At 71.4% G+C, this 54,715-nt stretch carries 57 protein-coding genes, 2 pseudogenes and 1 riboswitch (2 of these 60 running past the window's edge); of the genes and pseudogenes, 29 read left to right on the forward strand and 30 right to left on the reverse strand.

All coding sequences use genetic code 11. The annotated features are described in order from the left end of the window. Window positions 1-499, forward strand: the 3' portion of a protein-coding gene (locus LIU39_RS16425; RefSeq protein ID WP_227047455.1) for a GntR family transcriptional regulator. 128 nt of this gene lie to the left of the window's left edge; 499 of the gene's 627 nt are visible here — the last part of the coding sequence; the start codon falls outside the window, past its left edge; it ends in the stop codon at window positions 497-499. 96 nt (window positions 500-595) lie between these two features. Here the strand turns inward: LIU39_RS16425 and LIU39_RS16430 are convergent, their stop codons facing one another. Next, window positions 596-1,390 carry a carbon-nitrogen hydrolase family protein gene (locus tag LIU39_RS16430; RefSeq protein ID WP_227047456.1) on the reverse strand — a complete coding sequence of 265 codons (795 nt, stop codon included), beginning with the start codon at window positions 1,388-1,390 and terminating at the stop codon, window positions 596-598. 62 nt (window positions 1,391-1,452) lie between these two features. Beyond that, window positions 1,453-2,772: an MFS transporter gene (locus tag LIU39_RS16435; RefSeq protein WP_227047519.1), complete on the reverse strand. Its 1,320-nt coding sequence runs from the start codon at window positions 2,770-2,772 to the stop codon at window positions 1,453-1,455. Window positions 2,773-2,955: 183 nt separating this feature from the next. Between LIU39_RS16435 and LIU39_RS16440 the strand changes: the two genes are divergently transcribed. Further along, on the forward strand, window positions 2,956-3,648 hold the full coding sequence (locus tag LIU39_RS16440) for a DUF2848 domain-containing protein (RefSeq protein ID WP_227047457.1): 693 nt from the start codon (window positions 2,956-2,958) through the stop codon (window positions 3,646-3,648). On the opposite strand, the gene LIU39_RS16445 is transcribed toward LIU39_RS16440, so the two are convergent. The 4 genes from LIU39_RS16445 to LIU39_RS16460 all read right to left on the reverse strand — a co-directional run bounded on the left by LIU39_RS16445 (window position 3,612) and on the right by LIU39_RS16460 (window position 7,492). Continuing rightward, complete coding sequence (locus LIU39_RS16445) at window positions 3,612-4,604, reverse strand: LysR family transcriptional regulator (RefSeq protein ID WP_227047458.1); 993 nt, start codon at window positions 4,602-4,604, stop codon at window positions 3,612-3,614. The genes LIU39_RS16440 and LIU39_RS16445 overlap by 37 nt on opposite strands. 4 nt (window positions 4,605-4,608) lie before the next feature. Next, window positions 4,609-5,802 carry a glycine C-acetyltransferase gene (locus LIU39_RS16450; RefSeq protein WP_227047459.1) on the reverse strand — a complete coding sequence of 398 codons (1,194 nt, stop codon included), beginning with the start codon at window positions 5,800-5,802 and terminating at the stop codon, window positions 4,609-4,611. Window positions 5,803-5,859: 57 nt separating this feature from the next. After that, window positions 5,860-6,888 carry an L-threonine 3-dehydrogenase gene (gene tdh, locus LIU39_RS16455; protein ID WP_227047460.1) on the reverse strand — a complete coding sequence of 343 codons (1,029 nt, stop codon included), beginning with the start codon at window positions 6,886-6,888 and terminating at the stop codon, window positions 5,860-5,862. A 157-nt stretch (window positions 6,889-7,045) separates the two neighbouring features. Further along, window positions 7,046-7,492: a VOC family protein gene (locus LIU39_RS16460; RefSeq protein ID WP_227047461.1), complete on the reverse strand. Its 447-nt coding sequence runs from the start codon at window positions 7,490-7,492 to the stop codon at window positions 7,046-7,048. 411 nt (window positions 7,493-7,903) lie between these two features. On the opposite strand from LIU39_RS16460, the gene LIU39_RS16465 reads away from it, so the two are divergent. Together LIU39_RS16465 and LIU39_RS16470 are read left to right on the forward strand one after the other, a co-directional pair. After that, complete coding sequence (locus LIU39_RS16465) at window positions 7,904-8,107, forward strand: hypothetical protein (protein WP_227047462.1); 204 nt, start codon at window positions 7,904-7,906, stop codon at window positions 8,105-8,107. A 231-nt stretch (window positions 8,108-8,338) separates the two neighbouring features. Further along, window positions 8,339-9,862 carry an FGGY-family carbohydrate kinase gene (locus LIU39_RS16470; RefSeq protein ID WP_227047463.1) on the forward strand — a complete coding sequence of 508 codons (1,524 nt, stop codon included), beginning with the start codon at window positions 8,339-8,341 and terminating at the stop codon, window positions 9,860-9,862. Window positions 9,863-9,936: 74 nt separating this feature from the next. Here the strand turns inward: LIU39_RS16470 and LIU39_RS16475 are convergent, their stop codons facing one another. The 4 genes from LIU39_RS16475 to LIU39_RS16490 all read right to left on the reverse strand — a co-directional run bounded on the left by LIU39_RS16475 (window position 9,937) and on the right by LIU39_RS16490 (window position 12,938). Beyond that, complete coding sequence (locus LIU39_RS16475; protein ID WP_227047464.1) at window positions 9,937-10,761, reverse strand: aldo/keto reductase; 825 nt, start codon at window positions 10,759-10,761, stop codon at window positions 9,937-9,939. A 237-nt stretch (window positions 10,762-10,998) separates the two neighbouring features. Continuing rightward, window positions 10,999-12,117, reverse strand: coding sequence for a PP2C family protein-serine/threonine phosphatase (locus tag LIU39_RS16480; protein ID WP_227047465.1), 1,119 nt, complete (start codon window positions 12,115-12,117; stop codon window positions 10,999-11,001). Window positions 12,118-12,157: 40 nt separating this feature from the next. Beyond that, window positions 12,158-12,355, reverse strand: a complete 198-nt coding sequence (locus LIU39_RS16485) for a hypothetical protein (RefSeq protein ID WP_227047466.1) — start codon at window positions 12,353-12,355, stop codon at window positions 12,158-12,160. A gap of 70 nt (window positions 12,356-12,425) precedes the next feature. Then, window positions 12,426-12,938, reverse strand: a complete 513-nt coding sequence (locus LIU39_RS16490; protein WP_227047467.1) for a DinB family protein — start codon at window positions 12,936-12,938, stop codon at window positions 12,426-12,428. Window positions 12,939-13,407: 469 nt separating this feature from the next. Between LIU39_RS16490 and LIU39_RS16495 the strand changes: the two are divergent. From LIU39_RS16495 to kilB, 4 genes and pseudogenes are all read left to right on the forward strand, one after another. Beyond that, window positions 13,408-14,234 (forward strand): annotated as a pseudogene (locus LIU39_RS16495) (MBL fold metallo-hydrolase). A 79-nt stretch (window positions 14,235-14,313) separates the two neighbouring features. Further along, the gene (locus tag LIU39_RS16500) at window positions 14,314-15,183 is read left to right on the forward strand and encodes an alpha/beta fold hydrolase (protein ID WP_227047468.1); all 870 of its coding nucleotides are present in this window, start codon (window positions 14,314-14,316) and stop codon (window positions 15,181-15,183) included. 44 nt (window positions 15,184-15,227) lie between these two features. Beyond that, a complete protein-coding gene (locus LIU39_RS35805; RefSeq protein WP_505016422.1) occupies window positions 15,228-15,389 on the forward strand; it encodes a hypothetical protein in 162 nt (53 codons plus the stop codon). Window positions 15,390-15,447: 58 nt separating this feature from the next. Next, a pseudogene (kilB, locus tag LIU39_RS35810) lies at window positions 15,448-15,687 on the forward strand (plasmid transfer protein KilB); the annotation flags it as partial. Window positions 15,688-15,731: 44 nt separating this feature from the next. Here kilB and LIU39_RS16510 read toward each other — a convergent pair. Further along, a complete protein-coding gene (locus tag LIU39_RS16510) occupies window positions 15,732-17,207 on the reverse strand; it encodes an MFS transporter (RefSeq protein WP_227047469.1) in 1,476 nt (491 codons plus the stop codon). Window positions 17,208-17,354: 147 nt separating this feature from the next. Here LIU39_RS16510 and LIU39_RS16515 point away from each other — a divergent pair, with 147 nt between their 5' ends. Both LIU39_RS16515 and LIU39_RS16520 read left to right on the forward strand, forming a co-directional pair. Further along, the gene (locus tag LIU39_RS16515; protein WP_227047470.1) at window positions 17,355-18,230 is read left to right on the forward strand and encodes a helix-turn-helix transcriptional regulator; all 876 of its coding nucleotides are present in this window, start codon (window positions 17,355-17,357) and stop codon (window positions 18,228-18,230) included. A 358-nt stretch (window positions 18,231-18,588) separates the two neighbouring features. Next, complete coding sequence (locus LIU39_RS16520; protein WP_227047471.1) at window positions 18,589-19,257, forward strand: ScbR family autoregulator-binding transcription factor; 669 nt, start codon at window positions 18,589-18,591, stop codon at window positions 19,255-19,257. Between the two features lie 66 nt (window positions 19,258-19,323). On the opposite strand, the gene LIU39_RS16525 is transcribed toward LIU39_RS16520, so the two are convergent. Then, window positions 19,324-19,986: a ScbR family autoregulator-binding transcription factor gene (locus LIU39_RS16525; RefSeq protein ID WP_227047472.1), complete on the reverse strand. Its 663-nt coding sequence runs from the start codon at window positions 19,984-19,986 to the stop codon at window positions 19,324-19,326. Between the two features lie 180 nt (window positions 19,987-20,166). Here LIU39_RS16525 and LIU39_RS16530 point away from each other — a divergent pair, with 180 nt between their 5' ends. Then, window positions 20,167-21,171, forward strand: coding sequence for a ScbA/BarX family gamma-butyrolactone biosynthesis protein (locus LIU39_RS16530; protein ID WP_227047473.1), 1,005 nt, complete (start codon window positions 20,167-20,169; stop codon window positions 21,169-21,171). A 71-nt stretch (window positions 21,172-21,242) separates the two neighbouring features. Here the strand turns inward: LIU39_RS16530 and LIU39_RS16535 are convergent, their stop codons facing one another. The 3 genes from LIU39_RS16535 to LIU39_RS16545 all read right to left on the reverse strand — a co-directional run bounded on the left by LIU39_RS16535 (window position 21,243) and on the right by LIU39_RS16545 (window position 23,758). Then, window positions 21,243-22,016 (reverse strand): glucose 1-dehydrogenase, encoded by a 774-nt coding sequence (locus tag LIU39_RS16535; protein WP_372463944.1) that lies wholly within the window; start codon window positions 22,014-22,016, stop codon window positions 21,243-21,245. A 427-nt stretch (window positions 22,017-22,443) separates the two neighbouring features. Beyond that, window positions 22,444-22,899, reverse strand: coding sequence for a carboxymuconolactone decarboxylase family protein (locus tag LIU39_RS16540; RefSeq protein WP_227047521.1), 456 nt, complete (start codon window positions 22,897-22,899; stop codon window positions 22,444-22,446). A 121-nt stretch (window positions 22,900-23,020) separates the two neighbouring features. After that, window positions 23,021-23,758: a DUF4232 domain-containing protein gene (locus tag LIU39_RS16545; protein WP_227047474.1), complete on the reverse strand. Its 738-nt coding sequence runs from the start codon at window positions 23,756-23,758 to the stop codon at window positions 23,021-23,023. 374 nt (window positions 23,759-24,132) lie between these two features. Between LIU39_RS16545 and LIU39_RS16550 the strand changes: the two genes are divergently transcribed. Next, window positions 24,133-24,591, forward strand: coding sequence for a FadR/GntR family transcriptional regulator (locus LIU39_RS16550; protein ID WP_227047475.1), 459 nt, complete (start codon window positions 24,133-24,135; stop codon window positions 24,589-24,591). A gap of 171 nt (window positions 24,592-24,762) precedes the next feature. Continuing rightward, window positions 24,763-25,296 carry a GNAT family N-acetyltransferase gene (locus LIU39_RS16555; protein WP_227047476.1) on the forward strand — a complete coding sequence of 178 codons (534 nt, stop codon included), beginning with the start codon at window positions 24,763-24,765 and terminating at the stop codon, window positions 25,294-25,296. A gap of 341 nt (window positions 25,297-25,637) precedes the next feature. On the opposite strand, the gene LIU39_RS16560 is transcribed toward LIU39_RS16555, so the two are convergent. Next, complete coding sequence (locus LIU39_RS16560; RefSeq protein ID WP_227047477.1) at window positions 25,638-28,022, reverse strand: MFS transporter; 2,385 nt, start codon at window positions 28,020-28,022, stop codon at window positions 25,638-25,640. Between the two features lie 717 nt (window positions 28,023-28,739). Then, a complete protein-coding gene (locus LIU39_RS16565) occupies window positions 28,740-28,967 on the reverse strand; it encodes a hypothetical protein (RefSeq protein WP_227047478.1) in 228 nt (75 codons plus the stop codon). 89 nt (window positions 28,968-29,056) lie between these two features. Here LIU39_RS16565 and LIU39_RS16570 point away from each other — a divergent pair, with 89 nt between their 5' ends. Then, window positions 29,057-30,328, forward strand: coding sequence for a cytochrome P450 family protein (locus LIU39_RS16570; protein WP_227047479.1), 1,272 nt, complete (start codon window positions 29,057-29,059; stop codon window positions 30,326-30,328). A 28-nt stretch (window positions 30,329-30,356) separates the two neighbouring features. On the opposite strand, the gene gcl is transcribed toward LIU39_RS16570, so the two are convergent. After that, window positions 30,357-32,138, reverse strand: coding sequence for a glyoxylate carboligase (gene gcl, locus LIU39_RS16575; protein ID WP_227047480.1), 1,782 nt, complete (start codon window positions 32,136-32,138; stop codon window positions 30,357-30,359). Window positions 32,139-32,549: 411 nt separating this feature from the next. Here gcl and LIU39_RS16580 point away from each other — a divergent pair, with 411 nt between their 5' ends. Beyond that, window positions 32,550-33,323: an alpha/beta fold hydrolase gene (locus LIU39_RS16580; protein ID WP_227047481.1), complete on the forward strand. Its 774-nt coding sequence runs from the start codon at window positions 32,550-32,552 to the stop codon at window positions 33,321-33,323. A 39-nt stretch (window positions 33,324-33,362) separates the two neighbouring features. On the opposite strand, the gene LIU39_RS16585 is transcribed toward LIU39_RS16580, so the two are convergent. Then, window positions 33,363-34,592 carry an acyl-CoA dehydrogenase family protein gene (locus tag LIU39_RS16585; protein ID WP_227047482.1) on the reverse strand — a complete coding sequence of 410 codons (1,230 nt, stop codon included), beginning with the start codon at window positions 34,590-34,592 and terminating at the stop codon, window positions 33,363-33,365. Between the two features lie 162 nt (window positions 34,593-34,754). Here LIU39_RS16585 and LIU39_RS16590 point away from each other — a divergent pair, with 162 nt between their 5' ends. After that, on the forward strand, window positions 34,755-35,402 hold the full coding sequence (locus LIU39_RS16590; protein WP_227047483.1) for a TetR/AcrR family transcriptional regulator: 648 nt from the start codon (window positions 34,755-34,757) through the stop codon (window positions 35,400-35,402). 5 nt (window positions 35,403-35,407) lie between these two features. On the opposite strand, the gene def is transcribed toward LIU39_RS16590, so the two are convergent. Further along, window positions 35,408-35,965, reverse strand: a complete 558-nt coding sequence (def, locus tag LIU39_RS16595; protein WP_227047484.1) for a peptide deformylase — start codon at window positions 35,963-35,965, stop codon at window positions 35,408-35,410. 186 nt (window positions 35,966-36,151) lie between these two features. Between def and LIU39_RS16600 the strand changes: the two genes are divergently transcribed. The 5 genes from LIU39_RS16600 (at window position 36,152) to LIU39_RS16620 (ending at window position 40,673) form a co-directional block, all read left to right on the forward strand. Then, on the forward strand, window positions 36,152-37,390 hold the full coding sequence (locus tag LIU39_RS16600; RefSeq protein ID WP_227047485.1) for a MurT ligase domain-containing protein: 1,239 nt from the start codon (window positions 36,152-36,154) through the stop codon (window positions 37,388-37,390). Between the two features lie 29 nt (window positions 37,391-37,419). Next, entirely contained in the window at window positions 37,420-38,148 is a 729-nt protein-coding gene (locus LIU39_RS16605) for a type 1 glutamine amidotransferase (protein WP_227047486.1), read from the forward strand. 164 nt (window positions 38,149-38,312) lie between these two features. Next, window positions 38,313-39,338 (forward strand): 6-phosphofructokinase, encoded by a 1,026-nt coding sequence (locus LIU39_RS16610; RefSeq protein WP_227047487.1) that lies wholly within the window; start codon window positions 38,313-38,315, stop codon window positions 39,336-39,338. Window positions 39,339-39,455: 117 nt separating this feature from the next. Further along, the gene (locus LIU39_RS16615) at window positions 39,456-40,406 is read left to right on the forward strand and encodes a cytochrome c oxidase assembly protein (RefSeq protein WP_227047488.1); all 951 of its coding nucleotides are present in this window, start codon (window positions 39,456-39,458) and stop codon (window positions 40,404-40,406) included. A gap of 108 nt (window positions 40,407-40,514) precedes the next feature. Next, window positions 40,515-40,673: a hypothetical protein gene (locus tag LIU39_RS16620; protein WP_227047489.1), complete on the forward strand. Its 159-nt coding sequence runs from the start codon at window positions 40,515-40,517 to the stop codon at window positions 40,671-40,673. A gap of 33 nt (window positions 40,674-40,706) precedes the next feature. Here the strand turns inward: LIU39_RS16620 and LIU39_RS16625 are convergent, their stop codons facing one another. Next, window positions 40,707-41,123, reverse strand: coding sequence for an SSI family serine proteinase inhibitor (locus LIU39_RS16625; protein ID WP_227047490.1), 417 nt, complete (start codon window positions 41,121-41,123; stop codon window positions 40,707-40,709). Between the two features lie 255 nt (window positions 41,124-41,378). After that, the gene (locus LIU39_RS16630) at window positions 41,379-43,004 is read right to left on the reverse strand and encodes an alpha/beta hydrolase (RefSeq protein WP_227047491.1); all 1,626 of its coding nucleotides are present in this window, start codon (window positions 43,002-43,004) and stop codon (window positions 41,379-41,381) included. 591 nt (window positions 43,005-43,595) lie between these two features. Here LIU39_RS16630 and LIU39_RS16635 point away from each other — a divergent pair. From LIU39_RS16635 to LIU39_RS16650, 4 genes are all read left to right on the forward strand, one after another. After that, window positions 43,596-43,979: a hypothetical protein gene (locus LIU39_RS16635; protein ID WP_227047492.1), complete on the forward strand. Its 384-nt coding sequence runs from the start codon at window positions 43,596-43,598 to the stop codon at window positions 43,977-43,979. Window positions 43,980-44,106: 127 nt separating this feature from the next. After that, window positions 44,107-44,979 (forward strand): hypothetical protein, encoded by an 873-nt coding sequence (locus LIU39_RS16640; protein WP_227047493.1) that lies wholly within the window; start codon window positions 44,107-44,109, stop codon window positions 44,977-44,979. A 61-nt stretch (window positions 44,980-45,040) separates the two neighbouring features. Beyond that, complete coding sequence (locus LIU39_RS16645; protein ID WP_227047494.1) at window positions 45,041-45,421, forward strand: roadblock/LC7 domain-containing protein; 381 nt, start codon at window positions 45,041-45,043, stop codon at window positions 45,419-45,421. A gap of 52 nt (window positions 45,422-45,473) precedes the next feature. After that, on the forward strand, window positions 45,474-45,848 hold the full coding sequence (locus tag LIU39_RS16650) for a hypothetical protein (RefSeq protein WP_227047495.1): 375 nt from the start codon (window positions 45,474-45,476) through the stop codon (window positions 45,846-45,848). Window positions 45,849-45,893: 45 nt separating this feature from the next. Here LIU39_RS16650 and LIU39_RS16655 read toward each other — a convergent pair whose 3' ends face one another. From LIU39_RS16655 to LIU39_RS16680, 6 genes are read right to left on the reverse strand one after another with little or no spacing between them, the layout of a single operon-like run. Further along, window positions 45,894-46,733 (reverse strand): urease accessory protein UreD, encoded by an 840-nt coding sequence (locus LIU39_RS16655; protein ID WP_227047496.1) that lies wholly within the window; start codon window positions 46,731-46,733, stop codon window positions 45,894-45,896. After that, window positions 46,730-47,431 carry an urease accessory protein UreG gene (gene ureG / locus LIU39_RS16660; protein ID WP_227047497.1) on the reverse strand — a complete coding sequence of 234 codons (702 nt, stop codon included), beginning with the start codon at window positions 47,429-47,431 and terminating at the stop codon, window positions 46,730-46,732. Before ureG ends, LIU39_RS16655 begins: the two co-directional genes overlap by 4 nt. Before the next feature lie 55 nt (window positions 47,432-47,486). Further along, window positions 47,487-48,161, reverse strand: coding sequence for an urease accessory protein UreF (locus tag LIU39_RS16665; RefSeq protein ID WP_227047498.1), 675 nt, complete (start codon window positions 48,159-48,161; stop codon window positions 47,487-47,489). 51 nt (window positions 48,162-48,212) lie between these two features. Further along, complete coding sequence (locus LIU39_RS16670) at window positions 48,213-49,934, reverse strand: urease subunit alpha (protein ID WP_227047499.1); 1,722 nt, start codon at window positions 49,932-49,934, stop codon at window positions 48,213-48,215. After that, window positions 49,927-50,238: an urease subunit beta gene (locus LIU39_RS16675; protein WP_227047500.1), complete on the reverse strand. Its 312-nt coding sequence runs from the start codon at window positions 50,236-50,238 to the stop codon at window positions 49,927-49,929. The genes LIU39_RS16670 and LIU39_RS16675 overlap by 8 nt, the downstream gene beginning before the upstream one ends. A 17-nt stretch (window positions 50,239-50,255) precedes the next feature. Beyond that, window positions 50,256-50,558, reverse strand: a complete 303-nt coding sequence (locus tag LIU39_RS16680; RefSeq protein WP_227047501.1) for an urease subunit gamma — start codon at window positions 50,556-50,558, stop codon at window positions 50,256-50,258. Between the two features lie 536 nt (window positions 50,559-51,094). On the opposite strand from LIU39_RS16680, the gene LIU39_RS16685 reads away from it, so the two are divergent. Then, window positions 51,095-52,039: a M28 family metallopeptidase gene (locus tag LIU39_RS16685; RefSeq protein ID WP_227047502.1), complete on the forward strand. Its 945-nt coding sequence runs from the start codon at window positions 51,095-51,097 to the stop codon at window positions 52,037-52,039. A 68-nt stretch (window positions 52,040-52,107) separates the two neighbouring features. Here LIU39_RS16685 and LIU39_RS16690 read toward each other — a convergent pair whose 3' ends face one another. After that, window positions 52,108-52,422: a type II toxin-antitoxin system Phd/YefM family antitoxin gene (locus tag LIU39_RS16690; protein ID WP_227047503.1), complete on the reverse strand. Its 315-nt coding sequence runs from the start codon at window positions 52,420-52,422 to the stop codon at window positions 52,108-52,110. A 59-nt stretch (window positions 52,423-52,481) separates the two neighbouring features. On the opposite strand from LIU39_RS16690, the gene LIU39_RS16695 reads away from it, so the two are divergent. The 3 genes from LIU39_RS16695 (at window position 52,482) to LIU39_RS16705 (ending at window position 54,432) form a co-directional block, all read left to right on the forward strand. Next, complete coding sequence (locus tag LIU39_RS16695) at window positions 52,482-53,123, forward strand: ATP-dependent Clp protease proteolytic subunit (RefSeq protein ID WP_227047504.1); 642 nt, start codon at window positions 52,482-52,484, stop codon at window positions 53,121-53,123. A gap of 6 nt (window positions 53,124-53,129) precedes the next feature. Next, window positions 53,130-53,435, forward strand: a complete 306-nt coding sequence (locus tag LIU39_RS16700; RefSeq protein WP_227047505.1) for a hypothetical protein — start codon at window positions 53,130-53,132, stop codon at window positions 53,433-53,435. 331 nt (window positions 53,436-53,766) lie between these two features. Beyond that, window positions 53,767-53,954, forward strand: a riboswitch (cyclic di-AMP (ydaO/yuaA leader). Window positions 53,955-53,958: 4 nt separating this feature from the next. Continuing rightward, window positions 53,959-54,432, forward strand: coding sequence for a C40 family peptidase (locus LIU39_RS16705; RefSeq protein WP_227047506.1), 474 nt, complete (start codon window positions 53,959-53,961; stop codon window positions 54,430-54,432). A 257-nt stretch (window positions 54,433-54,689) separates the two neighbouring features. Here LIU39_RS16705 and LIU39_RS16710 read toward each other — a convergent pair whose 3' ends face one another. Further along, window positions 54,690-54,715 carry the final stretch of a LysE family translocator gene (locus tag LIU39_RS16710; protein WP_227047507.1) on the reverse strand. It continues 646 nt past the right edge of the window, so 26 of the gene's 672 nt are visible here — the last part of the coding sequence; its start codon lies beyond the right edge, outside the window; it ends in the stop codon at window positions 54,690-54,692.

Genomic DNA, 54,715 nt, shown 5'->3' on the forward strand with positions numbered 1-54,715 from the left:
CCGGGAGGCCCTGCTGCTGCTCGCCGCCGAGGACCTCGTGCGTCTCGTTCCCAAACGCGGGGCACACATCGCTCCGCTGACGGCACGTGAGATCGGCGAACTCATGGTAATGCGCGGCCTCATCGAGAAGTTCGCGGCCGAGCACACCACCGCGCGCGGCAGCGCCCCGGTCGGCGAGATGGCCGAAGTCCTGGCGCTCCAGGAGACGTTGCGGGGCGAGGACAGCGCCAAGGAGTTCATCGCCGCCGATCACCGTTTCCATGCCACCCTCGTGGCCGGCGTCGGCAACGCGCTGATGAGCCGTCAGTACGATGCCCTGCGCAGCCGCCAGATCCGGGCCGGCGTCATCGCGCTGTACCAGTCGGGCGACCGGCGCGGTGAAGTGCTCGCCGAACACCGCCAGATCCTGGACCGGTTGACGGAAGGCGACGCCGCGGGCGCCTGCACGGCGATCGAGAGCCACATCGAGGCCACCCAGCGCATCCTGCTGTCGTCCTAGGACGCGCCCGCACCGTCGGCCGCCCGGAACGGGCGGCACGCAGGGGCGCCCTGCCGGGGTTCGTACGACCCGGCAGGGCGCCCCTGTGCACAGGCTCTACAGCCGGCGGTTGTCCAGCACCGCGACGGCCCGGCGGACGCGTGCGGTCTCCTCCGTGTCGATGTCGGCGACGTGCAGGCGGGGGGCCGTGTCGAGGCGTACGCGTACGGTGCCGTCGGGGGCGGCGAGGATGCTGTTGCCGATGCCGGTGGGCGCCTTCGTGGGCTGCTCCGGGTCCGCGTCCGGGCCGGGAGCGGCCTGTCCGACGGCCGCCAGCCAGACCGTGGCGTCCAACGCCCGTGCCCGCACCAGGAGTTCCCACTGCTCGCGCTTGCCGGGGCCCGCGCCCCACGAGGCGGGCAGGACGCTGACGGTCGCTCCCGCGTCGGCATGCGCCCGGAACAGTTCGGGGAACCGCAGGTCGTAGCAGGTGGCCAGGCCGACCTTGACCCCGTCGACGTCGATGGTCACCACCCGGTCACCCGCCGCGACGGTGTCGGATTCGCGGAACCCGAACGCGTCGTACAGGTGGATCTTGTCGTAGGAGTCCTCCACGCCGGGACCGGTCGCCAGCAGGGTGTTGGCCACCCGGCCGTCGGGGGCGGGGGTGAACATGCCGGCGACGACCGTGACTCCGGTCTCGCGGGCGACCTCGCGGACGCCTTCGGCCCAGGGCCCGTCCAGCGGTTCGGCCAGCGGGGCGAGCGGAATCCCGAAGCACGCCATGGCCGCCTCCGGCAGGACGGCCAGCCGCGCGCCTTCGTGTGCCGCGCGGCGCACATGGTCCTGGACCGCCGCGAGATTCTCCTTCGGTTCGGTCGACGACGTCATCTGGCAGAGCGCGATACGCATATCCGGTTCCGCTTCCTCTCGTGTCGTACTGCTGTGGTGGGGCCGGCGGGTGTCCCGCCGTGTCAGGTGCGGCCGCCCGCAGGGGCCTGGTCCGCCGCTGCCCGTACGGCGGCGTTCCGGGTGTACTCCTCATCCTCGTCGTGGTCCGCCTCCCTGCCCAGCAGCACCCCCACGATGGTGACCACGGCGGCGGCGGCCAGGTACAGGGCCAGCGGCAGCCACGTCCCGAACGCGCCCAGCAGCGCGGTGAAGAGCAGTGGTGCCACGGCGCCGCCGATCACCCCGGCCAGTGTGTACGCGAGGGAGGAGCCGGTGTACCGCAGCCGGGGGCTGAACTGCTCGGCGACGAAGGCGGCCTGCGGGCCGTAGAGGAACGAGTGGATCACCAGTGCCACCAGGACGCCCACGGCGAGCAGGGGCCACGAGCCGCCGGCGGCCAGCGGGAAGAACACGAAGGGCCACGCGGCGGCCGCCACGGCGCCCCAGAGGTACATCCGGCGCCGGTTCCAGCGGTCCGACAGCGCACCGGCCAGCGGGATCAGCACGATTTGCAGCGCCGAGCCGATGAGGACGGCGGTCAGCGCCTTGCCGCGTGCCATGCCGAGTTGTTCGGTGGCGTAGGTGAGGACGAAGACGGTGAACATCGCGTAGAGCACGTCCGGCGCGACCCGGCACAGGACGGCCGCCGCCAGGGCCCGCGGCTGGGTGGTGAACACCTCGCGGATGGGCGCCTGCGGCCGGTCGCCGCTCGCCTCCATGGCCTTGAAGACCGGCGTCTCCTCCAGCCGTACCCGGATCCACAGCCCGAAGGCCACGAGCACGCCGGACAGCAGGAACGCGATCCGCCAGCCCCAGGCGAGGAACTGCGGCTCGGTGAGCAGTGCACCGAGGGCGGCCAGGACGCCGTTGGCCATCAGGTTTCCGGCCGGCGGGCCGATCTGGGCGGCCGATGCCCAGAAGCCGCGCCGCCGGGTGTCGCCGTACTCGCTGGTGAGCAGGACGGCGCCGCCCCATTCGCCGCCGACGCCGACGCCCTGCGCGAAGCGGAGCACGACCAGCAGGATCGGGGCGGCCGGGCCGATGACGGCCTGGGTCGGCAGCAGGCCGATCAGCAAGGTGGCGGTCCCGATCAGCACCAGCGTCGCCACCAGCACCTTCTTGCGGCCGATGACGTCTCCGAGCCGGCCGAAGAGGAATCCGCCGAGGGGACGCGAGAGGTACCCGACGGCGTAGGTGGAGAACGCCAGCAGGGTGCCGGTCAGCGGGTCCTCCGACGGAAAGAAGAGCTTTCCGAAGACGAGCGCCGATGCCGCCGAGTAGACCGCGAAGTCGTACCACTCCAGCGAGGTGCCGGTCAGGCTGGCGATGAAGGCGCGCACCATCGCGCCGCGGCCTGGGGCGGCCGTCCCTCCGAGGAGCTTCGCTCCCTCGTGTTCTTCGTTGTCCATGGTCAGGGCCACCTCGTTCTCAGTTGCTGCTCCTCGGCATACTTGCTGTATACAGGTCGTATGCGCAACCCTTCGAGGGGAATCGCTCCTGCGCAACCGATGTGACCTGGAGGAACCATGGCCGCCCTGATCTTCGAACTTCCCGACGGAACACAGCGCGACGTGACCGTGGCCCGGCTGCTGAACGCCGGGTACGCGGGCCGCAGCCAGGAGGACGTGGCCGCGCACGTGGCGGAGCTGGCCGAGATCGGCGTGCCCGCGCCGTCCACCATCCCCGCCCTGTACCCCGTGGCGCCCTACCTGGCCCAGCAGACCGGCACCGTTCCCGTCCAGCATGCCCGCACCTCGGGCGAGGCCGAGTGGGCTCTGGTCGTGGACTCCACCGGCGACCTGCTGCTCACGGCGGCCTGCGACCACACCGACCGCGCCCTGGAAGCGCACGGCGTGGCCTGGAGCAAGAACGCGGGCCCCGATGTCCTGGCCCGCGCCGCCTGGCGGCTGTCCGATGTCGCCGACCGCCTCGACAGCCTGACCCTGCGCGCGTGGGTGACCCCGGTCGGCAAGGACGACGAGATCCTCATCCAGGACGGCACCGCCGGCGAACTGCTTCCCCCGCACTACTGGACCGACGCGCTGCGCGAGCGCGGCGAACTGGAGCCCGGCACGGTGCTCATCTCCGGGACGATCCCGATGCGGGAAGGCGTCGACCAGTTCGCGGGCCGCTGGCGCGTCGAACTGGGCGACCCGGCCACCGGCCAGGTCATCGAGCTGGCCTACGACGTGGTGCCGATGCCCGAGCCGATCGGCTGAGACGGCGCCGGGTGACCTGTTGGCCCCTGCACGGTCACCGGGTCACCCGACGGCACCCGCTCGGCGGCGGCGCTCAGCGCCTCCAGGACGGGCCGGAACAGCGGGTGTTCCTCGGCGCCGCAGCGGACGGCCGCGAAGACCCGGCGGGTCGCCGCCACACCGTCGACCGGCCGTACCGCCACCTGCGACAGGTCCATGTCGCGCAGCGCGGAGCGGGGCACCAGGGCCACTCCCGCGCCCGCGGCGGCGAGTGCGACGACGGCACGGAAATCGTCGGAAGAGTGCGCCAACCGGGGCCGGAATCCGGCGTATTCGCAGGCGAGGACCATGACGTCGTGGCACGGGTTGCCGGGGTACGGGCCGATCCACAGGTCGTCGGCGAGGTCGGCCACCGGGACGGCACCGGCCCTGGCCAGCCGGTGCCTGCGGGGCAGGACGGCGTCGAACGGCTCGGCGTAGAGCGGCACGCGCACCAGCCGCAGGTCGCCCGCGCTCGGCGCGCCGCGGTACTCGACGGCGACGGCGATGTCGGCGCGCCCGTCCAGCACCATGGGCAGGCTCTCGTCCCCCTCGACGTCACGGACCCGGACCCGGATGCCGGGGGACGTCTCGCCGAGTGCGGTGATGGCCGGGGCCAGCACCACGGAGATTCCGGTGGCGAAGGCCGCGACGGTGACCTCGCCCGCCGCGCCCGATGTGTACGCCGCCACCTCGGCCTCCGCGCGCTCCAGTTCGGCGATGACCGCCCCGGCGTGCCGGAGCAGGATCTCGCCGACCGGTGTCAGCCGCGCGCCGCGGTTGTCGCGGGCCAGGACCTTGTGACCGGTCTCCTGCTCCAGCGCGGCGATCTGCTGGGACACGGCGGACGGCGTGAGGTAGAGGGCGGCCGCGGCAGCCGTCACGGTGCGGTGGTCCGCCACGGCCTGGAGGGTGCGCAGCCGCCTTGCATCGATCACGTCGTCATTCTGCCAGGGCCGACCGGGCGTCGACGAAGGCGGCCACCGCGCGCTCGACGTCCTGCGGGGAGTGTGCGGCGGACAGCTGGACACGGATGCGGGCCTTGCCGTGCGGCACCACGGGGTAGGAGAAGCCGATCGCGTACACGCCGCGTTCCAGGAGCAGTTCCGCCATCCGCCCGGCCTCGGCCGCGTCGCCGATCATGACGGGCGCGATGGCGTGGTCGCCCGGCAGGATGTCGAAGCCCTCGGCCGTCATCCGGGAGCGGAAGAGTGCGGTGTTCGCGGCGAGCCGGTCGCGCAGGTCGTCCGCGGACTCCAGGAGGTCGAGGACCTTGAGCGAAGCGGCGGCGATCACCGGGGCGAGGCTGTTGGAGAAGAGGTACGGGCGGGAGCGCTGGCGCAGCAGCGCGACGATCTCGGCGCGCGCGGCGACGTATCCGCCCGAGGCTCCGCCGAGTGCCTTGCCGAGGGTTCCGGTGAGGATGTCGATGCGGTCCATGACGCCGTGCAGTTCGGGGGTGCCGCGGCCGCCGGGGCCGACGCAGCCGGTGGCGTGCGAGTCGTCCACCATGACCATGGCGTCGTAGCGGTCCGCCAGGTCGCAGATCTCCCGCAGGGGCGCCACGTGGCCGTCCATGGAGAAGACGCCGTCGGTGACGACGAGGCGGCGGCGGGCGGTCGCGGCCTCCTTCAACTGCTGTTCCAGATCGGCCAGATCGCGGTTGGCGTAGCGGAAGCGGCGGGCCTTGGAGAGGCGGATTCCGTCGATGATCGACGCGTGGTTGAGTGCGTCGGAGATGACCGCGTCGTCGGCGCCGAGGAGCGTTTCGAAGACGCCACCGTTGGCGTCGAAGCAGGAGGAGTAGAGGATGGTGTCCTCCTGGCCGAGGAAGGCCGAAAGGCGGCGCTCCAGTTCCTTGTGCACCTCCTGCGTGCCGCAGATGAAGCGGACCGAGGCCATGCCGTAGCCCCAGCGGTCCAGCGCCTCGTGGGCCGCCGCGATGACCTCGGGGTGGTCGGCGAGGCCGAGGTAGTTGTTGGCACAGAAGTTGAGGACCTCGCCTGGGCGGCCGCCCGCGGTGACGTTGACGGTCGCGGACTGCGGGGTGTCGATGACGCGTTCGGGCTTGTGCAGTCCTGCGGTACGGATCTCGTCGAGGTCGGCGCGCAGGCCGTCGCGTACGGAGTCGAACATGTCCGGGTCCTTTGGTGTCGGGAGAGCAGGGGGGACGGGGAGGGCGGTCGGGCGGGGTCAGGCGGCCCAGTCGAGGATGACCTTGCCGCCGCGGCCGCTCGCCGCGTCGGCGAACGCCGCGTCGAAGTCGCGGTAGCCGTAGCGTCCGGTGATCACGGGCGCGAGGTCGAGGCCGCCTTCGAGGAGTACTGACATCGCGTACCAGGTCTCGAACATCTCGCGGCCGTAGATGCCCTTGATCGTGATCATGGAGGTGACGATCCGGGACCAGTCGACCGGGAACTCCGCAGCGGGCAGTCCGAGCATCGCGATCCGGCCGCCGTGCGTCATGTTGGCGATCATGTCGCGCATCGCCTCGGGCCGGCCGGACATCTCCAGGCCGACGTCGAAGCCCTCGCGCAGCCCGAGTGCGCGCTGGCCGTCGGCGATCGTCGCGTCCGCCACGTTGAGCGCGAGACTGCACCCGATCTTGCGTGCCAGGTCGAGCCGTTCCTCGCTGACGTCCGTGATGACGACGTTGCGGGCACCCGCGTGCCGGGCCACCGCCGCGGCCATCAGGCCGATCGGTCCTGCGCCGGTGATCAGCACGTCCTCACCGACGAGCGGGAAGGACAGTGCGGTGTGCACGGCGTTGCCGAACGGGTCGAAGATCGCGGCGACATCGAGATCCACGGGAGCCCGGTGGACCCACACGTTGGACGCGGGCACCGCGAGGTACTCGGCGAACGCACCGTCCCGGCCGACGCCGAGCCCCACCGTGGCGCGGCACAGATGGCGCCGCCCCGCCAGGCAGTTGCGGCACTTTCCGCACACCAGGTGCCCCTCGCCGCTGACCCGGTCGCCGGTGGCGATGTCGACGACGTCCCGGCCGGTCCCGACGACCTCGCCGACGAACTCGTGCCCGACCACCAGCGGCGCGGCGACGGCCTGTTGGGCCCAGCCGTCCCAGGCCCTGATGTGCAGATCGGTGCCGCAGATGCCTGTCCGCAGGACCTTGATCAGCACGTCACCCGGGCCGACGGCCGGCTCCGGCACGTCCCGCAGCCACAGGCCGGGTTCCGCCTTGTCCTTCACCAGCGCTTTCACCGATATGACTCCTGTACGGAAGCGGACCCGGGCGGTGTGGGAGCAAGGACCGGGCGGGGAAAGCCCGCGAGGCGCCGAGCCGGGAGCGGCTGCGAACGATCACGCCGGGCGCAGAACAATCTGCCGCGCGGCGCCTTCCCCGTCCATCGATCATTTCTTAAGCCCCGCAACAGTTCGGCTTCATCCGCAGGTCCGGACGGGCGGCCGGCCGTGCCGCGTCAGCCTGCGCTGATGCAGAACGGCTGGCCCGACGGTCGAGCAGGACGGTCCACCGGCCCTGGCCCGGCTGGTGGCCGGGCTTGCCTGCGCCGAGGGCGAGCAGGCGCTCTTCGGCGGCCTGCACGTCGTCGAAGGCGAGGTCGAGGTGGCAGGGGAGTCCGTCCTGCGGCCAGTTGGGGGCCTTGAAGTCGCGGGCGGTGTAGAAGACCAGGGACTGTGTGCCGTCGCTGATCAGGTGGGCGACGGTGTCGCCGTGCTCGTCCGGGAGTTCCAGCCGGGTCTCCCAGCCCAGGGCGGTGGCGTAGAAGTCGGCGAGCGCCTTGCCGTCGGGGGCCCAGATGCCTGTGCCCCGCAGGGTGCCGGTGGGTGCGCCGGTGGTGGTCATCGCTGTGCTGTCCTTCGTGAGGAGGTGGGCAGGGGCGGGCGGACGCGGTCCGTTGCGCGTGGTGCGCCCGGCGTCCGTCGAGTCCGAAGATGCCTGCCGTATAGGACGGTTGGTGTCCTACTTGTGAGCGGGCGGAGAGACCGTGTGAGGGCATGAGGGCACACTCAACGGGCCGCCGGGGAAAGCGGAATTCCCCTCCCCCGGCCGCATGCCACAACCGAACACCCTTTGCGGTACGGGGGATTCCCCTACGGGCCGCCGACGACCCACCACCCCTCGAATCCACCCACCGCGCACGCGCCCCTACAGGCGGTTGTCCCCGGGCGGCCGAAGATAACCCAACCCCCGGTGGCGTCCGTCGAATTGGGCCTGATCAGGGACAGCGGGGCTGCGCACCCTTACGCTGACACCGTGTCGCAAAGCGAATTGGAACGGCTGGCCAGAATCCGGATGCAGGTCACGAAAGAATCCTTGGAACGCGCCCTGGCCGCACTCCAAGGCCACCCCATACCCGACGACGAAGAGCCGGCGCCCGAACAGGAAACCGAACAGGAAACCGAAGAGAACACACCGCCTCCACCCCCCGCACCGCCCTGCTTGCGCCTGCTCCCCTGACCCTCCGGCACCCCGGCCGCATACGGGGACGAAGGCACCCGGAGCCACCGCGTCGGCACACGCGGAAGGCTCCGGACAGCGGAAGGCCCGGTAATCCGCCGGGCACCTCCGGATCCCGCGCGCCGCGAGGCCCCACCCCTGGCCACGCCGTGCGCCACCATGGGGCACGCCACCCGACCGCAGCGCCGCCACCGCGTCGCCGGTCCGCCCCGCAACGCCAGGAGAGCCGCCGTGACACCGTCCACCGCCGGTACGCACACCTATGTACTGGGCATCGACATCGGTACGGCCAGTACCAAAGCGGTGCTGTGCACGCCGGACGGCGGCATCGTCCAGCAGGCCCGGCGCGAGCACTCCACTTCGCTGCCCGGCCCCGGCCGGGCCGAGCACGACGCCGAGGGGATCTGGTGGGCCGATGTCCATGCACTGATCCGGGAGTTGCTGCCGTCGCGGCCCGAGCGGATCCGCGCCGTCTGCGTCAGCGGCATCGGCCCCTGCGTGCTGCCCGCCGACGCGGACGGCCGCCCGCTGCGCCCCGCCCTCCTCTACGGCGTGGACACCAGAGCGGTGCCCCTGGCCGAGCGGATCGAGCGGGAACTCGGCGGCGCGGACGCGGTGCTGGCGCGCTGCGGATCACGGCTCGGCTCCCAGTCGGCGGGCCCGAAGCTGGCCTGGCTGCGCCATCACGAGCCCGAGGTCTGGGCCGCGACCGCCAAGGTCTTCACCGCCCACTCCTACGTCACCCACCGGCTGACCGGCGCCTACGTGCTCGACCACCACTCGGCGAGCCAGTACGCGCCGCTCTACGACCTCGCGGCCCGCGCCTGGCACCAGCCGTGGGCGCAGGCCGTGGCGCCTGGCCTGGCGCTTCCCGAGCTGGCCTGGCCCGCCGACATCGCCGGCCGCGTCACGGCGCGCGCGGCGGCCGCGACCGGGCTCGCCGCGGGCACACCCGTAGCGGTCGGCACCATCGACGCCTGGGCCGAGGCGGAGAGCGTCGACGTCCGCGATCCCGGTGACCTGATGCTGATGTACGGCTCGACCCTGTTCTTCGTGGGTGTCACCGGCACGCCGGTGCGCTCGCCCGCCCTGTGGTCGACGGCGGGCAACCACCCGGGACAGCACACGCTGGCGGCCGGCATGGCCAGCTCCGGCAGCATCACCCAGTGGTTCCGCGACCTCACCGGCGGCGCCGGCTTCCCCCAGCTGACCGCCGAGGCCGCCGCCTCTCCCCCGGGCGCAGGCGGGCTGCTCGCGCTGCCGTACTTCGCCGGCGAACGCACCCCCGTCGCCGACCCGCAGGCGCGCGGCATCATCGCCGGCCTGACCCTGCGCCATACCCGGGGCGACGTCTACCGCGCCCTGCTGGAGGCCACCGCCCTGGCCGTACGGCACCACCTCGACGCCTTCGCCGAGGCCGGCTTCACACCCGGACGCGTCGTCGCCGTGGGCGGCGGCACCACCCACCCCTTGTGGCCGCAGATCGTCACCGACGTCACCGGCGTCGCGCAGGAGTACCCGCACGAGCGCTGCGGGGCGAGTTACGGCGACGCCAGGTTCGCCGCGCTCGCCATCGGAGCCGTCCGGCCCGGTGCCCGCTGGAACCGTCCGGCGAAGGTCCTCACCCCGTCCGCTGCCACCAGGGACCTCTTCGCCGACCGCTACGCCGCCTACCAGGACCTGCGGACGGCGACCGGCCCCCTCCAGCACCGCCTCGCCGCCGCCCAGGACCGGCACGGCGACCCCACCCGCTGAGCGGCCTCGGCCCCCTGCCTCCGAAGTCACCACAGGCAAGGGGCCAGCAGCCGTGAACCCGCTTACGGGAAGGGCTAGTTGAGAGTGTCCGGGTCGGGTCCGATGCGCTCACCGCGGTCGAGTCCCGCGAGGGCGGCCATCTCGTCGTCCGCGAGGGAGAAGCCGAAGACGTCGATGTTCTCCCGGATGCGGGCGGGGGTGACGGACTTGGGGATCACGATGTTCCCGAGCTGCAGGTGCCAGCGCAGAACCACCTGGGCGGGCGACTTGCCGTGCCGCTCGGCGAGCGAGGTGAGCACCGGGTTCTGGAGCAGGGCGCCCTGCGCCAGCGGGCTCCACGCCTCGGTCGCGATGCCGTGCTCGCCGTGGAAGGCGCGCAGCCGCTCCTGCTGGAGGTAGGGATGCAGCTCGATCTGGTTCACCGCCGGGGTGATGTCCGTGTTCTCCAGCAGCCGCTGGAGGTGCTCGGGCTGGAAGTTGGAGACGCCGATCGTGCGGATCCGGCCGTCGGCGTGCAGCTTCTCGATCGCGCGCCAGGTGTCGAGGTAGCGGTCGCGGGCAGGCGTTGGCCAGTGGATGAGGTACATGTCCACGTAGTCCAGGCCGAGCCTGGCCAGGCTGGCATCGAACGCCGTCAGCGTGGAGTCGTAGCCCTGGTCGTCGTTCCACAGCTTGGTGGTGAGGAACAGGTCGTCGCGGGGGATGCCGGAGGTGGCCAGGGCGCGGCCGACGCCGGGTTCGTTGGCGTAGATAGCGGCGGTGTCGATGCTGCGGTAACCGGCTTCCAGGGCGGCGAGCACCGCCGCGGTCGCCTTGTCGTCGTCCACCTGGAAGACGCCGAAGCCGAGCTGCGGGATCGTCACTCCGTTGTTGAGGGTGACGTCGGGCACGGAGGTCATGGGAGGGGGTTCCTTCGGTTGGTTGTCCGGCCGGGGGATCAGGCCGGGGAGGGAGGCGGGCCGACCGGGGCCGGTACGGGCCAGTGTGGGGAAGCTCCCCGGGGCGGCCGGCGGCGCCACGCCGCGGCGGCGAGAGCCCGGGAGCGCGCTCGCGAGCCGCTCCGCCTTACCTGCTCACACAATAATTGCAGGCGCATTTAATTGCAATCGCCGCGTGTTTTGCCGTGGGCTGCCGCCCTACGCACCGTCGGGCGGCAGCCGCCGGATCGCGATGGCCGCGGCGTCGTCGCCCAGGCGGCCGTGCGTGTACGCCTGCAGGTCGGCGCGCAGGTGCCGGAGCACGTCGTGCGGGGTCTGCGCACTCCAGGCCCCGGCACGTTCCGTGAGCGGATAGAAGGCACCGCTGCGGTCGCGGGCCTCGGTGACACCGTCCGTATAGAGGAGCAGCAGGTCGCCGGGCTCGAAGGGATGACTGTCGACCTCGTGGCCGGCCGCGCCGGGGAGGCCGCCGAGTCCGATCGGGAGGGCGGTGTGCGTGGCGTGCAGGGTGCGGACGCGGCCGCCGCGGAGCAGCAGGGCGGGCGGGTGTCCGCAGGTGACGGTGCGCAGTTCGGCCGACCCATCGGGGATGTCGAGCAGCGTCGCGGTGGCGAACGCCTCTTCCGAGCCCTCTTCCTCACCGTCCCATTGGCCGGCCTCCCAGCGCATCGCGCCGTCGAGGTGGACGGCGAGGCCGGGCAGCGTCGCCTGCTCGTGCGCGGCGGCCCGGAAGGCGCCGAGGATCAGCGCGGCGTGACTGTACGCGGGCAGCCCTTTGCCGCGCACGTCGCCGATGATCAGCCGGGTGGCGCCCTCCGTACGGACCGCGGCGAACAGGTCGCCGCCCATCTCGGCCTCTTCCTCGGCAGCGAGGTAGAACGACGCGATCTGCAGCGGTCCGCTCCGCTGCGGCAGCGGCCGCAGCAGCACCTGCTGTGCCACACCGGCCACCGAACGGCTCTTCATCAGCCGCCGCTCGACCCGGTCGCGCACCACGGCGAAGAGCACGACGAGCGCGCTGACCAGGAGCAGCGCGATGAGCTGGACCTGATGGTTCTGCGAGGTGGCGTCGCCGCTGACCACGCCGATGAAGAACTGGGCGGCGAGGGCGAGCACGCCGACCACGGCGGTGAGCTGCGGGCCCGCGAACGCCGCCGTGAAGGTCGGGGCGGCGACCAGCAGCGGCCCCAGGTGCACCTCGGGCGGGAACAGGCTGTCGATCACGAAGACGGCACAGATGAGCGCGAGCGGAATCAGCACCAGCACCGGCGCGAGGCCCCGTCGTCCCCGCAGATTGATCAACTGTCGAAAGCGCATGCGTCATGCTCGCAGCACCGCGCCCGAAATGTCCGTAGGGTCACGATCCGGCGTGGACGTCGGAGGCACCGCCCTGCGCCGACCGCGCCACGCCCGAGCCGTCCTGCGTCCGCAGGCCGCGCACCCGGGGCGACAGCAGCGCCGCCGCGGTGGCCACGATCACCGGACCGGCGCCGACGGCGAGCGCGCGTCCGACGCCGACGACCACACCGGCCGCGGCGACCGGCGCGCAGAACACCGGGAGCGGCGCCCGGCCGGTGGCGCCATGACGGCGGCCCCGTGTACGCGGCGGCCCGCGCCAACTGCCCTCAGTAGTACCCCTTTCCACCGTCGAGCAGTTCGCGGATGGCATCCAGGTGACCGGCGTGCCGGGCGGTCTCCTCGGTCATGTGGAGCAGCATCCAGCGCAGGGACGCGGCGGCGGAGCGGTAGTCGGGGTGCCGTCCCACGACGTCCAGCGGGTGGGCCGCGATGATCTCGTCGGAGACCGCGCACTGCCGTTCGTAGGCGGCGAGGAGCCCGTCGAGAGGTTCCCCTTCGACGCGCATGTCGGCGTCCTCGGGATCGTCGAGGAACTGCGGTCCGTCGGCGGGGCGGCCCAGGAACAGGACCTCGAACCAGGTGTTTTCGGCCCACCGCAGATGGGAGACGACACCCGCCACCGTCATGAGCGGCGAGGACGGCAGGAGCGGGCGGTGCGCGTCCGCCTCCGACAGCCCTTCGCACTTCCAGTGGACGATCGCCCGCTGCATGGCGAGCCAGCCGGTGAGCTGCGTCCGCTCGTCGGCGTCGAAGGGGGGACGGATCCGGGAGGGAGTCATGGACAGCGAAGCTACGCGGCAAGGCATCGGGCCGCACCATATTTTCCGGCGCCGGCTCCCCCGTCACCGACATAGCGCGCGTAGCACCTCTATCGCCGTCCACCCGCAGAGCGAGCCGCTCCCGGAAGCACAACCACCGGCGCCTCTTCCGCTTTCTCCCGGGCGCGGGATACCCCTTGAGGGACGACGAGTTCGATGCGTTCGACGAGTTGGGTGCATGGGGTGCATCGGATGCGTTCGATGCACAGGTCAGGGCGAGGGCATGACACCGCCCAGCACCTCGGGAAGGAACACCATGGACGACGGCATACAGGACGGCATGGACGAGGAGAGGGAAGGGAGCCGGGTATCGGCGCCCGCGGGAGAGCGGCGTCGCCGTGCGGGCGCCGAGGGCTCCGGACACGGCCAGGAGGCGGGCGGCCCGGACCGGAGTGCCTGGTACGTCGACTCGCGCTGTACGAACTGCGACGTGGCGCGGCAGCTCGCGCCCGGTCTGATCCGCGAGCACGCGGGCCGCTCGGAGATCGTCCGGCAGCCCCGGAACACCGCGGAGGCACGGCAGTTGCATGCCGCGGCGTTCGGCTGCCCGCCCCGGTCGATCCGCCGCCCCGGCCAACGGCTGGATCCGGCCGCCGACCCGTTCCCGTGGGCCCTCGACGACGGCGTCCTGCTGTGCGGCCACAACTCCCCGCACACCGCGGGCGCCAACTCCTCCTGCTGCGCCGACCGTCCGGCACCGTGATGATGGTCAACACGCCCCGCTGGAGCAGCGCGCTGGCCACGCGGTACGAGGAGCTGGGACGCGTCACCGACGTCCTGCTCACCCACCGGGACCATGCCGCGCACGGCCGCCGCTACGCGGACAGGTTCGGCGCGCGGCTGTGGATCCACGAGGGCGACCTCGACGCCGCGCCGGACGCCGACCGGATCATCCGCGGCACCGCCCCGGCGCAGATCGCCCCGGGAGTCGTCGCCCACCCGCTCCCCGGGCACACCAAGGGCAGCGTGCTCTACCTCGCGGACGACCGGTACTGCTTCAGCGGCGACAGCCTGTACTGGTCGCGTACGACGGCCGATCTGGAGGTCGCCGAGAGCGTCACCTGGTATTCGATCCGGGAGTTGGGCGCGTCCCTGGCAAGAACGGCCGACCGGCTGCGCTGGGAGTGGCTGCTGCCGGGACACGGCGACCGCCAACGGCTGCCGGCCCCGGAAATGGCGAGGCGGCTCAGGGGCCTGACGGCCCGCGTACGCGAACTCCGGCCGCGCCCGGTCGACTTCACCGCCATGCGGTACTGACTTCCGGGCGGGCACGGCACCGGCCGGCCTCCTCAAAATCCGCTTGCGCCAGGCATCACGCGCTCCTCGGCATGGCGCCGTGCCTGCCTTCACCGCTCCCGACGGGACCACGCTCGCCTATCACGTCATGGGCGAGGGCGAGCCGCTGCTCTGCCTGCCCGGCGGCCCGATGCGTGCCTCCGCCTACCTCGGCGATCTCGGCGGGCTGTCGGCGCACCGTCGGCCGGTCCTGCTCGACCTGCGGGGCACCGGCGCGTCCGGCATCCCCACCGATCCCGCCACCTACCGCTGCGACCACCAGGCCGCCGACGTCGAGGCCCTCCGCGAACATCTCGGCGCAGAACGCATCGACGTGCTCGCGCACTCGGCGGCCGGCGATCTGGCCCTGCTCCACGCGGCCCGGTACCCGCAGCGGATCCGCAGCCTCACCCCGGTCACCGCCCGCGCCCGTGCCCTCGGCATCGACTTCACCGGGGAGCACCGTCGCGAGGCGGCGGCCATGCGCGCGGCCGAGCCGTGGTTCCCGGCCGCGCATGCCGCCTATGAGACCGTCTGGACCGGCACCCCGACGGACGCGGACTGGGACGCCATCGCCCCTTTCCTCTACGGCCGTTGGGACGCGGCCGCCCAGGCGCACGCCGCATCCGACGTCGCCCGGACCAACGCCGCGGGCCTCCGACCGCTACGCGTCACCCGGCGCCTTCTCCCCCGCCGCGACCCGCGCCGCCATGGCCGCCTTGGACGCACCGGCTCTGATCCTCGCCGGCGCACTGGACAGCGGGCCGCTCCCCGGGTCGCCGCCGGCATCGTGAAGCTGTTCCCCCGGGCGGAGTTGGCCGTCCAGCCGGGCAGCGGCCACTCCCCCTGGCTCGACGCCCCTGGCCTCTTCACCCGGGTGGTGTCGGCGTTCCTCTCCCGGGAGCGCGTCGGGCCGGAAGAACGGAGCTGACCCCGCGCCGGCCTCCTTTGTGATCAGCTGATGCCGTGGAAGCCATGTGGACGAGCGTGGTAGCGGTCGGTGGCACCCTCATAGGTGCCGTGGTCACGCACCTCTTCCAGCGCCTCGCGTCCCGGCGCAGTGAGCTGTTCGCGCGGTCCGAAGCGCTCCGGCAGGAGCGAATAGCCACGTTCAGCACGTTCGCCACGGCGGTGTGAGGACTACCGCCACGGCCAGGCGGACCGCTGGTACCGCAAGCAGCAGGGCCCGGACGGAGAGGCTTTCATCAGGGCACGCGATGAGGCACACCGCCTCAGGACAGCGACACGGCAAGTGCTCTACCGGGTCCAGTTGCTCACCGACGACCGGGAAGTGATCCTCGCGGCCGAGCGGGCCTATCAGGCCACTCGGGACGTTTCGACCGCACAGGAACCGGCGGAGCGGGACTCGCTGGACGCCCTCGCACGGCAGGCGATCGAAGCGTTCGTGTCCCGCGCTGGGCCGTTGACCCGTTGAACTGTCGGCCGGCGGATGCCCCGGGGTGCCCTGCGGATCACGCCTCAGTGCCGGGGCTCGGACATGCGCGGCAGCAGGCACAGGAGGGCCGAAAGGGCCGCGGCCAGGGCCAGGTTGAAGACGAGGGCGGCGGCGAGGGCGTGTCCGTACGCCGTGACGTCGCTGCGGGCGGCGCCCTTCAGCGTGCCGTAGAAGATGACGCCGATGACGGCCACCCCGACCGCGCCGCCGACCTGCTGCCCGGTGGACAGCACCCCGGAGGCCATGCCGATCTCCGTGGGGCGGATGCGCGACAGCACGGCGTTCAGCAGCGGGGTGACCAGCACGCCGTTGCCCAGGCCGGATACGAGCAGTGGCGCGGCGAGTGACCAGGCGGTGAGCGAAGCGCCGGCACTGAGCACCACGGCGAGGGTGACCGCGTGGCCGGTGGCGAGGATCAGTGCCCCGGCCTGCAGCAGGCGCCGGCCGTGCCGGGCCATCCGTCCGGCGATGATGCTGCCGGCGAAGAACGCGGCGGCGAAGGGGAGATAGAAGACGCCGGCGCTCAGCGTGTCCAGGCCCAGGCCGTCCTGCACGGTGACGGACAGCACCAGGAAGAAGGAGTTGATGCCGAAGTAGGCGAGCAGGACCAGCAGCATGCCGAGGGCGAAGGGACGTTCGCGCAGCAGGCCCGGCCGCAGCAGCGGCGCGCCGCCCGCCGTCTCGACGCGGCGTTCCACGAGCGCGAAGCCGAGCAGGGCGAGCACCCCGGCTGCCAGGCTGAACCAGGTCCACGTCGGCCAGCCGGCCTCCCTGCCCTCGACCAGGGGGACCACGAGGAGGACGAGGGCGAGGGTCAGTACGGCCATGCCCGCGAGGTCCGGCCGGCGACTGTCGGGCGACCGCGACTCGGGGACGAGGACGGCGGCGAGGACCAGCGTGACGAGGCCGACGGGGACGTTGACCCAGAAGATCGGGCGCCAGGAGGTGCCGAACAGGTCGGCGGAGATGAGGAGGCCGCCGAGCAGCTGGCCCGCGACTCCGGCGGTGCCGATGACCGCGCCCAGGACGCCGAAGGCCCGGGGCCGTTGCTCCGGTGTCAGCAGCACCTGGATCGTCGCGAAGACCTGCGGGAACATCACCGCGGCGCCGAGTCCTTGCAGGAGCCGGGCGGCGATCAGGGCGCCGGGCCCTGGCGCGGCGGCGCAGGCCACGGACGCCAGCGTGAAGACGGCCATGCCGGTGAGGAAGCAGCGCCTGCGGCCGAACCGGTCGCCGAGCCGGGCACCGGTGATCAGGGCGATGGCGTAGGTGAGTTGATACCCGGCCAGGATGAGCTGGACGTCGGCGTCCGACGCGTGCAGGTCGTCCTGGATGGCCGGGGCCGCCACGAGCACGATGAAGGTGTCGAGCACGGCCATGAAGACGCCCAGCAGAACGACGGCCAGGGCGCGCCACGGCGAGGGCCCCGGAGGCGCCGCGGTGGCGGGGCCGGTCGGGACGGGGTGCAGGGAATCGGCCGGTGGTCTGGCGTGAGTCATGGTGCTGAGCCTGGCCCGGGGCCGGGTGACGCAACAGACGCAAATTATGCTGGTGGCCGCGGTACCACCCTGGGGTTCTTGGGGCGACACGGGTGGGGCGGAGGGGCAGTAGGGTGCGCGCGGGACGGTTCGTTGCGGAGAGGTTCGATGGCTGATCAGGAACGGCGCCGGGTCCTGGCGGAGTTCCTCCGCACCCGCAGGGAGCGGGTCAGGCCGGGCGACGCCGGTCTCCCGGCCGGGCCGCGCCGCCGCACCCCGGGACTGCGCCGCGAAGAGGTCGCCCTGCTCTCGGGCGTCAGCGTCACCTGGTACACCTGGCTGGAACAGGCCAGGGACATCACCGTGAGCCGCCAGGTGCTGCACAGCCTGGCCGGGGTGCTGCGGCTGTCGCCTGCCGAGACCCGCCATCTGTTCACCCTGGCAGGCCAGGCCCTGCCGCCGGCCGCCCCCGAGGGGAGCGGCGGGCAGGCGTTGCAGCGTCTGGTCGACGCGCTCGATCCGCACCCGTCCTATCTGCTCGCCCCCAACTGGGACCTGCTGGCGTGGAACCGTTCCGAGGCCGGTCTCATCGGCGACCCGTCCGACGGGAGCCTGCCCGAACGCAACCTGCTCCGGCTGGTGTTCACCGAGCCCAGGATCCGTCCGCTCCTGGTCGACTGGCCCGGTCAGGCCCGTGCGCTGCTGGAGCAGTACCGCGCGAGCGCCGACCGGCACGTCGGTGACCCGGAGTTCGCGCGCCTGACCGCCGGTCTGTGCGCGCAGAGCGAGGAGTTCGGCGACTGGTGGGACACGCACGACGTGGCGGATTTCCATCCGGCGCGCAGGACCTTCGACCACCCTCGGCTGGGGCGGCTGACGTTCGACTACGTGAAGCTGGCGGCCGTGGACGCCCCCGGGGTCACCATGGTCTCGTGTCTACCCGCGGACGGCGAAACCGCCGGAAAACTACCGGAGTTGGCCACCTTCGCCGCCGGATCCGTGGCCGCTCCGCACTCCCGGCGCGACGCCGCTCCCCTGCTCTGAGCCCGTTCCGCACCCACTGCACGGCGCGGCAAAAGTGTTGACGATTAAAAAACCGGTGTGACGGTTTAGGGGTACACAGAGGGTTGAGCGGGATGCACGAGTGCGAACGGCACACGAGGGCGAACCGCTCTCACAAGTGACCGAATTCGGCCGCCACTTGGACCTCACCGCACACCACTCCCCCATGGGCGTCACGCCGAACGCCTCCCCGGGTCTGGATATAAAACCAGTGAGTTGGTTTTATATCTCTTATGAAGAGTCCCCTCACGCCCCGACAACCAACTGCCGCCGCGCGGGCCGTCATCGCCCTCCCGTCACGCACAGCAACCGCGATCCGTCTCGTCACCGGGAGGGACCGGTGACCCGGCAGGGACGCTCCGAACGCACCCGGCACGCGCTGATCCGTTCCGCCGCGCAGTCCTTCGACGAACGCGGCTACGTCCAGGCGAAGCTCTCCACGATCAGCGCCGGCGCGGGAGTGAGCACGGGCGCGCTGCACTTCCACTTCGACACCAAGGCGGCGGTGGCCGCAGCGGTCGAGGCGGAGGCGACGCGGACCCTGTACGCCTTCGCCCGCACCGTTCAACGGCAGAGCCCGAACGCCCTCCAGGCGCTCATCGACACCACCCACGTCCTGGCGCAGCAGCTCAGCGGCGATGTGGTGGTGCGCGCCGGGTTCCGGCTCAACTGCCAGGCCGCGCACCGCTCCGGCGCAGACCTGCGCCTGCGCTGGCACGCCTGCGTGACCGACCTGCTCACCCGCGCCAGGACGCAGGGCTCACTGGCTCCCGACCTGCCGGTCGCCGAGCCGGCCGGGTCGATCGTCGGCGCGACGGTCGGCTTCGAGGTACTTGCCCGCGAGGACCGGAGCTGGCTCTCCGCGCCCTCGGTCACCGGCCTCTGGCAGTCCCTCCTGCCACTCCTCGTCGTCGACGCATCGAAGCGGCCCGAGCCGTCCGGCACCCACCCCCTGACCCGCGTCCAGCACCAGAACGACGGCTCACCGGACCGGCCGACGACGCGATAGCCCGCCGTTGCCGCGCGGCGACGGCGGCGGGCCGCCAGGAGTAACGACCGGTCGGTGCCGGGCCGTTCAGGCGGTGGTGAGCGAACTGTCCTCGTGGCCGGGCTGCTGGTGGGCGCCCCAGATCCGGGCGCCGCGGCCCGGTGTCGTGTCCAGGCGGCTGAGTACGCCGGGGACGCCGATGCCGGGCAGCATGTGGTCGTAGAGCGACGCGATCTTCGTCTCCAACCGGCCGAGCGACAGTGCGGAGTTCACGATCTCGACTCCGGTCCAGGCGCCCACGAACAGCGACGCGGTCTCCTCGGGGGCGATGTGCGGCAGCAGTTCACCCTGCCGCTTCGCCTCTTCCAGCTGTGCCGTGATGAAGCCGATCCAGCCCGGCCACGACGTGCCGAACAATTCGCGGGCGTGCTGGTCGGCCGACAGCCTGATCGCCGCGCTCAACAGGGGCTCGCGGGGCAGCCGGTGCGCGAGCACCATGCCGACGTCGACCCATTCCTGGAGCTTGGAGTCCTGCGGCAGTACGCCCTCCATCGTCAGGGCCTCCGCGAGCACTCCCCTGGCGAGGTCCTCTTTCGAGGTGAAGTGGAAGTACAGGGCGCCCTTGGTCACGCCGGCCCGGTTCAGGATCTCGGCGATGGTCGCCGCGTCATAGCCACGCTCGTCGAAGACCACACCGGCCGCTTCCAGAATCGTGCGACGAGTCTGGATCGCCCGTGCCTGCTGCGCCATCAGGACACCTCATTCATATGTTGCCGTTGTCGAGCTCGTGCCCCGGCGGACTGAAGCACGGAAATTCTAATTAACTTCATCGACGCATTGAAAATAAAACCGGGCAGTACGTATCTTAGCATCGGACCGGTATCGTCGGTTCGGCACGAAGACCACCGCCCCAGGGGAGTCGAATTCCACATGTTGCGCATACCGGAACACTCGGACAAGACCGAACTGCCGCACGGCACACGGCGATCGGCAGCCCCGGAAGGGGTGGCCTCCGAGCTGAACGAGGTACGCGAGGTCCGCAAGGAATTCCTCCACCTGCGCTTCGACGATTCCGTCCTGCTGACCGGCTGGCAACGGCTCGACGACATGGAGTTCACCATCTCCGCGCGCTGGCCCGGCTTCGTGCGCGCCGCCACCGGCGACGGCGTACGCCACGACCCCCAGGTGGTGGCCCGGACCATCCGCCAGTCCGGACTGCTGCTCGCGCACGGAGAGTTCGGCGCGCCATTGGATCACGCGGTGCTCCTGCGGGCCTTCGACTTCACCGTCGAGGCGGACTACCAGCCGCCGCAGGACGAACCGATCGACCTCGTCCTGCGCGTCTCGTGCGCGGAGATGGGCCGCCGCGGCAAGCGCCTCACCGGGCTGCGTCTGCACATGGACATCCATTCTCTCGACGGTGTCCGGATCGGCACCGGCACCACGGACTTCGAGTGGATCGCCCCCCGGGTCTACCGCAGACTCCGCGACACGCACGCCGCCGCGGTCAGCGAACAGCCGCCGCTGCCCGAGCCGGTGCCGCCCGTCCGGGTCGGCCGTACCCGCGAGGACGAGGTCGCGATTGCGCCGACCGCGGACCCGCGGCGCTGGCAGCTGCGGTGCGATTTCTCCAACACCATCCTCTACGACCACCCGGTCGACCACGTCCCGGGGCTGGTAATGATCGAAGCCGCCCACCAGGCCGCCCAGTTGATCGAGGCCGGCGGCGCTCCCGGTACATTCCGCCCCACGTCGGCGACGACGTCCTTCGGCCACTACGTGGAATTCGACGCGCCGTGCTGGATCGAGGCGACGGTCGACGGCGGACCGGCCGGAACCGACGGGTCCGAGGGCGGCGTCCGGGTGTCGGTGACGGGCTACCAGGGCGACAACCTGGTCTTCACCACGGAACTCACCGGCGCCGGCAGCCGCTGACGGAGGCGGAAGCGGCGGGCCGGTGGATGCCGGGCCCGCCGCCCGCACTCCCCCGGAGCGTCAGACTCCGCTCACACCATCGTGAATCCACCGTCCACCGGCACCACGACACCGGTGACGAACGACGACCGGTCGCTGCACAGCCAGGCCGCCGCCTCCGCGATCTCCTCGGCCTTCGCCGTACGCCCCTGAGGGGTGGCCGCATGCAGCTGGGCCTCCAGCTCAGGATTCCGCTCGAACCAGTCAGTGATGTTCTCGCTGCGCGTGGTTCCGGGCGCCACGCTATTGACGCGAATTCCCTGCCGCGCGTATTCCGCAGCCGCTGCCTTTGTCAGACCGGCCACCGCATGTTTCGACGCGACATACGGCGCTGCCGCAGGAATGGACTGCAATCCTCCCACACTGCTGTTGTTCACGATGGAACCGCCACCGGGATTATTCAGCATGACGCGAATTTCATGGCGCAGGCAATTCCATACACCCCGCACATTCGTATCCATGATTGAGTCGTATACGGAGTCTTCCATCAGGTGCATGGCATTTTGGTCGCCGCCGATTCCCGCGTTGTTGAATGCCGAATCCAGCCGTCCGAAGGTCTCGACCGCGAGGTCCACGGCCCGCCCGACATCGTCCGACAGTGCGACGTCCATCTTCGTATACGCCACCTGAGCGCCCTTATCACGCAGCTCAGAGGCCAGGTCGGCCAACCGCTCCTCCCGCCGGGCGGCGAGCACGAGCGACGCCCCTTCCGCCGCGAAAACCCGCGCGGCGGCGGCTCCGATGCCGCTGCTGGCTCCCGTGATCAGAACGACTTTGCCGACGAGTAGACCTTGTTTGATAGTCACGGAGTGGCATTCTGCCATGGGCCCGAAAGTAAATTCTCGGGCGACCCCCTTCCGGTTGGATCACCGCTCCAGAGGCGGCCTCATGACCAAGCGGTACCCCACTCCGATTCCCCTCCGTTCCGCGATTCCGCACGATCCGCACGCACCCTTAATCACTCTCAGTTGCTCTTACGGATCGACAAACCGGGCAGCGCGCGACTTCCATTCCGTACCATGCAGTTTGTATTTATCCGCGGATCTCGCTGCGTGCTACGGAAAAGGCATGGATGGTCTCTTTCCCGGGGCGGAACGCCATGGCCGGCAAGCGGCTGGCTCGCGGGGCCGGGCCCCCGCGTATGCCGACCGGGAGGGAACCGGCGCCACACGAAACGGCGCGGCCACCGCCTCCTGCGTGCGGTGACCGCGCCGTCCGGCAACGCCCGGTGGGCTACCAGGCCGGGCCCGCGACCTGCCTGGTGGTCACGTTGATGCGGTTGAAGAGGTTGGTCACCCCGATCCAGAGGATCAGGGCGGCGAGCTGCTTCTCGTCATAGTGGTCGGCGGCCTCGTCCCACACGTCGTCGGGCACCGCTACGGGCCGGTCCGCGAGCCGGGTGGCGGCCTCGGCGAGCGCCAGGGCCGCGCGTTCGGCATCGGTGAAGTAGGGCGTCTCCCGCCAGGCCGCCACGGCGAACAGGCGCTCATCGGTCTCGCCCGCCTTCTTGGCGAGCCGTGCGCCCCCGTCCACGCAGTAGCCGCAACCGTTGATCTGGCTCGCCCGCAGGTGCACCAGCTCCAGCGTCCGCTCGGGCACGCCGCCCTTCTTCGCGGCCTCCAGCACCGCCAGGACGGGCTTCAGCGCTTCGGGAATGACCTCGACCGGGTTCTTCATACGTGCCTGCATCATTGCTCTCCTTCGGTTCCGTCTTCACTGCTTGACGGATCCCGCGGAGAAGAATGTGACATGCGGGGCGGGCGCGGTCCCGTGGGACGCCGGGCAGCGCCGTCGCCACGGGCACGGCGGGTCAGCCCAGTGAACCGGCCTCGACGGAGGTGACGGTGAAGCGGCCGCCGCACACCCTCAGCTTGCCGCTGTGCGTGGTCATGGACTCCTTCGAGCCGGGCGGGTAGACGTAGACGATCTGCGCGCCGGACCAGCACGCGGTGTCGTTGACGCCCTCATTGAGCGTGTGCAGCAGGGCGTGGACGCTCTGCCCCGGCTTCAGCGTGACGGCCTTGCCCGCGCCGCCCTCCCGGGTGGCGGGCTTGCCGACGGCCGAGCCGTCCCGGGAGATCAGGGAGACACCGGGGTAGCCGCTCAGGGTGCAGGTCTTCTTGCCGTTGTTGGTGAAGACCAGGGGGTAGCGGATGTTGCCCGCCCCCGCGTCGGCGGCGCCCAGGCGCAGCGACATGGCGTCCGCGGTACAGCGGCCCGACGCGGACGTCGGAGTGGGGTGCGCCTGGTTGCCGGTCGGGCTGGTGGCGGCATCGTGGCCGGTGGACGGCTGCCGGACACCCACGGACGGCTGCTGCGCACCGGAGGAGGGCCGCTGCGCTTCACCGGACGGACCCGCCTTGCTCGCTGACGGCTGCGCCGCGCCGCCGCCTTCGCTCCCGGCCGTCGAGGGGGAAGGCGCGGAGGGGGCACGCGAGGCCGCATCCGATCCGTTCTGGCACGCCGTGAGCATGAGCGCCACGACGGCGATCAACGATCCGGCTGCCACGCGGCGGCCGCGACCGAGGGAAGTGGTGGTGAGCGACATGGGTCTCCCCCTCTGTGGTGGGTGCGTACCCTCGTTGCGCGGGTGCGTACGGTTCGTCCCGTTGCGTCTCCAGCGTGACCCAGGTTGCTGCCGACCCGCTAATGAAGCGCTAACGCCTCACTAACGGTGCAGAGCATGTGCCCTGCCGCCCCGCTGCACCCGCAATCGCCGTGGGCAGTATGGCCCGAACCACGGGCGGGCGCCTCCGCTGCGGTGTCCGATTACGCCACCGGTGGGAACGGGCGGCAAAGGCATGAGGCGGAAGGGGGCGGAGTGGCCGGCACACTCTGCTGAACGGCGATCTCACGTTCCGGAGTTGGCGGGCGTCTACTCCCATGAGGAAGCCCTTCGGCGCCCGACGAGGTGCGTACGCCGTGGCTTCCCCGGCGGACAGGTTCCGAGGGGCGGGAGGTGCCGGTGATGTCTACGAGGTCCGGGCGATGGCCGAGGTCCAGGCGGCCCGCTCGGCCGCGGCCCGGTGCACCGATGCCGATGCCACCGCCCTGCGGTCGGCGCTCGAAGCACGTCGTGCGACGGCGGACGGACCCGATAACGCGGCGTTCGTCGACGCGAACGTCACGCTGCACGCCGCCGTCGTCGATGCCGCGCACAACCCCGCACTGACCGATCCGTTCACGGAGTTCGCGCCCGCGCTGTGCCAGGGCCTGATCGGCCTCGTCGACCTGCGCGGCCTGCACGATAAGGGTCCGCAGCGCGGCGACGCCCACCACGCCGGGCTGGTGGACGCCGCCATCCGAGGCGATGCGGACGGGGCGAGCCGCACCCTGCAGGTCGAACTCGACGCGATGCTGGCGCAGTTGCTGGACCGCTGAACGGCCCCGGAGGCGTCGATTGAGGACGGCGGGCGGACGGCCGGACGGCGGGCGGCCACGTCGGCACAAGGTCGACGAAGAGGGGGTGACGCATCAGGCCGGCAGGCGGGGTCGGCAGGCTGCCGGGTGGCCGATTACCGCTGTGGCCCGGCATTCGACAGGATGGGCGGCATGACCGAGATCCGCACCCCCCGCCTCATCCTGCGTCAGTGGCACGACGACGACCTCGCCCCCTTGGCCGATATGCATGCCGACCCGGCGGTCATGCAGTGGATCGGCGACGGCAGCGTGCTCGGCCTCGACGAGACCGCGGACGCCATCGAGCGCTGGGAGGAGGAATGGGACGAGGAGGGCTTCGGCCTGTTCGCCGTCGAACTGCTCGCCTCGGGAGAACTGGCCGGAGCCGCCGGCCTCTCGGTGCCCCATGACCTTCCCGAGGTCACCCCCGACATCGAGATCAGCTGGCGCTTCGGCCGCCAGTTCTGGGGCCAGGGTTACGCGTCCGAAGCGGCCCACGCCGTCCTGGAATTCGCCCTCCAGGACCGCGGCCTCGACCGCGTCATCGCCATCAACCGGGTGGACAACACCGCTTCCGCGAACGTGGCACGCAAGCTCGGCATGACACCGGAGCGCACCATCACCCACCCCACGTACGACCACATGTTGCAGATCCACGGCATCGACCTGACCGAGTACCAAGCCTGAGAGGACGGTGTACGGGGCGGGGCGGGTCAGACGGGGCGGACCGGGCCGGCCACCGTGGTCTTGCCGCCCGACGAAGCCCGTCCCGCCGACGGGCGACCGGACCGGCGTGCCTGTACGGACAGTTCGGCACAGTGGGCCCAGCACGATCCGCCGCACTCCCGCTCCCGCCCTGTATCCCTGCCCCCGTACTTCCCGTCCCGCCGTCCGTCCCCGAACAGGGTCAGGGCCGGAACTCAAGGACCAGGGCGCCGGGAAACGGCGGGAGGGAACGCAGGACAGGGCGGCGGCTACGTCCTTCCGGGTTTCGACAGTCAGGGCCGCCGAAACCCGGAACGGCCGGTTCAGTCGGCGTCGCGGGACGGCTGTATCAGGTCCAGGTCGAGGGCGTGGTAGCCGCCGCCGGTGATGGACAGGGGCGCGGCCTGGGGCGGATAGCCGGATGCGGTCAGGGTGTAATCGCGGCCGCTCAGCTCGGAGAAGGCGAAGGCACCGTCCGGGCCGGTGACGAGGTGAGCGGTGACCGTACCGTCCTCCAGGAGGGTCACGGCGGCGTCCGTCACCGGGGCGCCGTCCGGGCCGCGGACCGTGCCGCGCACGGCGGCCGTCGGCCGGAGCCGGGTGTCCTGCCGCTCGGGGACGCCGGTCGTGAGGTCGAGGGGACGTGCCTCCGGCTGGTGGCCGGGGGCGCTCAGCACCAAGGTGTAGGCGCCGGGCGGGAGTTCGCGGGCCTCCCAGCGACCTTCGGTGTCCGTGGTCGCGCGCGCCACCACTTCGCCTCGGGCATCGGTGACGACGGCGCTGCCGTCGGCGAGCGCGGTGCCCTCCGGGCCGCCGAGCAGGGTGCCGCCGAGTCGTCCGGTGCCCGCGAGGACCAGCTCCACGGGGGCCGGTGCGCCGTGCGCCTCGTAGCCGACCGATACGGCGTGCGGGGTGTATCCGGCTGCGGCGCCGGTGAGGACGTAGGTGCCCGGTCGGGGCGCGGTGACGGCGAAACGGCCGTCACCGCCGGTCGTGGTGACGCCGGCCTGCCGGCCCTGCCGGTCGATGAGCGTGACGCTCGCCCTGGCAACGGGCGCGCCTGCCGAGTCCCGTACCCGCCCGTGGAAACCGGCGTGGGTCTCTCCGTCGGCGCCCGTCTCCCGGCCGGGGAAGGAGGGTTCACCGGTCTGCGCGGGAGCAGAGCCCGGGGCCGGGAGGGAGGCCGCGGTGCCGAGGGCGTCGTCCGTCTCGTTCGTGCTCTGTGCGACCAGGGTCGGGCGGGATGCCTTCCGTGGTGAGGGCAGGAACGCGGCGACCACGAGGCCGATCACGACCGCGCCGGTGGCGATCATGAAGGAGACCCGGAAGCCGCCCATCGTGGGCACCGTGACGGGCCCCATGGGTTGGGACATGTGCGCGAGCACCATGCCGATGACGGCGCTCGACACGGAGGTTCCGATCGAACGCATCAGGGTGTTCAGGCCGTTGGCCGCGCCGGTCTCCGAGGGGTCGACGGCTCCGATGATCAGCGCGGGCAGTGAGGAGTACGCGAGGCCGATGCCGGCGCCCACCATCACCGCAATGATGACGGTCTGCCAGGCCGCGTTCATCAGGCCGATGCCGGCGCCGTAGCCGATCCCGATGACCAGCATGCCGAGCAGCAGGGAGACTTTGGGGCCGCGGCGGGCGGCGATGCGCGCGGAGAGCGGGGCGATCAGCATCATCGTCAGGCCGAGCGGTGCCACGCACAGGCCGGCGACCACCATCGACTTGCCGAGGCCGTAACCGGTCGACGTGGGCAGTTGCAGCAGCTGCGGGAGCACCAGGGATATCGCGTAGAAGGCCACGCCGACGGTGATGGAGGCGATGTTGGTGAGCAGCACCTCGCGGCGGGCGGTGGTGCGCAGGTCGACGAGCGGATCGCTGATGCGTAGTTCCATCACGCCCCACAGCGCCAGGACCAGCGCGGCGACGCCGAAGAGGACGAGGGTCGTGGGCGAACTCCAGCCCCAGTCGCTGCCCTTGGTGATGGGCAGGAGGAGCGCGACGAGACCCGCGGAGAGACCGATGGCGCCGAGGACGTCGAAGCGTCCGCGGGCCCGGACGGACGTCTCGGGGACGAAGAAGAGCGTGAGCAGCATCGACAGCACGCCGAGGCCGGCGGCGCCGAAGAACAGGGCGTGCCAGTCGGCGTGCTGGGCCACCAGGGCCGCCGCGGGCAGCGCGAGTCCGCCGCCGACGCCTATCGATGAGCTCATCAGGGCCATCGCGGAGCCGAGCCGCTCGCGCGACAGCTCGTCGCGCATGATGCCGATGCCGAGCGGGATGGCGCCCATGGCGAAGCCCTGGAGGGCGCGGCCGACGATCATGGTGATCAGGTCGCTGGTGAAGCCGCAGATCAGCGAGCCGATGACCATGACGGCGAGGCTGGCCAGCAGCATCCGCCGCTTGCCGGAGAGGTCACCGAGCCGGCCCATGATGGGGGTGGCGACCGCGCCGGCGAGGAGGGTGGCCGTCATGACCCATGTGGCGTTGCTCGGGTCCGTGTTGAGCAGCGTCGGCAGGTCCTTGATGACCGGCACGAGCAGCGTCTGCATCACGGCGACGACGATGCCGGAGAAGGCGAGAACGGGGACGATGCCGCCGGATCTGCGGTGCCGGCCCCCGGCGGCAGGCTCGGACACCGGAAGTGTGGCGGCGGTGGTCGCCGTCCTCCCGGGCGGCTGTTCCGTTGTCGTCTGGGTCATGCGTGCGGCCTCCGGGCATCGGGAGCGGATCTGGTCGGGTGGAACGGGCACGGCGCAGGGCAAAGGCTCGGGATGCTCACGGAGTTCGGGCCGGACGGCGGCGGGGCCGTGGTGCACGCGCCGTCACATGGCAGGCCGACGACGGGACACCGGCCGGCCGCGCGCCGCCGGAGTGCAGGGCCGGAGCACGGGACGGGCAACAGTGAGGTGAGTGGTTCGCGGAATCGGAAGCGTGCGGTGCGCTGCGGACTTCGGTGCCGCGGTGTCTAGGGTTCTGAGCGCCTGGCATCTGCATGCCGTAGTACGTGCATGCCGAACGTTTTACGCCGGATCGGTATTCCGGCGCAGCCGTCTCCGCGTCCTGAGACGCCGGTGATCTCGATCACCGCCAGGGACACTCGGGGACACCCCGGGCGCCCCGCACCACACCGCCGTGTTTCCGTCATTCATCGCTGCTCCCCCGGTTTCGGCGTCGCCTCCGGCTCCGCTCCTGCGTCTGCCCCGGACACCCGCTCCGCTGCCCGCGCACCGTCGGATGCCCGCGCCCGTCCGGATGCCCGTGAAGACGATGACTCCAGTCAACAGCACACCACTGACAATCGGTTCACGGCCCGGAAAGCACACAACGCGCCTCCCGGAGGGCACGCCGCCCCGAAAGGCGACAGCTACGCACACCACGCCGCACCCGTCAGCCGTCAAGCCGGAGGCTCGTCGGCGTCAAGCCGGAGGCATCGGCCATGCGTCGAGGTCGCCGCCGCGCCACTCGATCAGCCGGGGGTCGTCGAGCGCGATGTCGTCGGACGGCTCGCAGAAGCCCGCCCGGCGGAGGAACTCGGCCACATCGCCGCGTCCGTGGGCGAGGCCCACGATCTGCCCGCGCACGGTGACCCGTCGCCCACCGGAGGGTGTCGGCGGATGCACGATGACTGGCGGATGCTCGGTCATGGGTCCAGCGTGCGCCGGGCGCCGCGCCCGCGCATGTCGGCAGCGGATCCGGTGTGTGCCGACCATCGGCCGACCCGGATCATGGAGGCATGAGGCCGAACGCGAACAGCCCGATGGACTCAGCCGAGTTCTCCAGGAACCCCTACCCCACGCTCGCCGCGCTGCGCCGTCGCGGCCCCGTGCAGCGGGTGCGGGCGTCCGAAGGCCGGACCACTTGGATCGTCACCGGGTGGCCCGAGGCGCGCGCGGCGCTGGCCGATGCCAGGCTGTCGAAGGACACCGGACGCTATTTCGCGGACCGCCCTTCCGCCCGGAATCTGGCGCCCGCCGTCAGCCGGACGATGCTCGCCACCGATCCGCCGGACCACGGACGCCTGCGCAGACTGGCGATGACGGCGTTCACCCCGGCGGCCGTGGCCCGCATCGAACCCCGTATCCACGAGATCGCGCAGCAGCTGGCGCGGCACATGCGGGCCCGGGACGCGTCCCGCCCCACCGGCCCCGACGCGGCCGGGCCCGGCTGCACCGACCTGGTCGAGGAGTTCGCCGCGCCCCTGCCGATCGCGGTGATCAGTGAGCTGCTGGGCGTCCCGGAGGGCGACCGGACGGCGGTGCGCCACTGGTCCCACGACCTGTTCGCCGCGGCGGCGCCGGACACCGTCGACCGCGCGTCCCACGCCATCAGCGACTACATGACGGAGCTGATCGCGCAGCGCAGGGCGGCCCCGGGCGACGATCTGCTCAGCGCCCTGATCGCCGCACGCGATGCGCAGGACCGGCTCACCGAACCCGAACTGGTCTCGCTGGCCGTCCTGTTGGTGGTTGCGGGACACGAGACGACCACCCACCTCATCAGCAACGGGATGCTGGTGCTGTTGCACGACGACGCGCTGCGCGCCAGGCTCCGTGCGGACGCCACGCTGCTGCCCGCGGCCGTGGAGGAATTCCTGCGCCACGACTCCCCGGTCACCACCGCGACGTTCCGCTACGCGACGGTGCCGTTCACGCTCGGCGGGGTACGGATCGCGGCCGGCGACGTCGTACTGGTCTCGCCCGGAGCCGCCAATCGCGACCCGGCCCGCTTCGCCGAGCCCGATGCCGTACGACCGGGCCGCGCGACCGGACACCTGGCCTTCGGTCACGGCCCGCACCACTGCCTGGGTGCCCCGCTCGCCCGCGTCGAGGCCCGGATCGCGTTCGGTGTGCTGCTCGACCGCTTCCCCGGGATGCGTCCGGCCGGAACCCTGGACGACGTCACCTGGCGGCGTACGCGGCTGATGCGCGGGCCGGCGCGGCTCCCGGTGGCACTGGGGCCGGACGTGGGCCCGGCGATCCCAGAGCGGCGCGACAGCGGACGGTAACGGGGCGCACACGCCGCAGTGCCGGGTGTCAGACCTTGAGCGGCTTGATCGCGGTGGGTGCGTGGCCCGGCTCGGTCGCGATCTCCTCCCACTCGTTCACGCTCGCGATGTCGCTGCCGCTCATCGAGATGTTGGTGATCCGCTCCAGGATCGCCTCGACGACGACCGGCACGCGGTGCTCGGCGGCGAGCTTCTTGGCCTCTTCCAGGGCCGCGAGCAGCTGGTCAGGCTCGGTGACCCGGATCGCCTTGCAGCCCAGGCCCTCGGCGACCTTGACGTGGTCGACGCCGTAGACGCCCAGTTCGGGGGTGTTGATGTTCTCGAATTCCAGGTTGACCTGGAAGTTGATGTCGAGGTTGCGCTGCGCCTGGCGGATCAGGCCCAAGTAGGCGTTGTTCACGAGGACATGGACGTAGGGGATCCTGTGCTGCGCGCCGACGGCCAGTTCTTCGATCATGAACTGGAAGTCGTAGTCGCCGGAGAGCGCGACGACGGGCGTCTCCGGGTCGGCGGTGGCGACGCCCAGCGCGGCCGGGATGGTCCAGCCGAGCGGGCCCGCCTGTCCGCAGTTGATCCAGTGGCGCGGCTTGTAGACGTGCAGCATCTGCGCGCCGGCGATCTGGGAGAGGCCGATGGTGGTGACGTAGCGGGTCTCCGGGCCGAACGCCTTGTTCATCTCCTCGTAGACGCGCTGCGGCTTCATCGGCACATTGTCGAAGTGCGTACGGCGCTGGAGCTGCGCCTTGCGCTCCTGGGTAGCGGCGGCCCAGTCGCTGCGGTCGGGCAGCTTGCCCGCTGCCTTCAGCTCCCTGGCCACCTCGACGAACAGTTCCAGCGCGGCCTTTGCGTCCGATGCGATGCCGTAGTCCGGGGCGAAGATCTTGCCGATCTGGGTGGGCTCGATGTCGACGTGGACGAACTTGCGGCCCTTGGTGTAGACGTCCAGCTTGCCGGTGTGGCGGTTGGCCCAGCGGTTGCCGATGCCGAGGACGAAGTCGGACTCCAGGAAGTTCGCGTTGCCGTAGCGGTGCGAGGTCTGCAGGCCGACCATGCCGGCGTTCAGTTCGTGGTCGTCGGCGAGGATGCCCCAGCCCATCAGGGTCGGAATGACCGGGGTGCCGGTCAGCTCGGCGAACTCGACCAGCAGCTCGGACGCGTCGGCGTTGATGATGCCGCCGCCGGCCACGATCAGCGGCCGCTCGGAGGCGTTGAGCAGGGTGACCGCCTTTTCGATCTGGGCGCGGGTCGCGGCCGGCTTGAAGGCCGGCAGCGGCTCGTACGTCTCGGGGTCGAAGTCGATCTCGGTCAGCTGGACGTCGATCGGCAGGTCGATCAGGACCGGGCCCGGACGGCCGGAGCGCATCAGGTGGAATGCCTGCTGGAAGACGCCGGGGACCTGTGCGGCCTCCATGACGGTGGTCGCCGCCTTGGTGACCGGCTTGGCGATCGAGGCGATGTCGACGGCCTGGAAGTCCTCCTTCTGGATCACCGCGACCGGTGCCTGGCCGGTGATGCAGAGGATCGGGATCGAGTCGCCGATCGCGGAGTAGAGGCCGGTGATCATGTCGGTGCCCGCCGGTCCCGACGTGCCGATGCAGACGCCGATGTTGCCCGGGGTGGTCCGGGTGTAGCCCTCGGCCATGTGTGAGGCGCCCTCGACGTGGCGGGCGAGCGTGTGGTCGATCCCGCCGCCGCCCTTGAGCGCCGCGTAGAAGGGGTTGATCGCCGCGCCCGGCACTCCGAAGGCGTGGGTCACGCCCTCGCGCTTGAGGATCTCCACTGCGGCACGGGCGGCTGTCATGCGAGGCATCGAGGTACTCCTGCGTCGATCTGTCAGGGGCATGGTCCGGCCGGAGAGGCCAGACCTTTACAATTCCGCATCATGGAATCAATGTTTTGCTTTATGGAAGGAAAGTAGAGCGCGCCGATGTGCGCGTCAAGGGGACGCGAGCGGGCCGCCGCACGAGAGAGACCGTCGGCGATCCGCGCGACGGGCGTCCGGCGGGCATCAGGCGGCCCCGCCGCGGAGCCACGGGCACGGATGCGAAACCTGGAGGCGAGAGCACACGCATGGTCAACCACGACCGCTGCAAGACGAGTTGACGGTAGGGAGCACCCCGCCGCCTCGCCGGGCCGGAACACCGGATACCCTCACGCGCGGCCGCCACAGGCCACTGCCCGGCGGCAGGCCGGGTCTCGTCCGACGTCAGGAGTACCCGCCGTGCGCAGTGCCGCAGCAACGGCCGAAGGCGACCGCATCCGCTGGATCGAGCATCCGGGCGACGGAACGGCCGGGCCCGTACGCGTCTATCTGCACGGGCTCGGCGCCAGCTCGTCCGCCTACTGGAGCGGGACAGCGGCGCATCCGCTCCTCGCCGGGCCGCGTTCGCTGCTGGTGGATCTGCTCGGCTTCGGCCTCAGCGACCGGCCGACGGCCTTCGCCTACACGCTGGAATCGCACGCCGACGCGCTGGCCACGGCGCTGGATTCGGCGGGGGTGACGGGTGCGGAGGTGATCGCGCACAGCATGGGCGGCTCGGTGGCGCTGGTGCTCGCGGCGCGGCATCCCCGGCTGGTGTCGCGGCTGGTGCTCGCCGACGCCAATCTCGATCCGATGGAGCCGCTGCGGGGCGCCCCGGGGAGCCGCGGCATCGCCGCGTACACCGAGGAGGAGTTCCTGTCCTACGGGCGGGACGAGGTACAGGAGTCGGCGGGCGCCGAGTGGTGGGCGACGATGCGCCTGGCGGGGCCGGAGGCGCTGTACCGCAGTGCGGTCGGCCTGGTGCGCGGCAGCAGGCCGGACATGCGCACCCTGCTGCTCGGCCTGCCGCTCCCCCGGACGTTCCTGTATCCCGCCGCCGACGGGCCGCTGCCCGGGGCCGGTGAACTGGCCGCTGCCGGCGTCTCGTTGGTGGCGCTGGCCGACTGCGGGCACAACATGATGCTGGACAACCCGGACGGTTTCGCCCGCGCCGCCGCTGCCGCCCTGGCGTAGGACCCGGCCCCCGGGCCTGCCCCATGCCAGGGCGTTCGGTCAGCGGATCGGCATGCCCGAGAGGGTGCGGGCGATGACCAGCCGCTGGATCTCGCTGGTGCCCTCGAAGATGGTGTAGATGGCCGCGTCCCGGTGCATCCGCTCCACCGGGTACTCGCGGGTGAAGCCGTTCCCGCCGAGTATCTGCACGGCCTGGGCGGTCACCTTCTTGGCGACCTCACTGGCGTACAGCTTCGACATGGATCCCTCGGCGGAGGTGAACGGCTTGCCGGCCGTCGCCATCCAGGAGGCGCGCCACACCAGGAGGCGGGCGGCGTCGATCTGGGTGCGCATGTCGGCGAGCTGGAAGGCGACGCCCTGGTTGTCGATGATCGGGCGGCCGAACTGGGTGCGCGTCTTGGCGTACTCCAGCGCCTCTTCGTACGCGGCGCGCGCGGTGCCGACCGCCATCGCGCCGACGGCCGGGCGGGACGCCTCGAAGGTGGCCATCGCCGCGTTCTTCACGCGCTCGCCGCCGCCGTTCCTGGCGCGCTCGCGGGCCCGCGCCAGCCGCTCGTCGAGCTTGTCCTTGCCGCCGAGCAGGCAGTGACCCGGCACCCGGACGTTCTCCAGGACGACCTCGGCGGTGTGCGAGGCGCGGATGCCGTGCTTCTTGAACTTCTGGCCCTGCGAGAGTCCGGGGGTGCCGGGCGGGACGATGAAGGAGGCGTGACCCTTGGAGCCGGCGTCCGGGTCGACGACCGCGACGACGACGTGGACATTGGCGATGCCGCCGTTGGTCGCCCAGGTCTTGGTGCCGTTGAGCACCCACTCGTCCTTGGCCTCGTCGTACACGGCGCGGGTGCGCATCGCGGCGACGTCGGATCCGGCGTCGGGCTCGGAGGAGCAGAAGGCGGCGACCTTGACGTCGTCGGCGTCGCCGTACATCTGCGGAACCCAGGTGCCGATCTGTTCCTCGGTGCCGTTGGCCAGGACGCCGACGGCGGCCAGTCCGGTGCCGACGATCGACAGGGCGAGGCCGGCGTCGCCCCAGAACAGCTCTTCCATGGTCATCGGGATGCCGAGGCCGGTGGGGTCGAAGAACTGCTGGGCGTAGAAGTCCAGGGAGTACAGGCCGATTTTGGCCGCCTCCTGGATGATCGGCCAGGGCGTTTCCTCGCGCTCGTCCCATTCCGCTGCCGCGGGGCGCATGACGTCGGCGGCGAAGCCGTGGATCCAGTCCCGGACTTCCTTCTGCTCGTCGTTGAGCTCCATGGTGAACTCGGCCATGTCCCCTCCAGCGGTGCGGCATTTTCAAGAGTTACTTACGGTAACAGGAGTCTGTTACTCGCCAGTAAGGAATGTCAACTCCCCTCGGCCTCGATTCCGGCATGCGGTACGGGTGTTACGTTGCGCGAGCGCCACGGATTCACAAGGGTGGGGAGCACGACCATGGAGAGCACACAACAGGACGGCCGGCGGCAGACGTCGACCGAGCGCCGCAGGCGGGAGCTGCTGGAGGCCGCGGAACGGATCGTCCTGCGCGACGGGCCGGGGGCGTCGATGAACGCCATCGCCGCCGAGGCCGGGATCACCAAACCGATCCTCTACCGCCACTTCGGGGACAAGGGCGGCCTCTACCGTGCCCTGGCCGTACGGCACACCAACGCGCTGCTGGCCGGGCTGCGGGCGGCACTTGACGCCCCCGTACTGCGCCGCGACCGCGTCGAGGCGACGCTCGACACCTACCTCGTCGCGATCGAGACCCGGCCGCAGGTGTACCGGTTCCTGATGCACCCCGCCGACGAGGAGAATCCCGCGGAGTCCGGGTTCGATGTGGGGCGGCACTCCGCTCCGCTGCTGCGCCGGCTCGGCGAGGAGCTGGCCGAGGTGATCCGCGAGCGCCTCGACCTCGGTCCCGACGGCGAGGAGAAGGCCCGCGTCTGGGGGCACGGGATCGTCGGCATGATGCACGCGGCCGGAGACTGGTGGCTGCGCGAACGCCCCTGTTCACGCGAGCAGTTGGTGCAGCACCTGACCGATCTGCTGTGGGGGCAGCTGGCCGCGGTCAAGGACCGGGCGGACGGCCCCGGCTTCTGAGCGCCCTAACGGCCGGCCGCCACCCGGTCCGCCCAGGGGGCGCGGGCCGCGGCGCGCAGCGCACGGCGGCGTCGCAGCCCGGTGAGGTGGTCGAGGTAGAGGCCGCCTTCGAGATGGTCGCACTCGTGCTGGAGGCAGCGGGCGAAGAATCCGCTGCCGTGCACCCGCAGCGGCGCCCCGCTCGCGTCGAAGCCCTCGACCACGGCCTCGTCGTGGCGCGGGGTGCCGGCCTCGATGCCGGGGAGCGAGAGGCAGCCCTCGGGACCGCGGACGACCGGCCCTTGTGTCCCGGTGAGCCTCGGGTTGACGAGGTGTCCGAGGTGGCGGCGGTCCTCGTCGTCGGGGCAGTCGTAGACGAACACTCGTAGCGGGACGCCGATCTGGTTGGCCGCGAGGCCGACGCCCCTGGCGGCGTACATCGTCGCGAACATGTCCTCGATCAGCCGGGACAGGTCGCCGTCGAAGGCCGTGACCTCCTGGCAGGGCGCTTCGATGGCCGGATCGCCGAGGAGGCGCAGGGGGCGGGGGCAGCCGGTACTGCCGGGGATGGTGCGGGAGGGCATGGGGCAAGCGTACGGTCCGTGGGGGGCCGGATGTCGCGTCACGGGTGGCGGGGTTCGGGGCTGCGGCCGGATCTCGATAGGCTGATCCCCGACCGAAGCCTCCGGCCGGTCGACGACCGCGGAGGGGGCGTTCCACCGGCAGCCCACTGGGCAGGAGGGCGCCGGATGCAAGGAGGATCAAGGACGATGGCAGGCAACACGGAGCCGCTGTCGCCGCGGGCCAAGCTGGCCGTGACGGCGGGCAAAGCCGCGGCGGCGGTATCGCGCGCGGCGGGCCGCGGCAGCGGATCGGTGATCGGTGGCCGGGTGGCACTCAAGCTCGACCCCGACCTGCTGGCCCGGCTGGCACGGCACTTGGACGTCATTCTGGTGTCCGCGACCAACGGCAAGACAACGACGACCCGGCTGATCGCCGAAGCCCTGCGGGCCGGCGGTCCGGTGGTCTCCAACGCGCTGGGCGCCAACATGCCGGCCGGCATCACCTCGGCGCTGGCGGGCGGATCGGACGCCAAGTTCGGCGTGATCGAGGTGGACGAGAAGTACCTCGCCGGTGTGGCGCGGGACGTCACGCCGAAGGCCATAGCGCTGCTGAACCTCTCGCGTGACCAGCTCGACCGTGCGGCGGAGACCCGCATGCTGGCCGAGCACTGGCGCGAGGGGCTCTCCGGTTCCAAGGCGCTGATCATCGCCAACGCCGACGACCCGCTGATCGTGTGGGCGGCCTCGTCCTCGGCGAATGTGGTGTGGGTCGCCGCGGGCCAGGAGTGGAAGGACGACGCCTGGTCGTGCCCGTCGTGCGGCGGCGTGATGCAGCGCCCCGGTGACGACTGGTTCTGCGGCGAGTGCGGCTTCCGCCGTCCGACGCCGAGCTGGGCGCTGTCCGGCGACTACGTCCTGGATCCGCACGGCAGCGCCTGGCCGATCAAGCTTCAGCTGCCCGGCCGCGCCAACAAGGCGAACGCGGCGACATCGGCCGCCGTCGCCGCCGCGTTCGGGGTGCCGCCGCAGGTCGCACTGGAGCGGATGTACAGCGTGCAGGCGGTGGCCGGACGCTACGACGTGGTGACGTTCATGGAGCGGGAGCTGCGGCTGCTGCTGGCGAAGAACCCGGCCGGCTGGCTGGAGACGTTCTCGCTGATCGACCCGCCGCCGACCCCGGTGATCATGTCGGTGAACGCCCGCGGCGCGGACGGCACGGACACGTCCTGGCTGTGGGACGTCGACTACACCAGGCTGGCCGGGCACCCGCTGTTCGTGCTCGGTGACCGCAAGCTGGACCTGGCGGTCCGCCTGGAGGTCGCGGGGCTCGACTTCGAGGTGTGCGAGAGCCTCGACGACGCGGTGCGGATGGCGCCGCCCGGACGGATCGAGATCATCGCCAACTACACGGCCTTCCAGGACCTGCGCCGGCGCGTGGGCAACTGATGGCGATGCACGGACAAGGACGAGCGAGAATGAGTGACAACAGCCTGCGGTTGGTGTGGATCTATCCGGACCTGCTGAGCACGTACGGCGACCAGGGCAACGCACTGGTGGTGGAGCGGCGGGCGCGGCAGCGCGGTCTGGACGTGCAGCGTCTCGACGTGCGGTCCGACCAGCAGATTCCCACGTCGGGCGACATCTACCTGATCGGCGGCGGCGAGGACCGGCCGCAGCGCCTGGCGGCCGAGCGGCTGATCCGCGACGGCGGTCTGAGCCGCGCGGTGTCCAACGGCGCGATCGTCTTCTCGGTGTGTGCCGGCTACCAGATCCTCGGCCACGAGTTCATCAACGACCTCGGTGAGCAGCAGCAGGGCCTGGGGCTGCTCGACGTGGTGAGCACCCGCGGCGAGGCGGAGCGGTGCGTCGGTGACGTACTCGCCGACATCGACCCGCGGTTGGGGCTGCCGCCGCTGACCGGTTTCGAGAACCACCAGGGTGTGACGCATCTCGGCCAGACGGCCAGGCCGTTCGCGAAGGTGCGGTTCGGCAAGGGCAACGGCGTCGGCGACGGCTACGAAGGCGCCTGGAACGACACCGTTTTCGGCACGTACATGCACGGTCCCGTGATGGCGCGCAACCCGCACATCGCGGATCTGCTGATCAAGCTCGCGCTGGACGTGAACGCGCTGCCGCCGGCCGACGACCGCTGGTACGAGGCGCTGCGCCAGGAGCGGATCGCCGCGGCAACGCAGCCCGCATAACGACCCGTTCGGGATTTTGTCCCGTAATGACCCTCTTTGATGCGCCCGCAGTCCCGCACTGCGGGCGTATCTGTGCCCCGGGCCCGCGCGCTTGTAGGGTGAGCGTGATCCAACCGGACGACGGGGTCCGGGCCCCCGGTTGAGTTGCAGAGGGTTTTGCTGGCATGCGTATTGGTGTACTCACCTCCGGCGGCGACTGCCCCGGTCTCAACGCCGTCATCCGCTCCGTCGTCCACCGCGCCACAGCCGATCACGGCGATGAGGTGATCGGCTTCCGCGACGGCTGGAAGGGCTTGCTGGAGTGCGATTACCGCAAGCTCGACCTCGACGCGGTCGGCGGCATCCTCGCCCGCGGCGGCACGATCCTCGGATCGTCCCGGGTGCAGCCCGCCCATCTGCGGGACGGCGTCGAACGCGCCCGCGGCCACGTCGCCGAGCTGGGCCTGGACGCCATCATCCCGATCGGCGGCGAGGGCACCCTCAAGGCCGCGCGACTGCTGTCGGACGCCGGGCTGCCGATCGTCGGCGTGCCCAAGACCATCGACAACGACATCGCCGTCACGGACGTGACCTTCGGGTTCGACACCGCGGTCGGGGTCGCCACCGAAGCGCTCGACCGCCTCAAGACGACCGCCGAATCACATCAGCGGGTGCTGATCGTCGAGGTGATGGGGCGGCACACCGGCTGGATCGCGCTGCACTCCGGGATGGCCGCGGGCGCCCACGCGATCGTGGTCCCGGAGCGTCCGTTCGACATCGAGGAGCTGACCGCGCGGGTCGGCGAGCGGTTCTCGGCCGGCAAGAAGTTCGCGATCGTCGTGGTGGCCGAGGGCGCCAAGCCACGCGAGGGCTCGATGCAGTTCGAGGTCGGCGGCAAGGACGTGTACGGCCACGAGCGGTTCGCCGGTGTCGCCCGGCAGCTCTCGCTGGAGCTGGAGCAACGGCTCGGCAAGGAGGCCCGCGCGGTCATCCTGGGGCACGTGCAGCGCGGCGGGACGCCGACCGCGTACGACCGGGTGCTGGCGACCCGCTTCGGCTGGCACGCCGTGGAGGCCGCGCACCGCGGCGACTTCGGCATGATGACGGCGCTGCGCGGCACGGACATCACGCTGGTGCCGCTCGCCGAGGCGGTCGAGACGCTCAAGACCGTGCCCGACGACCGTTACGCCGAGGCGGAGTGCGTGCTGTGACCGACGCGCCCGACCTGCAGTAGTTCCACGCTGTACGAACCGCCCCCGGCCGATGCTCCGGCCGGGGGCGGTTCTAGTCTGGTCGCCGGAGTATCGGTACGAATCAGGAGCGAGCGGATGGATCACAGCGGGCACGGCATGAACATGGATCTACCGCCGTTCACGCTGGGGCGGGGGCTGGAGTTCGGCGGGGATCCGTTCTTCCTCATCGGCTGCCTGCTGGGCCTCGCGCTGTACGGCTGGGCGGTGCTGCGGCTCCGCAGGCGCGGCGACGCCTGGCCGGTGAGCCGGATCGTGGCCTGGGTCGTGGGTGTGCTGACCGTGGCTCTGGTGATGTGCACCAAGCTCAACGACTACGGCATGGTCATGTTCAGCGTGCACATGGTGCAGCACATGGTCATCAGCATGCTCTCGCCGATCCTGCTGCTGCTCGGCGCGCCGGTCACGCTCACGCTGCGTGCGCTGCCGACCGCAGGACGCGGCAGCAAGGGCCCGCGCGAGCTGCTGGTGGCGCTGCTGCACAGCCGCTACATGCGGATCATCTCGCACCCCGCGTTCACCATCCCGCTGTTCATCGCGAGCCTGTACGCGCTGTACTTCTCGCCGCTCTTCGACTTCCTGATGCAGTCGCGGGCCGGGCACATCGCGATGATGGTGCACTTCCTGGCGGTGGGCCTGGTGTTCTTCTGGCCGATCATGGGTGTCGACCCGGGGCCGCACCGGCCGGGCTATGTGATGCGGATGCTGGAACTCTTCGCCGGTATGCCGTTCCACGCGTTCTTCGGCATCGCGCTGATGATGGCATCGGAGCCGATGGTCAGGACGTACACGCATCCGCCGCTCTCGCTGGGGATCGATGCGCTGTCCGACCAGACGGCCGCGGGCGGCATCGCCTGGGCGTTCAGCGAGATCCCGTCGGTGGTGGTGCTGATCGCGCTGGTCTTCCAGTGGTACAAGTCCGAGGAGCGGCAGTCGCTGCGTACCGACCGGGCCGCCGACCGCAACGGCGACAAGGATCTGGCGGACTACAACGCGTATCTGGCGTCGCTGCACGCACGCAGCCGCTGACCTGCCCACGGGCGGAAGCTGGCGGCACGGGCCGCGGCCGGGGACGATGGTCCCATGGCCGCGGCCCGTGGCGTTGCCGCCACGGGCCGCCGTGAGGAGGTTGCGGGTATGCCCGGATCTGCGCGAACGATGGCCGTGTGCACGGTGGCCGGCCTGGTGGTGGCGACCGCCTACACCGTGGCGCTGGGCGGTAACGGCTGGGTCTGGTTGGCCTGGGTGGTGCTGGCCGTGGTGACCGGCGGGATGGTGGCCGCGCGGCGGGCCTGAGCACGTCCCCGTGCCGGGTGGCGGCGGCCCGCTTCAGAAGCGGAAGACGGACCCGGTGGCGGCGTCCATGGTGCAGGCGTTGGCGAAGGTCCGGCGCCATTCCACCGGCGCGCCCCGCCAGGTGCCGCGGGCGCCGACGGTCACCGGGTCGTACTCCTTGGTGCAGGCATGCGGCTCGCCGTGCAGCGCGTCGAGGTCGCCGCGCGCCCAGATCAGTTCGGAGCAGGCGGCATCGTGGTGCGGGTGGTGGCCCGCGGTGTCCGGGCAGCGCAGCAGTACGCCGCGGATCCAGGTCTCCTCCGCGCCCGAGACGGTGAGGAAGAGCCCTTCGTCCGCTCGCGGTTCGGCGGCGTCGGCGGGGGCGGGCGGAGCGACGGCCAGTGCGGTCACGACGGCGGCGGTGATGGTGGCCGCGGCACGGGCCAGGCGGCGTCGGCGGCTGACGGACATGGTGGGTCTCCTGGAACGCTCGGCGGGGTCGAGTGCCGGTACGGGGCCGCCCGCCGTCCGGTGCCGGAGTGGGGCCCCCGCCCGTACGGGGTCAGGGCATCCCGTACCGCGCCGACGGGCAAGCGGCCACGCCGTGCGCTCGCCCGTACGGCCCTCCCGCGCCGGAGTCCGCCGCTGGGCGTGGGCCAGGACGTGGCACGGGCGGCCAGGTGGTGTCCTGGCCGCCCGTGCGCGGTGTCCGGTGGTGACGAGGTGTCAGGAGGCGGTCTGCGCTCCGGAGGCGCTCTTGGCCGTCGCCTTGGCCGGTTCGGGTGTGGCGTGCGGGGCGCAGGTCACGTCCTTCGCGTCCGTCGTCCCGTGCAGGAAGTAGGCGTCGACCCGGTCGTTGATGCAGGGGTTGACCTGGCCGGTGACGCCGTGCGAGCCGGCGTCCCGCTCGGTGATCAGGCGCGAGCCCTTGAGCCGCTTGTGCAGCTCGACGGCGCCGGCGTAGGGGGTGGCGGCGTCGCGGGTGCTCTGCACGATCAGCACGCTCGGCAGGCCCTTGCCGGTCTTGACGTCGACCGGCGTGTGCTGCTTGGCCGGCCAGGTCGCGCACGGCAGGTTCAGCCAGGCGTTCGACCAGGTCATGAACGGGGCCTTGGCGTGCACCCGGGTGTTGTCGCGGTCCCACTTCTTCCAGTTGGCGGGCCACTTGGCGTCGGTGCACTCGACGGCCGTGTAGACGGCGTTGCCGTTCTCGGACGCGATGTTGCCCGCGGTGTCCTTGAGGTCCGGTCCGGCCTTCTCCACCAGCGGCTTCTCGTCGCCGGCGAGGTACGCGCTCCAGACCTGGGCTACCGGGGCCCAGGACGAGTCGTAGTACGGAGCGTTCTGGAAGAAGCCGGTCAGTTCGGCCGGTCCGACGAGGCCGCCGATAGGCTTCTTCTTGGCGGCCGCGCGCAGCTTCTCCCACTGCGCCTGGACCTTCTGCGGGGTGTCGCCGATGTGGTAGGTCGCGTCGTTCTTGGCGACCCACTTCTTCCAGTCGCCCCAGCGCGTCTCGAAGGCGACATCCTGGTCGAGGTTGGCCTGGTACCAGACCTTCTCGCGCGAGGGGTTGACGACGCTGTCGACGAGCATCCGGCGGACGTGGTCGGGGAAGAGCGTGGCGTAGACGGCGCCGAGGTAGGTGCCGTAGGAGACGCCGAGGTAGTTGAGCTTCTTCTCGCCGAGCGCGGCGCGGATGACGTCCAGGTCGCGGGCGGTGTTGGGGGTCGTCATGTGCGGCAGGAGGCCGCCGCTGCGCTCACCGCAGCCGTCGGCGTACTCCTTGGCGAGCTTGCGCTGGGCGCGCTTGTCCGCCTCGCTGTCCGGCACCGGGTCGGCCTTGGGCGCCTTGACGTACTCCTGCGGGTCCACGCAGGAGATCGGCGCGGAGTGGCCGACGCCGCGCGGGTCGAAGCCGACGAAGTCGTAGGCGGCCGCGGTCTTCTTCCACAGCGCGCTCTGGCCGGTGCTGCGGGTCGGGAAGCGCATGCCCGAGCCGCCGGGGCCGCCGGGGTTGTAGAGGAGGGAGCCCTGGCGCTGCTTCGCGCCGCCGGTGTTGCGGGCCCGGTCGACGGCGATCTTGATGGTGCGGCCGTTGGGCTTGGCGTAGTCGACGGGGACGGTGACGTAACCGCACTGGATGGGTGTCTTCAGGCCCCAGTCGGCGGGGCAGTCCTGCCAGTCGATGCCCTGGGCGGCCGCGCGTGCGGCGGCGGTCCGTACGCCGCGCGCTTCGGCCGATGCGCCGTGCTGCCGCTCGCCCGCGCTGGCGGGTGTGGCGGCTATCGCTCCGGCGAGGAGCGTGCCGGTCACCAGGGTGCCGGCGGCGCCGAGTGCTGCTGTTCTTCTCACGTGGTGGTTCCCCCTGCATGGTGCGCCGCCCGTGGCGGCGATGATCACAGAACTACAGGGGGATCCTGTCTGCTCCTGTCCCCGTCTGAACAGGTTCGACCACCAATTCTTTACCAAGCTGTAGGATTCCGGCCTTTCTTGATCTGAGCGGAAAGGCATCGCCGCTCTCGTCGTGACAGGATCCCGGGTCCGTCCCGACAAGACCGCCGTATGGGACCTGCGGGTCTCCCGGGACACGAGGTGCGCGGCGCGGCGGGCCGACGGCTGGAAGTCGATGCGTGCCCGCCGCCGCGGCGCGGCGACTGCGGGCCAACGGGCCGTAACCTGCCGGGATTTCGGGGTGCGGAAGGGTGCCGTCCGGCGCCCCGGCGGGTATGTGTCCTGTGTGCGGTACGCCGGGGTTGCTCCCCACCGGGGCGGGTGCGTGACCGAGGGTCGAGAACGCGTCAATTGCCCGGCACATGCCCTTGGGGCATGTGCCGGAGCCGCCACGATGAGTAACCTTCCGTACAGGCTCTCCCACGTACGGCTACGAGGGAGGGCTGTCGGCGTTTTCGCCTCAGTTTCCCGCTGTCGAGAAGGAGTTACGTGGTGCCGGGTATCGATCAGGCTTTGTCCCAGGCGATGGAAATCCCTGGTGTGCTCGGAACCGGTCTGATCGACTGGACGAGCGGGCTGACGCTCGGCACGGCGGGCCGGGCGCCGCACGACGACCATGACGCGGCCGCCGCCGACACCTCCGAAGTCGTCCAAGCGGTCATGCGCAACACCACGTTCGACAGCGCGGGATCCGATGACCCCGGCATGGAGGACCTCATCCTCACGACGTCCGGCGGCTACCACCTGATCCGCTTCGTGCACACCGCGTTCGACAGCCAGACGTACCTGTACCTCTGGCTGGACCGTGAACGCGCCAACCTCGCGGTGGCAAGGATGCGATTGCGCGATCTGGCGGCCGCACTGGTCTCCGACTGACCGAGGTACGGGCGTGTTCCCCGGTCCCGGTGACACGCCACAGGGCCCCGCGCGCATCCTGCGGGTGCGCGGGCACCCACCGTCCTGCCGCAGCCCGCCGCACCGCCCCAACGGTTAGGGAACAGCCATGGGCCTGCCCGCACCTCCTCCCCCGCCCGAATCCGCCGGGGTACTCGACCGGTTGGCCGCCGACCGTGTCACCGGAGCGCTGCGTGGTCCCGGCGGCTGCGTCTATCTGCTCAACGGCGCGGTGTACTTCGTGGAGTGCAGCGCGGCCCCCGGGTTCGACGTCCGGCTCACCGCGGCCGGACGGGTGCCTGCCCGCCGCCTGCAGGAGGCTGCCGACGCGGCCGGCGCCCGGCCCGACGGCGGCAGGTCCCTGGTCAGCGGAGGCTGGCTCACCCGGGGCGAGCTGGAGATCTGCCACCTGGCGGCGCTGCTGGACGCGGCGTTCTTCGTCCTGCCGCTGCCGCCCGACGGCACCTCGTTCACCCCGGGCGCCACCCACTGGCTCGGCCCGGTGCACCGGATCGGCATCGACGCGCTCCTGCGGGCGACCGCGCGCCGCCGCGCCCTGCTCGACGCGTGGCACTCCTGGGCCGCCGTGGACACCGCGCCCGTGGTCGCCGCCCGTCCCCGCGGCCGGGACCACGTCACCACCTGGTGGCAGCGGCGGCTGCTCGCCCATGCCGACGGCCGTCGCACCCCGCAGGAAATCGCCCGTCTCCTGGGGCAGTCGGCGTTCCTGACGCTGCTGGAGACCCGCCGGCTCGCCGCGGCCGGTCTGGTGCAGATGCCGAGGGACAGGACCGGTGAGCCTTCGGGTGGCGCCCTGCCCCGGCGGCACCCCGGGGCGCACCTGGACGAGCGCACGACCGGTGACGGCGCGGAACGGCCCACGGCCAGCTGGCACTTGCCGGTGCCCGAGCTGGAGACCACCCCCGAACCGGATGTCGACCTCCTCGTCCGCCTCCGTACGGCACTGGAGGAGAACCTGTGACCCCTTGCGAAACCCTGCCATGAGGCACGCGCTCAGAAAGCGCGCGGAAAAGAGGAGACTGATGACGATCGAACCCCGCGTGCGGGAGGAACTGCACACGCTGCGCGATCAGGTGCGCCATCTTCAGGGCGGCATGGTGGCCAGCACCGACGGCATGGTCATCGCACACGATCTGCGGGACATCGAACCGGACGGCCTCGCCGCGCTCACCGCCGCGGCCATCGGCGTCGCCAAGCGCCTCACGGAGGCGACCGGTCAGGGTGCCTTCGAGGAGTCCCTGACTCGCGGCGCCAACGGGTACATCGCCGTCTACGCGGCCGGCACCGGCGCGGTGCTCACCGCCGTCGCGAGCCCCGAGACCAACGTGGGCCGGCTGCATCTCCAGGCCCGCCAGACCGCGGCGCGCATCGGCACGCTGGTGGACACCGCCCCGGACGCCTGACCCCTCCCGCACACCATGTCCCACCCTGTCGATGGAAAGGTCACCACCCGCTATGGCTCAGATGGAATCCGCGCTCGCCGAAGCAATGTCGAACATCGATGGCGCCATCGGTATCGCCCTCGTCGATTACACCAGCGGAATGTCGCTGGTCACCCTGGGCGACAACCATGCCCTGGACCTCAATGTCGCGGCGGCCGGAAACACCGACGTCGTACGGGCGAAGCTGCGCACCATGGAAATGCTGGAACTCCAGGGTTCCATCGAGGACATGCTCATCACGCTGACCTCGCAGTACCACCTGCTGCGCCCGCTGACCGGCAGGAGCGGCAACGGCCTCTTCCTTTACCTGGTGCTGGACCGCAAGCGCGCCAACCTCGCACTGGCACGGCACCGCCTCGCGCGCCTGGAGGCCGAGTTGGAGGTGTGAGCGGGGCGGGGGCGCCGGCTTTCCGCCCCCGCCCGCCGGACGGTTTCAGCCGGCCGCTGTGTACCGGGCCGCGTCGTCCAGGAGGCGCCGCAGCCGCAGGGCGTCCGGAGCGACGGCGGTGACAAGCGCCGCGGGGCCCGCCAGCGGCGCCAGTACGCCCTGCCCTGCGGACTCTCCTGTCGGTCCGCCCGCGGCGTCGCCGAGCAGTTGCACCGCTGCCGGGTGCTCGTCGAACTCGGGCTGGACGACGAGGAGTTGGCCGACGGCGCGTTGCGCGTCGAGGACCGCGGAGGTGTCCCAACCGGGGACGCCGGGCCCGTAGGCGGTCTCCTGGTCCAGCAGCGTGCGTCCGGCGCGCCGTACCGTCAGCCGGCTGTGCAGCGTGCCGGTGTGCTCGCCGGTGCGGCCCAGGACCTGTTCCTCGCGCAGCACCAGGCGGGCGGTGGGGGCGAGTTCGACGGTGGTGGTCATCCACAGGTCGCTGCCCTCGGCGGAGATCAGCGGTTCGGGCAGCCAGTCGAGCCGCGCACCGTCGCCGACCGTCAGCCGGACGTCGTAGGTGGCGGCCTCGCCGGTCCGGCCGGGCAGTGCGACCGTCGCGGCCGCCGCCGTCAGATGCAGGGCTGCGCCGGACTCGGCGGTGGCGTCGATGGCCAGCCGGTCGCCGCCGAGCGGGGCGCTCATCGCGCCCACCACGCAGATCCGGGCCTGCGGTCCGTGCCCGCCGATCCGGCGCAGCGCGAACGGCCCCGCGCCGTCCAGGACGGGCAGCCGGGTGATGCCGTGCGCGTCGGCGCGGGCGGTGATGCGGGCGGTGGCGTGCAGGCCCGCCGTCGATGCCGGGGTGCGCGGGGGCCGGGCGAGCGTGGTGGGCGCGGCGGTCATGCGGGGCCCGCGGTCCAGTCGGCGAGCTTCGTGCGGACCCAGTCCGAGACCGGCTTGACGCCGTTCTCCTTCTTCAACGCGGTGAAGGCGACGGGCAGTTCGCCGCGCTGGGCCTTGGCGTCGCGTGCCATGCCTTCCAGGTCGACGCCGACGTACGGGGCGAGGTCGGTCTTGTTGATGACGAGGAGGTCGGCAGAGGTGACGCCGGGGCCGCCCTTGCGGGGGATGTCGTCGCCGCCCGCGACGTCGATCACGAAGATCTGGAAGTCGACCAGGCCCTTGGAGAAGGTGGCGGTGAGGTTGTCGCCGCCGGACTCGACGAGGATCAGGTCCAACGGGCCGACCGCTTCCTCCAGGTCCTCCACCGCCTCCAGGTTGGCGGAGATGTCGTCGCGGATGGCGGTGTGCGGGCAGGCGCCGGTCTCGACGGCCTGGATGCGCTCGGCGGGCAGTACCGCCTCGCGCAGCAGGAATTCGGCGTCCTCGCGGGTGTAGATGTCATTGGTGACGACGGCGATGGACAGCTCGTCGCGCAGCGCCCGGCAGAGCGCGGCGACCGTCGCGGTCTTGCCGGTGCCGACCGGGCCGCCCAGGCCGATGCGCAGCGCGCGCCGGGTGCCGTCGGGGCGCTTGGGGACGGCGGCGCTGTGGGTGTGGCGCTCGGGGAACATCTCGTCGAGCTCGTGGTCGAGGTGCATGGTCACTCCGTTGTGCGTGCGGCCGCGGGTGTGCGGCGCGGTGGTGTGAGTTCGTTCAGGAGGCGAAGAGCCGTACCGGCCAGGCGGCGTGCTGTTCGGCGGTGATGTCGAGCAGCGGCGCGGATGCGGCGGGCAGGGCATCAACTCCTTCGGTGGCGACGCGCGCCGCGGCCTCGGCTCCCTGCGCGGCGACCCGGTCCAGGTCGGCGGCGAGGTGGGCGAGAACGGCGGTGGCGTCGAAGGGGTCGAGGCTGAGCAGGCGTACGGCGGCGGTCGCCGGGCCGCTGATGTTCTCGTAGGCGACGGCGTACGCGGCGTCCAGCGGGGTCAGGCCGGCCGACCGGGCGGCGAGGCCGAGGACGATGGGCTGGTGGGCGCCGCGCGGCCGGGCCGCGGCGAGCGCGTCGAGCGCGTCGGACGGCCAGGTGGCGCGGGCGGCCCGCATCATCTGCCGGCCGAGCCGCCGGGCGACCTGCCGCAGTGCGGGCACGGGGGTGCGGGCGTCGGCTGCGTCGTCCAGGAGGAGCGGGTCGGCGCCGGCCGCGGCCGCCGCGGCGAGGCCCGCGGCGACCAGTCCCGCGGTGTGCAGCCGCCCGCGGCAGAACCGCTCCAGGGTGGCGGCGTCCTTGATGCGTCCCGCGGTGACGGCCGGTTCGGCGCCGCCGGAGTGGGCGTGCCCTCCGGCGGGGAACCGGCCGTCGGCGAGGACGAGCAGTGCGGCCCGGCTCATCGGCGGACCGGGTGGTGCGTGGGGTTGACCGGGGTGTTCATCGTTGCCGCATCAGAAGAGGAAGTAGCGCTGGGCCATGGGGAGTTCGGCGGCGGGGGCCGGTTCGACGACCTCGCCGTCGATGGTCACCGTGAAGGTGTCCGGGTCGACGTGGACCCGCGGCAGGGCGTCGTTGTTGCGCATCGATGCCTTGGTGACGCCGCGGGTGCTGCGGATCGGCTCGTACGCCTTCGCCAGCGGGAGCCGCTCGGCGATGCCGTCCTCGACGGCCTGCGGGGAGACGAAGTTGACGGAGTTGCTGCCCGGGGCCTTGCCGATCGCGCCGAACATCGGGCGGGGCAGGATCGGCTGCGGGGTGGGGATGGACGCATTGGCGTCGCCCACCTGCGCGTACGCGATCTGGCCGCCCTTGATGACGAGCAGCGGCTTGACGCCGAAGAACGCCGGCTCCCACAGGACGAGGTCGGCGAGCTTGCCGTCCTCGACCGAGCCGATGACGTGGTCGATGCCCTGGGCCGCGGCCGGGTTGATGGTGTACTTCGCGACGTACCTGCGGGCGCGCCGGTTGTCGGCGCTGCCGTCGCCCGTGAGGGTGCCGCGGCGCTTCTTCATGACGTGCGCGGTCTGCCACGTACGCATCACGACCTCGCCGATCCGGCCCATGGCCTGGGCGTCGGACGACATGATCGAGATGGCACCGAGGTCGTGCAGGATGTCCTCGGCGGCGATGGTGGAGGGCCTGATCCGGGACTCGGCGAAGGCGAGGTCCTCGGGGACGGCGGGGTTGAGGTGGTGGCAGACCATCAGCATATCGAGGTGTTCCTCGACGGTGTTGACGGTGTGCGGCCGCGTGGGGTTGGTGGACGCCGGCAGCACGTTCGGCTCGGAGACCATCGCGATCATGTCGGGGGCGTGGCCGCCGCCCGCGCCCTCGACGTGGAAGGCGTGGATGGAGCGCCCGGCGATGGCGGCGAGGGTGTCGCCGAGGAATCCGGCCTCGTTGAGGGTGTCCGTGTGGATCGCGAGCTGGGCGCCGCTCTCCTCACAGACGTTCAGGCAGGCGTCAAGGACGGCGGGGGTCGCGCCCCAGTCCTCGTGGATCTTGAAGCCGAGGATGCCGGCCCGCAGCTGGTCGCGCATCGAGGCGACGGACATGGTGTTGCCCTTGCCCAGCAGGCCGACGTTGACCGGCAGCGAGTCCATCGACTCCAGCAGCCGGGAGATGTGCCAGGCACCGGGGGTGATGGTGGTGGCCTTGCTGCCTTCGGCGGGCCCTGTGCCACCGCCCACGAGGGTGGTGACGCCGGACGCCAGCGCCTCGTCCACCTGCTGGGGGCAGATGAAGTGGACGTGGGTGTCGATGGCGCCCGCGGTGAGTATCTTGCCGTTGCCGGCGATGATCTCGGTCTCGGGGCCGATGACGAGGTCGGGGTGGACGCCGTCCATGGTGTCGGGGTTGCCGGCCTTGCCCAGGGCGACGATCCGGCCGTCACGGATGCCGATGTCGGCCTTGACGATGCCCCAGTGGTCGAGGACGACGGCACCGGTGATCACCGTGTCCGGGGCGCCCTCGGCACGGGTGGTGCGGGACTGGCCCATCGATTCGCGGATGACCTTGCCGCCGCCGAAGACGGCTTCGTCACCCGCCCTGCCGGGACCTCCGGAGCGGTCTTCCTCGATCTCGATGACGAGGTCGGTGTCGGCGAGCCGGATGCGGTCGCCTGTGGTGGGGCCGAACAGGTCGGCGTACGCCTGTCGCGTCAGATCAGCCATCGAGGGAGCCTCCGGTCTCGCCGCGCAGTCCCGCGACGATCCGCTTGCCCCCGATGGGGACGAGTTCGATCTCGGTGGGTATGCCGGGCTCGAAGCGCACGGCGGAGCCGGCGGGAACGTTGAGCCGCTGACCGTGCGCGGCCGCGCGGTCGAATTCGAGACCGGGGTTGGCCTCGGCGAAGTGGTAGTGGGAGCCGACCTGCACGGGGCGGTCGGCGGCGTTGAGGACGGTCATGCGCGTGAGGGGGAGGCCATCGTTGAGGCGCACCGGCTCTTCGGCGTAGAGGATCTGTCCCGGGATCATGTTCTGCTCTCCCGCGGTCAGTTGATGGGTTCGTGAACGGTGACGAGCTTGGTGCCGTCGGGGAACGTGGCTTCGACCTGCACGTCGTGAATCATTTCCGGGACGCCTTCCATGACGTCGTCCCGGCTCAGCACCTTGCGCCCGGAGGACATCAGCTCGGCGACCGTACGGCCGTCCCGCGCGCCTTCGAGGATGTGAGCGGTGAGCAGGGCAATGGATTCCGGATGGTTGAGCTTCAGCCCCCGGGCTCGTCGCTTTTCGGCCACGTCTGCCGCCACATGAATCATCAGGCGTTCCTGCTCATGCGGGGTCAGTTGCATACGTTCCACCTCACAGTCCGCCCCGGGTTTGATGTTCACCCAGGTCACAGGCGTCCACACACCTGCATTGGTAGATGTATCACACAGTAATTAAAGGACGAGCAAACTAACCGTCAGCGGAAGGCCACCAACAACCCGACGAGCAGAGGCTAGTTCGCCGGGATTTCGTCCGCGTTACCAGGGCGGATGGGCGCGGAACCCTTCTCGCGTCCGGGACAACACGTCACCCATTACCCGGCGTTACCGCACGGCGACCGAATTCCCGGACCCGCCTTCCCCGCGGGGTTTCTCCGGCCCGATGGAAAGCGGTGGCGAATTCCACACTCCGGAAGAGCCGCAATCCCCGCACGGCGGACGGAGGCATGGACAGGGGGCGCGAACAGCGGCGCAGACTTTCCGCCCGTAACGGACATGAACCGCTCCGCGGACGCGGCTGTCCGTTATGTGGTCTTGACGGCGGCTCCGATGCTCACAATCCTCATGTGCGCGTCAAAACAGCTCCGCACCACCCCCCACACCAGCATCGGAGCCACACCGTGACTCGCTCTGCCCGTACCCGCCGCGCCGTCCTGGCCGCCGGCGCCTGCGCCGCCGCCGTCGCCCTGCTGGGCACCGCGGCCTCGGCCCAGGCCACCCCCGGCACACTCGCCGCGCCCGACATCCCCGTGGCGAACGTCAAGGCCGACCTCGCCAAGCTCCAGTCCATAGCCGACGCCAACAACGGCAACCGCGCCCACGGCACCGCCGGTTACCAGGCATCGGTCGACTACATCAAGGGCAAGCTCGACGCCGCCGGCTTCACCACGAAGCTCCAGGAGTTCAGCAGCGGCGGCGCGAAGGGGTACAACATCATCGCCGACTGGCCGGGCGGCGACGAGAGCAAGACCGTGATGTCCGGGGCCCACCTCGACTCCGTCCCCGCGGGCCCCGGCATCAACGACAACGGATCCGGCTCGGCCGGCATCCTGGAGGTCGCACTCGCGGTCGCCAAGGCCGACCTCAAGCCCACCAAGCACCTGCGGTTCGGCTGGTGGGGCGACGAGGAGGACGGCATGATCGGCTCGCAGAACTACGTCGAGTCCCTCGGCGGCGACACCGCGAAGCTCGACTCGTACCTCAACTTCGACATGATCGGCTCGCCGAACCCCGGCTACTTCGTCTACGACGACGACGCGCGCCTCGAAAAGGTCTTCAAGGACTGGTTCGCCACCAAGAACATCGCGACCGAGAAGGAGACCGAGGGCGACGGCCGCTCCGACCACGCGCCGTTCAAGGACGCCGGAGTCCCGGTGGGCGGGCTCTTCTCCGGCGCCGACTACATCAAGACCGACGCACAGGCCAAGGCATGGGGCGGCGAGGCGGGCAAGGCGTTCGACGCCTGCTACCACGCCTCCTGCGACACGTCGAAGAACATCGACGACACCGCGCTGGACAACCACACCGACGCCATCGCCAACGCCCTGTGGCAGCTCAGCTCCTGACCCGCACCCGGCCGCTCACCGGCCGACCCGCGCCTCCTCCGGCGCGGGCGGGCCGCAGCGCCGTACGGTCAGCCCTCCCGACCCGGTCGCCGATCCCCGGCGGCCGGGTCGCGGTGTTCCGCGGCGATGCCGAAACGCCGCCGTTCGCCCGGAGCGGACGCGGCCGGCCGCACGGCCGACACCGTGCTGATCACCTGCTCCTCCTCCGCGTCCCCGGCAGGCCGCCCCAGCTCCTCCAGCAGCTGCAGGTCAGCGGCCGAAACCAGCGCGACGAGCGGTTTGCCGTGGCGGGTGACGACCACGCGCTCCCCGCCGTAGACGACGCGGTTGATCAGATCCGCCAGCTCGGCGCGGGCTTGCGTCACGGGAATCTCGTAGGCCATGCTCCCCATTCTAACGGGATGTACGTCCTGTACATTTTTTACAGAGGAGAGGAGCAGTCATGCCGCATGCACCGCACCCCATGGCCCGCTACGTCCTGCCGGAGTTCACCGAGCGCACCAGCAACGGCACGCGCACGATGGACCCCTACTCGAAGCTGCTCGGCGAGCGCATCGTCTTCCTGGGCACCCCCATCGACGACGCCTCGGCCAACGACGTGATGGCACAGTTCATGTACCTCGAACACGCCGCCCCCGAGCAGGACATCTCGCTCTACATCAACTCCCCCGGCGGCTCGTTCACCGCGATGACCGCGATCTACGACACGATGCAGTACGTGACCTGCGACGTGGAGACGGTCTGCCTCGGCCGGGCCGCATCCGCCGCCGCGGTACTGCTGGCCGCCGGCACCCCGGGCAAGCGGCTGGCGTTGCCGGGCGCCCGGATGCTGATCCACCAGCCCGCCCTCAGCGAGCCGGTCCAGGGCCAGGCCACCGACCTGCGGATCCAGGCGGACGAACTGCTGCGCACCCGCGACAAGTTGGAAGAACTGCTGCAACGGCACACCGGCCTACCGCGCGAACGGATCGCCGCCGACATCGAGCGGGACAAGATCTTCGACGTCCGCGCCGCCCAGGAGTACGGCCTGATCGACGGGGTCACCCGCGCCCGCAAGACCTCCGCGGCGCCCGGCGCGCGGTGACGTCCGGTGCCGCCGTCCGAACTCCCTCCGCTGCCCGCGCTGACCCGGGCCGAGGGCGAACTGATCGACCGATACCTGGAGGTCCTGGACCTGCTGGGCCGGATCAACCCGGCGCGCGGCGGGCACACCTACGGCGGTCTGCGGGCCGCCCAGGCGCTGGCCGGCAAGGCCGCCGGACTGCGGGACGCGCTGGCGCTGATGCACGAGCGGGGCGAGAGCGAACTGCACGGCGGGACGCTCGGCCGGGCGCTGCGGGTACTCGACGGCGAGCGCCGGGCCGGGCGCGTTTCGGTGCCACCGGAGGACACGTGAGGCGGCGGCCGCGCACCCGGCCGCTTGGACGCCGGGCGCGCGACACGTCCCGGCCCGGCTCGCTCGTACGGCGTAGCGCCGGCGGCATCGGCAAACGGCGCCCGGATTGCGGCGAGTCGCCTTGACCGGCGCGGCGGATCGGGCTTCGCGCCTGGTCCCGGGCCCGGCCCCGGGCCTTTCCCCACGCCGCGAGTGGTGCAACTCCCCACATGGGCCCCGTGTGACCAATGTCACATAGGGTCATTTCAGCGCTTATTTCGGGCGCCGCATGCGTAACGATCCTTTCGACGACAAGACCCCGCCACAGCGACGGGGCGGTCCGGACGGGCGCCTAATCCTGCCGCCGTCCGGATGTCCGGTCGACGCGGTTGGATCGGCAGGAGCGGAGGACCCGAGCACGACGGAGCCACGGCCGCCACGGCCGACGGGCTCCTTGGGGTGAAGCCGTACGCACGGCCGGGCATCTTCGCCTGCCCGAACCCGACAGGTCTTCCTTCGCAGGCGGCTGACGAAGGGTTCGCGCATGGCTGTGCGCAGGCAGGTACCGACAGCAGTGGCCCGCGCCGGAACGATTTCGGCCCTGGCGCTCGCCACCGTCGGCGGCATCATCCCGGCGCCCGGAGTGACCGGCGGCGCCGAAGCGTCGAGCGTCTCCGCGGCGGCGCTGCGGATCGCCGCCTCCAAGAAGGGGGCGCCGTACCAGTTCGGCGCCCGGGGACCACACCGTTTCGACTGTTCGGGGCTCACGCAGTACGCGTTCCGGCACGCGGGCAAGAAACTGCCCCGCACCGCGGCCGCGCAGTACAACCACACCCGGCATCTCCCCGCCTCCGCCCGCAGGACCGGTGACCTGGTCTTCTTCCATACGGGCAGCGGCATTTACCACGTCGGGATCTACGCCGGCCGGGGCCGCATCTGGAATGCGCCCAGGACCGGCACCGTCGTCCGCCTGGACAAGATCTGGAGCAAGGCCGTCTGGTACGGGCGGGTCCGGTGAGCGGGCGGCCGCCACCGGCACCTTGTTGAGCTGCACGGACACCGCGTCCCGGTCAATTGTCAGTGGGTGCCGGTAATTTGACCGGGTGACCTCGAAACGGAACAGTCCGCCGGCCTCCGCGACGCGCGGGGGCCGCCCATCCGCCGGCGGTGCGACGCCGGTGGCGTCCACCGCCGAACTCCCCCGCGTCTGCCCGCCGTTGGCACTGCCGGAGGCGCGCGGCCGCGGCCGTCCGCGTGCGCGAGGGAGCGGCGCGGTCAGGCGAGCGCCACCTCGACGAGGA

The sequence above is a fragment of the Streptomyces pinistramenti genome, from assembly GCF_020564935.1.
GTDB classification, from domain to species: Bacteria; Actinomycetota; Actinomycetes; order Streptomycetales; family Streptomycetaceae; genus Streptomyces; species Streptomyces pinistramenti.

Excerpts from the sequence above, each read along its gene's own strand:
- LIU39_RS16605 (WP_227047486.1), top strand. The coding sequence starts at position 37,420 with ATGAGTGACAACAGCCTGCGGTTGGTGTGGATCTATCCGGACCTGCTG.
- LIU39_RS16645 (WP_227047494.1), top strand. The coding sequence starts at position 45,041 with ATGACGATCGAACCCCGCGTGCGGGAGGAACTGCACACGCTGCGCGAT.
- LIU39_RS16570 (WP_227047479.1), top strand. The coding sequence starts at position 29,057 with ATGAGGCCGAACGCGAACAGCCCGATGGACTCAGCCGAGTTCTCCAGG.
- LIU39_RS16540 (WP_227047521.1), bottom strand. The coding sequence starts at position 22,899 with ATGCAGGCACGTATGAAGAACCCGGTCGAGGTCATTCCCGAAGCGCTG.
- LIU39_RS16450 (WP_227047459.1), bottom strand. The coding sequence starts at position 5,802 with ATGTTCGACTCCGTACGCGACGGCCTGCGCGCCGACCTCGACGAGATC.
- LIU39_RS16565 (WP_227047478.1), bottom strand. The coding sequence starts at position 28,967 with ATGACCGAGCATCCGCCAGTCATCGTGCATCCGCCGACACCCTCCGGT.
- LIU39_RS16475 (WP_227047464.1), bottom strand. The coding sequence starts at position 10,761 with ATGACCTCCGTGCCCGACGTCACCCTCAACAACGGAGTGACGATCCCG.
- LIU39_RS16590 (WP_227047483.1), top strand. The coding sequence starts at position 34,755 with ATGGAGAGCACACAACAGGACGGCCGGCGGCAGACGTCGACCGAGCGC.
- LIU39_RS16610 (WP_227047487.1), top strand. The coding sequence starts at position 38,313 with ATGCGTATTGGTGTACTCACCTCCGGCGGCGACTGCCCCGGTCTCAAC.
- LIU39_RS16435 (WP_227047519.1), bottom strand. The coding sequence starts at position 2,772 with ATGGTGCGCGCCTTCATCGCCAGCCTGACCGGCACCTCGCTGGAGTGG.
- LIU39_RS16530 (WP_227047473.1), top strand. The coding sequence starts at position 20,167 with ATGTTGCGCATACCGGAACACTCGGACAAGACCGAACTGCCGCACGGC.
- LIU39_RS16615 (WP_227047488.1), top strand. The coding sequence starts at position 39,456 with ATGGATCACAGCGGGCACGGCATGAACATGGATCTACCGCCGTTCACG.
- LIU39_RS16625 (WP_227047490.1), bottom strand. The coding sequence starts at position 41,123 with ATGTCCGTCAGCCGCCGACGCCGCCTGGCCCGTGCCGCGGCCACCATC.
- def (WP_227047484.1), bottom strand. The coding sequence starts at position 35,965 with ATGCCCTCCCGCACCATCCCCGGCAGTACCGGCTGCCCCCGCCCCCTG.
- LIU39_RS16585 (WP_227047482.1), bottom strand. The coding sequence starts at position 34,592 with ATGGCCGAGTTCACCATGGAGCTCAACGACGAGCAGAAGGAAGTCCGG.
- LIU39_RS16600 (WP_227047485.1), top strand. The coding sequence starts at position 36,152 with ATGGCAGGCAACACGGAGCCGCTGTCGCCGCGGGCCAAGCTGGCCGTG.
- LIU39_RS16680 (WP_227047501.1), bottom strand. The coding sequence starts at position 50,558 with ATGCAACTGACCCCGCATGAGCAGGAACGCCTGATGATTCATGTGGCG.
- LIU39_RS16670 (WP_227047499.1), bottom strand. The coding sequence starts at position 49,934 with ATGGCTGATCTGACGCGACAGGCGTACGCCGACCTGTTCGGCCCCACC.
- LIU39_RS16560 (WP_227047477.1), bottom strand. The coding sequence starts at position 28,022 with ATGACCCAGACGACAACGGAACAGCCGCCCGGGAGGACGGCGACCACC.
- LIU39_RS16695 (WP_227047504.1), top strand. The coding sequence starts at position 52,482 with ATGCCGCATGCACCGCACCCCATGGCCCGCTACGTCCTGCCGGAGTTC.
- LIU39_RS16650 (WP_227047495.1), top strand. The coding sequence starts at position 45,474 with ATGGCTCAGATGGAATCCGCGCTCGCCGAAGCAATGTCGAACATCGAT.
- LIU39_RS16440 (WP_227047457.1), top strand. The coding sequence starts at position 2,956 with ATGGCCGCCCTGATCTTCGAACTTCCCGACGGAACACAGCGCGACGTG.
- LIU39_RS16430 (WP_227047456.1), bottom strand. The coding sequence starts at position 1,390 with ATGCGTATCGCGCTCTGCCAGATGACGTCGTCGACCGAACCGAAGGAG.
- LIU39_RS16545 (WP_227047474.1), bottom strand. The coding sequence starts at position 23,758 with ATGTCGCTCACCACCACTTCCCTCGGTCGCGGCCGCCGCGTGGCAGCC.
- LIU39_RS16690 (WP_227047503.1), bottom strand. The coding sequence starts at position 52,422 with ATGGCCTACGAGATTCCCGTGACGCAAGCCCGCGCCGAGCTGGCGGAT.
- LIU39_RS16640 (WP_227047493.1), top strand. The coding sequence starts at position 44,107 with ATGGGCCTGCCCGCACCTCCTCCCCCGCCCGAATCCGCCGGGGTACTC.
- LIU39_RS16555 (WP_227047476.1), top strand. The coding sequence starts at position 24,763 with ATGACCGAGATCCGCACCCCCCGCCTCATCCTGCGTCAGTGGCACGAC.
- LIU39_RS16705 (WP_227047506.1), top strand. The coding sequence starts at position 53,959 with ATGGCTGTGCGCAGGCAGGTACCGACAGCAGTGGCCCGCGCCGGAACG.
- LIU39_RS35805 (WP_505016422.1), top strand. The coding sequence starts at position 15,228 with ATGTGGACGAGCGTGGTAGCGGTCGGTGGCACCCTCATAGGTGCCGTG.
- LIU39_RS16480 (WP_227047465.1), bottom strand. The coding sequence starts at position 12,117 with ATGCGCTTTCGACAGTTGATCAATCTGCGGGGACGACGGGGCCTCGCG.
- LIU39_RS16515 (WP_227047470.1), top strand. The coding sequence starts at position 17,355 with ATGGCTGATCAGGAACGGCGCCGGGTCCTGGCGGAGTTCCTCCGCACC.
- LIU39_RS16675 (WP_227047500.1), bottom strand. The coding sequence starts at position 50,238 with ATGATCCCGGGACAGATCCTCTACGCCGAAGAGCCGGTGCGCCTCAAC.
- LIU39_RS16490 (WP_227047467.1), bottom strand. The coding sequence starts at position 12,938 with ATGACTCCCTCCCGGATCCGTCCCCCCTTCGACGCCGACGAGCGGACG.
- LIU39_RS16665 (WP_227047498.1), bottom strand. The coding sequence starts at position 48,161 with ATGAGCCGGGCCGCACTGCTCGTCCTCGCCGACGGCCGGTTCCCCGCC.
- LIU39_RS16460 (WP_227047461.1), bottom strand. The coding sequence starts at position 7,492 with ATGACCACCACCGGCGCACCCACCGGCACCCTGCGGGGCACAGGCATC.
- LIU39_RS16525 (WP_227047472.1), bottom strand. The coding sequence starts at position 19,986 with ATGGCGCAGCAGGCACGGGCGATCCAGACTCGTCGCACGATTCTGGAA.
- ureG (WP_227047497.1), bottom strand. The coding sequence starts at position 47,431 with ATGCACCTCGACCACGAGCTCGACGAGATGTTCCCCGAGCGCCACACC.
- gcl (WP_227047480.1), bottom strand. The coding sequence starts at position 32,138 with ATGCCTCGCATGACAGCCGCCCGTGCCGCAGTGGAGATCCTCAAGCGC.
- LIU39_RS16655 (WP_227047496.1), bottom strand. The coding sequence starts at position 46,733 with ATGACCGCCGCGCCCACCACGCTCGCCCGGCCCCCGCGCACCCCGGCA.
- LIU39_RS16510 (WP_227047469.1), bottom strand. The coding sequence starts at position 17,207 with ATGACTCACGCCAGACCACCGGCCGATTCCCTGCACCCCGTCCCGACC.
- LIU39_RS16620 (WP_227047489.1), top strand. The coding sequence starts at position 40,515 with ATGCCCGGATCTGCGCGAACGATGGCCGTGTGCACGGTGGCCGGCCTG.